At 53.1% G+C, this 57,671-nt stretch carries 40 protein-coding genes (2 of these 40 running past the window's edge); 34 read left to right on the top strand and 6 right to left on the bottom strand.

All coding sequences use genetic code 11. The features are described from left to right. The 8 genes from HF324_RS19515 to HF324_RS19480 form a co-directional block, all read left to right on the top strand. Nucleotides 1-3,356, top strand: partial view of a non-ribosomal peptide synthase/polyketide synthase gene (locus HF324_RS19515; RefSeq protein WP_168860587.1) — the 3' portion only. It extends 12,337 nt beyond the left edge of the window; only the last 3,356 of its 15,693 coding nucleotides appear in the window; its start codon lies beyond the left edge, outside the window; it ends in the stop codon at nt 3,354-3,356. Between the two features lie 45 nt (nt 3,357-3,401). Continuing rightward, a complete protein-coding gene (locus tag HF324_RS19510) occupies nt 3,402-21,623 on the top strand; it encodes a non-ribosomal peptide synthase/polyketide synthase (RefSeq protein WP_168860586.1) in 18,222 nt (6,073 codons plus the stop codon). A 38-nt stretch (nt 21,624-21,661) separates the two neighbouring features. Continuing rightward, a complete protein-coding gene (locus tag HF324_RS19505) occupies nt 21,662-23,197 on the top strand; it encodes a S8 family serine peptidase (protein WP_193114955.1) in 1,536 nt (511 codons plus the stop codon). Between the two features lie 178 nt (nt 23,198-23,375). Beyond that, complete coding sequence (locus tag HF324_RS19500; protein ID WP_168804094.1) at nt 23,376-24,203, top strand: universal stress protein; 828 nt, start codon at nt 23,376-23,378, stop codon at nt 24,201-24,203. Nucleotides 24,204-24,367: 164 nt separating this feature from the next. After that, nucleotides 24,368-24,718: a helix-turn-helix domain-containing protein gene (locus HF324_RS19495; RefSeq protein ID WP_220100776.1), complete on the top strand. Its 351-nt coding sequence runs from the start codon at nt 24,368-24,370 to the stop codon at nt 24,716-24,718. A gap of 96 nt (nt 24,719-24,814) precedes the next feature. After that, nucleotides 24,815-25,570 carry an SDR family oxidoreductase gene (locus HF324_RS19490; RefSeq protein ID WP_168804092.1) on the top strand — a complete coding sequence of 252 codons (756 nt, stop codon included), beginning with the start codon at nt 24,815-24,817 and terminating at the stop codon, nt 25,568-25,570. 102 nt (nt 25,571-25,672) lie between these two features. After that, the gene (locus tag HF324_RS19485) at nt 25,673-26,269 is read left to right on the top strand and encodes a Crp/Fnr family transcriptional regulator (RefSeq protein ID WP_168804091.1); all 597 of its coding nucleotides are present in this window, start codon (nt 25,673-25,675) and stop codon (nt 26,267-26,269) included. A 105-nt stretch (nt 26,270-26,374) separates the two neighbouring features. After that, on the top strand, nt 26,375-27,193 hold the full coding sequence (locus HF324_RS19480) for a sterol desaturase family protein (RefSeq protein WP_168860584.1): 819 nt from the start codon (nt 26,375-26,377) through the stop codon (nt 27,191-27,193). Here HF324_RS19480 and HF324_RS19475 read toward each other — a convergent pair. Further along, a complete protein-coding gene (locus HF324_RS19475) occupies nt 27,187-28,029 on the bottom strand; it encodes an MBL fold metallo-hydrolase (protein ID WP_168860583.1) in 843 nt (280 codons plus the stop codon). The genes HF324_RS19480 and HF324_RS19475 overlap by 7 nt on opposite strands. A gap of 145 nt (nt 28,030-28,174) precedes the next feature. Here HF324_RS19475 and HF324_RS19470 point away from each other — a divergent pair, with 145 nt between their 5' ends. From HF324_RS19470 to HF324_RS19420, 11 genes are all read left to right on the top strand, one after another. After that, nucleotides 28,175-28,546, top strand: coding sequence for a winged helix-turn-helix transcriptional regulator (locus HF324_RS19470; RefSeq protein WP_168804088.1), 372 nt, complete (start codon nt 28,175-28,177; stop codon nt 28,544-28,546). 178 nt (nt 28,547-28,724) lie between these two features. Next, the gene (locus tag HF324_RS19465) at nt 28,725-28,916 is read left to right on the top strand and encodes a class I lanthipeptide (RefSeq protein WP_168804087.1); all 192 of its coding nucleotides are present in this window, start codon (nt 28,725-28,727) and stop codon (nt 28,914-28,916) included. A 48-nt stretch (nt 28,917-28,964) separates the two neighbouring features. Beyond that, nucleotides 28,965-29,162 (top strand): class I lanthipeptide, encoded by a 198-nt coding sequence (locus tag HF324_RS19460; RefSeq protein WP_168804086.1) that lies wholly within the window; start codon nt 28,965-28,967, stop codon nt 29,160-29,162. A gap of 96 nt (nt 29,163-29,258) precedes the next feature. Then, nucleotides 29,259-29,450 (top strand): class I lanthipeptide, encoded by a 192-nt coding sequence (locus HF324_RS19455; RefSeq protein ID WP_168804085.1) that lies wholly within the window; start codon nt 29,259-29,261, stop codon nt 29,448-29,450. A gap of 30 nt (nt 29,451-29,480) precedes the next feature. Next, complete coding sequence (locus HF324_RS19450; RefSeq protein WP_168804084.1) at nt 29,481-29,681, top strand: class I lanthipeptide; 201 nt, start codon at nt 29,481-29,483, stop codon at nt 29,679-29,681. Between the two features lie 10 nt (nt 29,682-29,691). Then, on the top strand, nt 29,692-29,910 hold the full coding sequence (locus tag HF324_RS19445; protein ID WP_168804083.1) for a class I lanthipeptide: 219 nt from the start codon (nt 29,692-29,694) through the stop codon (nt 29,908-29,910). Nucleotides 29,911-29,921: 11 nt separating this feature from the next. Next, nucleotides 29,922-30,113, top strand: a complete 192-nt coding sequence (locus HF324_RS19440) for a class I lanthipeptide (protein ID WP_168804082.1) — start codon at nt 29,922-29,924, stop codon at nt 30,111-30,113. A gap of 26 nt (nt 30,114-30,139) precedes the next feature. Further along, a complete protein-coding gene (locus HF324_RS19435) occupies nt 30,140-30,337 on the top strand; it encodes a class I lanthipeptide (RefSeq protein WP_168804081.1) in 198 nt (65 codons plus the stop codon). A gap of 34 nt (nt 30,338-30,371) precedes the next feature. Continuing rightward, nucleotides 30,372-30,566 carry a class I lanthipeptide gene (locus HF324_RS19430; RefSeq protein WP_168860582.1) on the top strand — a complete coding sequence of 65 codons (195 nt, stop codon included), beginning with the start codon at nt 30,372-30,374 and terminating at the stop codon, nt 30,564-30,566. A 94-nt stretch (nt 30,567-30,660) separates the two neighbouring features. Continuing rightward, the gene (locus HF324_RS19425) at nt 30,661-30,852 is read left to right on the top strand and encodes a class I lanthipeptide (protein WP_168860581.1); all 192 of its coding nucleotides are present in this window, start codon (nt 30,661-30,663) and stop codon (nt 30,850-30,852) included. Nucleotides 30,853-31,114: 262 nt separating this feature from the next. Beyond that, a complete protein-coding gene (locus HF324_RS19420) occupies nt 31,115-32,680 on the top strand; it encodes a glycoside hydrolase family 43 protein (RefSeq protein ID WP_168860580.1) in 1,566 nt (521 codons plus the stop codon). Between the two features lie 201 nt (nt 32,681-32,881). Here the strand turns inward: HF324_RS19420 and HF324_RS19415 are convergent, their stop codons facing one another. Next, entirely contained in the window at nt 32,882-34,051 is a 1,170-nt protein-coding gene (locus HF324_RS19415) for a hypothetical protein (RefSeq protein ID WP_168860579.1), read from the bottom strand. Between the two features lie 197 nt (nt 34,052-34,248). Further along, the gene (locus tag HF324_RS19410) at nt 34,249-35,382 is read right to left on the bottom strand and encodes an alpha/beta fold hydrolase (protein WP_168804076.1); all 1,134 of its coding nucleotides are present in this window, start codon (nt 35,380-35,382) and stop codon (nt 34,249-34,251) included. A gap of 190 nt (nt 35,383-35,572) precedes the next feature. On the opposite strand from HF324_RS19410, the gene HF324_RS19405 reads away from it, so the two are divergent. From HF324_RS19405 to HF324_RS19350, 12 genes are all read left to right on the top strand, one after another. Beyond that, a complete protein-coding gene (locus tag HF324_RS19405) occupies nt 35,573-36,151 on the top strand; it encodes an RNA polymerase sigma factor (RefSeq protein WP_168804075.1) in 579 nt (192 codons plus the stop codon). Between the two features lie 61 nt (nt 36,152-36,212). Next, the gene (locus HF324_RS19400) at nt 36,213-37,388 is read left to right on the top strand and encodes a FecR family protein (RefSeq protein WP_168804074.1); all 1,176 of its coding nucleotides are present in this window, start codon (nt 36,213-36,215) and stop codon (nt 37,386-37,388) included. A 175-nt stretch (nt 37,389-37,563) separates the two neighbouring features. After that, a complete protein-coding gene (locus HF324_RS19395) occupies nt 37,564-37,986 on the top strand; it encodes an STN domain-containing protein (RefSeq protein WP_168860578.1) in 423 nt (140 codons plus the stop codon). Further along, the gene (locus HF324_RS19390) at nt 37,938-40,898 is read left to right on the top strand and encodes a SusC/RagA family TonB-linked outer membrane protein (protein WP_309475626.1); all 2,961 of its coding nucleotides are present in this window, start codon (nt 37,938-37,940) and stop codon (nt 40,896-40,898) included. Before HF324_RS19395 ends, HF324_RS19390 begins: the two co-directional genes overlap by 49 nt. A 10-nt stretch (nt 40,899-40,908) precedes the next feature. Further along, nucleotides 40,909-42,405 (top strand): RagB/SusD family nutrient uptake outer membrane protein, encoded by a 1,497-nt coding sequence (locus HF324_RS19385; RefSeq protein ID WP_168804072.1) that lies wholly within the window; start codon nt 40,909-40,911, stop codon nt 42,403-42,405. Between the two features lies 1 nt (nt 42,406). Beyond that, a complete protein-coding gene (locus tag HF324_RS19380; RefSeq protein ID WP_168804071.1) occupies nt 42,407-43,156 on the top strand; it encodes a DUF4397 domain-containing protein in 750 nt (249 codons plus the stop codon). Between the two features lie 40 nt (nt 43,157-43,196). Next, complete coding sequence (locus HF324_RS19375; protein WP_220100775.1) at nt 43,197-44,123, top strand: ABC transporter ATP-binding protein; 927 nt, start codon at nt 43,197-43,199, stop codon at nt 44,121-44,123. 9 nt (nt 44,124-44,132) lie between these two features. Next, a complete protein-coding gene (locus tag HF324_RS19370; RefSeq protein WP_168804070.1) occupies nt 44,133-46,460 on the top strand; it encodes an ABC transporter permease subunit in 2,328 nt (775 codons plus the stop codon). A gap of 11 nt (nt 46,461-46,471) precedes the next feature. Then, a complete protein-coding gene (locus tag HF324_RS19365) occupies nt 46,472-47,770 on the top strand; it encodes a MutS-related protein (RefSeq protein WP_168804069.1) in 1,299 nt (432 codons plus the stop codon). Between the two features lie 11 nt (nt 47,771-47,781). After that, nucleotides 47,782-49,107, top strand: a complete 1,326-nt coding sequence (locus HF324_RS19360; RefSeq protein WP_168804068.1) for a MutS-related protein — start codon at nt 47,782-47,784, stop codon at nt 49,105-49,107. A 14-nt stretch (nt 49,108-49,121) separates the two neighbouring features. Then, on the top strand, nt 49,122-50,603 hold the full coding sequence (locus HF324_RS19355; RefSeq protein ID WP_168860576.1) for a S41 family peptidase: 1,482 nt from the start codon (nt 49,122-49,124) through the stop codon (nt 50,601-50,603). Between the two features lie 379 nt (nt 50,604-50,982). After that, complete coding sequence (locus HF324_RS19350) at nt 50,983-51,306, top strand: S24 family peptidase (RefSeq protein ID WP_168860575.1); 324 nt, start codon at nt 50,983-50,985, stop codon at nt 51,304-51,306. On the opposite strand, the gene HF324_RS19345 is transcribed toward HF324_RS19350, so the two are convergent. Further along, nucleotides 51,287-52,162, bottom strand: a complete 876-nt coding sequence (locus HF324_RS19345) for an MBL fold metallo-hydrolase (protein ID WP_168860574.1) — start codon at nt 52,160-52,162, stop codon at nt 51,287-51,289. The genes HF324_RS19350 and HF324_RS19345 overlap by 20 nt on opposite strands. An 86-nt stretch (nt 52,163-52,248) precedes the next feature. On the opposite strand from HF324_RS19345, the gene HF324_RS19340 reads away from it, so the two are divergent. Together HF324_RS19340 and HF324_RS19335 are read left to right on the top strand one after the other, a co-directional pair. Continuing rightward, entirely contained in the window at nt 52,249-53,136 is an 888-nt protein-coding gene (locus HF324_RS19340) for a LysR substrate-binding domain-containing protein (protein ID WP_168860573.1), read from the top strand. A gap of 115 nt (nt 53,137-53,251) precedes the next feature. Beyond that, nucleotides 53,252-54,781, top strand: coding sequence for a hypothetical protein (locus HF324_RS19335; protein WP_168860572.1), 1,530 nt, complete (start codon nt 53,252-53,254; stop codon nt 54,779-54,781). Nucleotides 54,782-55,154: 373 nt separating this feature from the next. Here HF324_RS19335 and HF324_RS19330 read toward each other — a convergent pair whose 3' ends face one another. Then, nucleotides 55,155-55,967 (bottom strand): AraC family transcriptional regulator, encoded by an 813-nt coding sequence (locus HF324_RS19330; protein ID WP_168860571.1) that lies wholly within the window; start codon nt 55,965-55,967, stop codon nt 55,155-55,157. 187 nt (nt 55,968-56,154) lie between these two features. Here HF324_RS19330 and HF324_RS19325 point away from each other — a divergent pair, with 187 nt between their 5' ends. Then, nucleotides 56,155-56,442, top strand: a complete 288-nt coding sequence (locus HF324_RS19325) for a hypothetical protein (protein ID WP_168860570.1) — start codon at nt 56,155-56,157, stop codon at nt 56,440-56,442. A 29-nt stretch (nt 56,443-56,471) separates the two neighbouring features. Here the strand turns inward: HF324_RS19325 and HF324_RS19320 are convergent, their stop codons facing one another. Then, nucleotides 56,472-57,671 carry the 3' portion of an AMP-dependent synthetase/ligase gene (locus HF324_RS19320; RefSeq protein ID WP_168860569.1) on the bottom strand. It continues 606 nt past the right edge of the window, so the window shows 1,200 of its 1,806 coding nt (coding positions 607-1,806); its start codon lies off the right edge, out of view — the gene reads right to left on this strand; its stop codon occupies nt 56,472-56,474.

The raw sequence follows: 57,671 nt of genomic DNA, 5'->3' as shown, positions 1-57,671 counted from the left end.
AAATGGCGACGATCTACATGACGCATCTGGAGGCACTGATTGCACATTGTGCGTCCCGCAGGGAACCGGCGTTTACGCCATCTGACTTCGGTTTGGGTAAAGAAATCAGCGTAGCAGAGCTGGATGCTTTCCTGGATGCCGCTCCCGGCGGAATTGCGCGCCGTGGCCGTATCAGCAGCCTTTACCGGCTTACCGGCCTGCAGGAAGCCATGTTGTTCCACGCATTGTTTGACGAGCACTCCAACGCCTATATGGAGCAGTTCACCTGCGACCTGGTAAATTTAAATGAAGCTGCCTTTATCCAGAGCTGGCATCTGCTGCTGCAAAGGCATACCGCCCTGCGCAGCGGCTTCAGCGCCGATGAATTCAGCATCCCCGTACAGTGCGTGTACCAGGAAGTACAGCTACCGGTAACCATACTGGACGACCGTTTACTAACGCCCGAAGAACAACAGGAGAAACTGGCGGAATACCTGGAGGCAGACCGTAATAAAGGATTTGACTTCAGTCATCCGCCGCTGATGCGGCTGGCGCTGGTCCGTGTCGATGACAACCGTCACCGTATGATATGGACATCGCATCATATTTTATTCGATGGCTGGTCCCTGCCGCTCATACTGGAAGACCTGTTACGCATATACGAAGCGTTGGTGAAGCAGTCGCCGCTGCCGGCGTTTACAGAAGACCGTTATGAAGACTATGTCCGGTACCTGGAACGCCAGGATAAAACGCAGGAAGAAATTTTCTGGCGCAGTTACCTGAAAAATACTACCGACGCTACTTTGTTGCCATTCATCGGCGCCGCTGAGGCCCGCAACGCAGGCGTAGGCACTTACCGGCAGGAACTGCTCGAGCTGGATGAAGCCACTACGCGGAATATCCACCGGTTTGCGCACCGGCATCGCATTACGCCGAATACGATTATACAGGGCGTATGGTCGTACCTGTTATACCGCTACACCGGGCGTAAGGAGGTGACTTATGGCATTACTGTGTCTGGCCGTCCGGAAGGACTGCCGGGGATAGAGCAGGCGGTGGGCATGTACATCAATACCCTGCCTTTGTGCGCCGTGATAGACCTTTCCAGGCCGGTGACTGCCTGGCTGCAGGACTTACAGGCGTCGCAACTGCAGTGCCGGGAGCACCAGTATACACCGCTGGACGATATGCAGCGCTGGACGGGTATTACCGGCGATTGGTTCGACAGCCTGCTGGTATATGAAAACTACCCGGTGAGCAAGATGATGACGGCGCAGCAAGCCGTACTGCAGGTAGAGCATGTGATGGTGCATGAACAGACCAACCTGCCCCTGGAGATATTGGCAGCCGTATCTGATACTATCCGGGTGACACTCCGCTACAATGCGGACCTCCTCGCTGATAACTACATCAGTGCCATCCGCGGGCATTTTGAAGAAGTGCTCTTACAGATGACAGCCAATGATCACCTTCAGTTGCACCAGCTCGATATACTGACCCCTGCGGAAAGAGTGATGCTGACAGAAACGGTGAATAACCGCAAGGCCGCGTTCCCGCAGGATAAAACATTGGTGTCCCTCATCCGCGAAAAGGCGGTGGTGATGCCCGATGCCACCGCGCTCATCTTCGGAGAGACGGCGCTGACATACCGTATGCTGGAAGAGCGTTCCAATCAGGTAGCGCATTACCTGCAAAGCCTGGGCGTGAAAAAGGATATGCCGGTGCCTGTCTGTATTGATAGATCAACAGAGATGGTCATCGGGATATTGGGCATCCTGAAAGCCGGCGGCGCCTATGTGCCGGTAGATACCGCTTATCCGCCCGAACGGATTGCTTTCCTGCTGGAAGATGTAGCGGCTTCTGTGATATTGAGCAGCCGGTTACTGAAAGACAAGCTGACGGGCGTTACAACAGCCCGCGTAGTTGCGCTGGACGACCGCCGGGAGGAAGTGTTCCGTCAGCCGGTATCCGGTTCCCTGCTGGTGCCATCTCCCGGTGATCTGGCTTACATCATCTACACTTCCGGCTCCACCGGTAAGCCCAAAGGCGTGCTGATAGAACACCGGGGCATGCTGAACCACCTCTACGCCAAGGTCAACGATCTGCGGCTGGACCATCGCTCCGTTATTGCCTTTACTGCTTCCTATACTTTTGATATTTCTGTATGGCAGATGTTCGCAGCGCTGCTCTGCGGCGGCACGACCATCATCTATTCCGAAGAAACCATCCTGCAGCCCGAACAGCTGATGCAGGCGGCAGACCGCCAGCAGGTAACCATCCTGGAGCTGGTGCCTTCCTACCTGGCCACCGTATTACAGGAAGACATTGCCGTAAAACTGGAACACCTGGAGTTCCTGCTCGTCACCGGCGAAGCCGTTAGTCAGCAGGTGCTGGTACAATGGTTCCGGCATCCGCATTTCGGCCGTATCCCGGTGGTGAACGCCTATGGACCCACAGAAGCGTCTGACGACATCTGTCACTATACGATGTATGAAGCGCCGGCGCAGTCCAACATCCCGCTGGGATATCCCATTCAGAACCTGAACATTTACGTGGTGAATGAAGCCATGCAGCTGTGCCCGCCCGGTGTACCCGGAGAGATCTGTGTTTCCGGCGTAGGCGTGGGCAGAGGATACCTCAACCGCCCGGAACTGACTGCAGAAAAATTTATCACCGATCCCTTTATAACGGGAATGACAGTACGCATGTACCGTACCGGCGATCTCGGCCGCTGGCTCCCCGACGGCACAGTGGAATACCTCGGCCGCCTGGATGACCAGGTGAAGGTCCGCGGCTTCCGGGTGGAACTGGGCGAGATCGAACATGCGCTGCAACTGCATGAACAGGTACAGCAGGCCGTAGTTGTGGCCCGTGCCGACCGCAAAGGCAACAAGCAGCTGGCGGCATATGTGGTTACTTCCGGCACCTATGACCGTGATGACGTATATGCGTTCCTGAAAGGCCGCCTGCCGGAGTACATGGTACCTTCCTGGCTGGTGCCGCTGGAGAAGCTGCCGCTCACGGCCAATGGTAAAATAGACCGTAAAGCGCTGCCTGCGCCGGACGAAGTGGAAGGGTGGTCGTCACAAACATATGTGGCCCCCCGGGATGAAACGGAAGCGCTGCTGTCCGGCGTATGGGAAGACCTGCTGGGGGTGACAAGGGTAGGCGTGCAGGACAACTTCTTTGAACTGGGAGGCCATTCGCTGCAGGTGATCCGGCTGACTTCTACCGTCCGCAGGCAATTTGGCATAGAGGTCAATGTAAGGACTTTCTTCCAGCTCGCTACCATCGAACAGCTGGCGAGGTACATCCGGCTGAATCTCGATCAGCCTTCGGCAGATGATGACGACGACCTTGAAACCATCACCCTGTAAAATACAACCCCATTTAATTCTCTTCATTCATTCAAACAACCGTATATGTCAGATTTTAATTTAATTGACATCGTTGACTTACTGGGAAAGGCCCAGGATTCGGGAATAAAAATATCCTATGACGAAAATGACCTCGTGGTAAAGGTTAGCAAGGAGCGAAAGATCGACGGCAGCCTGCTGAAAGTGCTGAAGGACAACAAACAACATCTCATTACCTATTTCAGGCAATATCATCAGCGCACGGCGGCTGTAACGGGAACGGCTATAACGGCTGCTTCCGGCCGTTCTGCTGATACCGCGATACCCCTGTCTTTCAGCCAGGAAAGACTCTGGATCATCGACCAGCTGGAAGGCAGCGTACAGTATCACCTGTCTGCCGCGCTCCGCATGGAGGGCCCTCTGGACCGCAAGGCACTGGAAAACGCTTTGCGCGAAATCGTGAACCGGCACGAAATCCTTCGCACGGTGATCCGCACCAGCGAAGATGCTGGCCGGCCGTCACAATATGTGATGGAGAAAGACCAATGGAGGCTCAGTGTCCGGGAAGATGCCGCAGCCCTCCGCGATACTGCCGCTTTGCAACAGGCGCTGAAAGATGATATCGCTGTTCCTTTTGACCTCGCGAATGACCATCTGCTGCGCGCGCAGCTGATAGTGCTGGAGAAGGAGACGCATATACTGGTGTTAACGCTGCATCATATCGTTTCCGATGGTTGGTCCACCGGTATCCTGGTGAGCGAACTGCAGGCGCTGTATGACGCTTACGCTAACGGTCATACGCCGCAGCTGGCGCCGCTGGAGATACAATATGCCGACTATGCCCTCTGGCAACGCCAGCAACTCGGCAGCAACGGCCTGCAACAACAGCTGGATTACTGGAAGAAGCAGCTGGCAGCGGTGGCGCCCCTGGAACTGCCGCTGGATTATCCGCGGCCCGCAGTCCAAAGCACGCGGGGCGCTACTATTGATTTTACAGTAGACAACACCATCGCTCATAAACTGAAACAACTGTCGCGCCAGGAAGACGTCACCCTCTTCATGACATTACTGGCCGCCTTTAAGGTCCTGTTATACCGCTACAGCGGTCAGGAGGATATCTGCGTGGGCAGTCCCGTTTCCGGCAGAACAAGGGCGGAGATGGAAACACTGATCGGTCTTTTTGTAAATACGCTGGCACTGCGCAGCGACCTGGGAGATCATCCCTCTTTCCGGGCTTTGCTTCAACAAATTAAACAGACGACACTGAGTGCTTACGATCACCAGGAGATACCGTTGGAGAAAGTGATCGAGACAGTGGTAAAAGGCCGTAACCCCGGCCGTAGCCCGCTGTTTCAGGTGGTCTTCGCTTTGCAGAACGCACCGGTGTCAAAAGGCGGTGCGCCCGGAGGGCTGCGGTTGTCAGAAGAAAAAATCATCGCGGAAAGCGCTAAGTTCGATCTTACCCTGATCATGCAGGAGACAGACGGAGGACTGAAAGGCAGCGTGGAATATTGTGCGGACCTCTTCAGCGCTGCCACTATAGAGGCTTTGATCGGACACTTCCATGAACTGTTGTTGTCGGTGACCGCCACCCCGGATGCGCGCATAGATGATCTTCCGCTGCTGAGCAAAGCGGAAGAGCAACAATTGCTGCTGAATTTTAACGATACCCGCGCGGATTTTCCGGCGGATAAAACCATACCGGACCTGTTCCGCGAACAGGTGGCCGTCCGACCTGATGCCGTGGCACTGAAAAGTGCGGATGGTGAACTGTCATATCGCATACTGGACGAGCGCTCCAACCGGCTGGCGCACTACCTGCAGCAACAAGGTGTTGCTGCCGGCAGTTTGGTGCCGGTTTGCCTCGAACGTTCCCCTGATCTTGTGGTGGCTATGCTGGCGGTGATCAAGACCGGCGCCGCCTATGTACCGGTAGATCCTTCCTACCCGGCGGCACGCATACGCTTTACGCTGGAAGATACAGGTGCGGCGGTTGTTATCTGCAATGAAGAGATCGCGGCGGGCATCGGAGAGAAGATACGGCCGGTCATTCCGGCAAAGGAACAGGCACTTATTGACCGTTGCCCCGCTGTTGCGCTGACAGTGGCGCTGGCGACTGACCAGCTGGTATATGTGATTTATACTTCCGGCTCCACGGGCCAACCTAAAGGCGTGATGATAGAACACCGCGGACTGGCGAACCTGGTGCATTGGCATCAGCAGGCTTTCGGGGTCACAGCTGACAGTCGCGCTACCGCCGTTTCGGGCATCGGTTTCGATGCTTTCGGTTGGGAGCTTTGGCCATACCTGGCTGCCGGGGCTTCCGTCTTCCTGGTAGACGACGATACCCGTGTCTTCATGCCCGCATTGGTGGACCTGCACGTAAAAGCGCAGATTACGCATGCCTTCATTTCTACTGCCCTGGTGCCGGCCTTTATCCAGGCTGGCGCAGGAAAGATACAAGACCTCCGATACCTGCTCACCGGCGGCGATAAACTGCCCGTCACGCAGGTGTCGTCATTACCTTATAAACTGGTCAACAACTACGGGCCAACGGAAAATAGTGTAGTCACTACCAGTTATATACTATCGCCCGGTAACGCGGCGATGACGCCTCCCATTGGCAGCCCCGTGAGTAATACCCGCGTATATATCCTCAGCCCTGCGGGCGCGCTCAGTCCGGCTGGTGTGGGCGGGGAAATATGCATTGCAGGCGCGGGCCTTGCTAAAGGCTATTTGAACCTGCCGGAACTGACGGCAGAAAAATTCACCACGCATACAAATGGCGAAAGGATTTATCATACCGGTGACTTAGGCCGCTGGCGTGCTGACGGCACGATCGAGTACCTGGGACGTATAGATGAACAGTTGAAGATACGTGGCTACCGCATCGAGCCCGTAGAAATTGAAAATGTACTCGCCACCGAGAAAGGCGCCAGGCAGGCGCTGGTATTGGCTAAAACCGATAACGCCGGCCACAAACGGCTGGTAGCCTACGTGGCTGGTGACGAAAGCTTTGATAAAGCAGCAGCGCTGGCAGCAGTGAAAAACCGCTTGCCGGAATATATGGTGCCGGCGGCAATTATCGTCATGGACCAGTTACCGCTCACGGCCAACGGTAAGATCGATAAAAGAGCCTTACCCGAACCTGCCCTGGAAAGCACCGCTGCAGCTACTTACGTGGCGCCTCGCAATACTACGGAAGAGGTACTGGCTGCCATCTGGCAGGAATTGTTGGGCGTACAACAGGTAGGGATATACGACAATTTCTTTGAGCTCGGTGGCGATTCAATTATCACCATTCAGGCTGTTGGCCGCATAAGACGGGCAGGGTATGAGTTACAGCCCAGAGACCTGTTCGTACATCAGCATATTGCTGCACTGGCGGCACATATACACGCACAGGCGGGCCGCAGCGTGACCGGCGAGCAGGGAAAGCTCACTGGTGAAAGCGGGCTATTACCTGTTCAGCAGTGGTTCCTTCAGCTGGATGCCGCTGCTGTAAACCACTTTAACCAAAGTGTTTTACTGGGGATCGATAAGAAAATAACCGGTGAACAGTTGATACCGGCCATCCGGCAACTGGTTAACTATCACGATGCCTTACGTTTTGTATATCATCAGCAGGAAAATAAATGGCAACAGGTATATAGCGGTGGTGAAGGTGAGCTGGAAATAGCAGACCTGCGGAGCGTGCCTGCGGAACAATTGCCGGCCGCTATCACCGCTACGGCTGACCGTTATCAGGCCAGCCTGGACATCCGGAAGGGAGTGGTGACGAAAGTTGTCCTGGTACTAACGCCGGAAGCAGAAGCGGCCAACCGCCTCTTTATGGTGGTGCACCACCTTGCTGTAGATGCCGTTTCCTGGCGTATCCTGCTCGAAGACCTGCAGCTGCTGTTGCAGGGCCAGTCGCTGCCGGAACGGAAAGGTTCTTCTTACCGGCAATGGCAACAGGCGCTGGTCAACTACGGAAACACACAACGTGGCCTGTCCCAGGCGCCTTACTGGGAGAAGATAGCGCTACAACCGCTGCCCCTGAAAACGGACAGGATTTTTGAGGGACGGGTGACCATGGCAGATACCCGAAGTTATACTTCACAACTGAGTACACACAGTACCCGCCGGTTGTTGAAAGAAACCTCCCAGGCTTATCATACAGAGATAAATGATATCCTGCTGACAGCATTAGCCCTGACCTTATCTGAATGGAATGGCCATAGCGCCGTGATTGTAGGATTGGAAGGACACGGCAGGGAAGACATCAATAAAGACATCGATACCAGTCGCACGGTAGGCTGGTTTACCAACTTGTTCCCCGTACTCCTGGAAACCGGTGGTGACCGCCACGCAGGGGAGGCGCTGAAGGCTGTCAAAGAACAGTTGCGGCGTACGCCGGATAAAGGACTGGGATACGGTGTCCTGAAATACCTGAACAAAATACCGGCATTGCATGGAGCCAATCCCTGGAACGTGGTGTTTAACTATCTCGGCCAGTCTGATAACCTGAAAGACGAAGCAGGGCTGTTCAGCAGCGCAGCTGAATCCTCCGGTGCGGACATTGCCGCCGGTTTCCCGCTGCGGGAGCTATTGAGCCTAACAGGTCTTGTAAAAGCCGGGCAACTGCAGCTGGACTGGAACTATAGTGTACAACATTTTGAACCGGCTTCCATTGCGCAGCTGGCGCAAAACTATTTGTCGCACCTGGAAGCGCTGATAGCGCATTGTGTAGCGGTGCCAACCCCGGTGTTTACCCCGTCAGACTACGGGCTGGGCGCCTGGGTGTCCAACGAAGAGCTGGATGTTTTCCTGGATGCTCTGCATAACGGTGCTCCACGGCGGCAACAGATCGACGGTCTGTACCGGCTGAGCGGCTTGCAGGAAGGGATGCTCTTTCACAGCCTGTACGCTGCGGAAGGAGGCACCTATACAGAACAGATGACCGTGGAACTGGAAGACCTTCACGTGGACGCCTTCGTGAAAAGCTGGAACCTGTTGCTGGAGAAGCACAGTATTCTGCGCACAGCTTTCTACTATGACCGCTTCAGTATTCCCGTGCAATGTGTGTACAGGAAAGTTACGTTACCCGTGGAGATACTGGATTATACCGCCTGCAGTACCGACGAGCAGAACAGGTTATACAAGGTACTGGAAGAGGCAGACCTGCGCAGGGGATTTGATTTTACGGAGGCGCCGCTAATGCGTTTAACACTGGTACGGCTACACGGCAATAACTTCCGGATGTTATGGACCTCCCATCATATCCTGCTGGATGGATGGTCATTGCCGGTCCTCGTGGAAGGTTTGTTGTCGGGGTATGATGCGCTGGTGACCGGCGGAGAGCTCCCTTCCCGGGGAGACGATCGTTTTGAGGCGTATATTCATTACCTGGACCGTCTCGATAAAGAGGAAGCAGAAAACTACTGGAAGCAATACCTGCATGACCTGGATGAAGCGACCCTGTTGCCTTTCGTAAGCAATACGGCCGCACGTACCAAAGGCGTGGGGGCGTATAGTAACAGGAAGGTGATACTGGACGCGGCTTTTACGCAGCAGTTGTCACGTTTTGCACAAAGGCATCATATTACCGTTAATACGCTGATGCAGGGCGTTTGGGCGTACCTGTTACACGCTTATACCGGCCACCGGAACGTGGCTTATGGTATCACCGTGTCCGGCCGTCCGGACAACCTGCCGGGCGCAGAAAGGGGAGTGGGGCTGTACATCAATACGCTGCCGCTTCATACCGCTGTGGATGAAAACAGCCATATCGTCAGCTGGTTACAGCAGCTCCAAACTGAACAACAGCACAGCCGGGAGCATCAGTATAATAACCTGCAGGAGGTGCAGCAATGGGCGGGCATCAGCGGCGATCTGTTTGATAGTTCCATCACTTTCCAGAACTACCCCGTAGATGAGGTGGTGAATGCAAAGGAATGGCAGCTGAAAGTGACGGGCGTGGAAACTCATCCGCATACCAACTATCCGCTGACCATCATCATCAGCATTTCCGCGGAGACCAGCCTGCTGTTTGCCTACAATACCGCTTTGCTGGAAGATCATTACCTGGAGGCTATAACCGGCCATTTTAAACAGGTTTTGCAACAGATCACGGCCGGTATTGCAGAAACAGTCGGAGATATTGAACTGTTGACGCCAACGGAAAAACAACAACTGCTGAACACCGCTACGGTAGCTTATCCTGCGCATACCACGCTCATAGATATATTTGAGACACAGGCAGACAGGGCGCCGGAGCAGACCGCTGTGCGGTGTGAGGACCGCGTGTTGACCTACGGCCAGCTGGACAAGCGGGCCACTCAGCTGGCGCATTATCTGCGCAGCAAAGGGGTAACCACCGGTTCGCTGGTACCATTGTACTTCGAACGTTCCGCTGATATACTGGTCGCCCTGCTGGGTATTCTCAAGGCAGGTGGCGCCTATGTGCCCATCGATCCGGATTTTCCGGCGGAGCGTGTCAGTTATATGCTGGCGGATACGGCGGCGAAGGTGATTGTCACCAGCAACGCCTGCGCCGGCAGGTTGCCGCTGACGGGCCAGCAGGTTATTACGCTTGATGGAGACGCCGGACTGCCGGATGATCTGCCGGCTACGCGGATGTCACGGGAATGGCTACACGGACAGCCGGCTTACGTGATTTATACTTCGGGTAGTACCGGTAATCCCAAAGGGGTGATCGTTACCCATCAGAACCTGATGGATTATGTATATGGACTGAAACATGCGCTGCCGCTGGAAGAGAGCCGTTCCTTCGGACTGATGTCCAGCATCGCCACCGACCTTGGTAATACCGTTGTCTTCGGCGCGCTGGCCACGGGCGGAGCATTGCATGTGTTCACCAAAGAAGCGGTGAATGACGCAGAACGGATCGCCGCCTATTTTGCGGCGCATCCGGTGGACTGTATTAAAATAGTTCCGTCTCACTGGAAAGCATTGTCGTTGCCAGGCAACCTGTTGTTGCCCCGGAAGCTGCTGATTTTTGGAGGAGAGGCGCTGGATGCCGGCGTCATAACGGCCATCCGGGCATCGGGCAACAACGTAATGGTGGTAAACCACTATGGGCCAACGGAAACGACTATCGGAAAGCTGATGCACGTGGTACAACCCGACAGCCTGTACGAACAACAAGTGCCCATTGGCAAGCCGTTTTCCAATACCCGGATATACGTGGTGTCGCCGGCGGGTAAGTTAAGCCCTGTGGGCATCCCCGGTGAACTGTATATCGGCGGTGATGGCGTATCTGCCGGTTATCTCCACCAGGAAGCCCTGACCCAAAGCAAGTTTGTGGCCGATCGTTTTCTGCCGGGCGTCTCTTCCCGGCTTTACCGCACCGGCGACCTGGTGAAATACCTGCCGGACGGCAATATTCTCTTCCTGGGCCGTGCAGACGACCAGGTGAAAATCCGCGGCTACCGGGTGGAATTGGGAGAGATCGAAAATGTGCTGGTGAAGAGCGGTCTCACCGAACAGGCGGTAGTGCTGGCGAGGCCGGACCGTAACGGCGACAAACGCCTGGTGGCTTATATCCTGCGCGGTAACGGCACGGATAAAGAAGCGTTGCAGGCATATGTTAAAAATGAATTGCCCGACCACATGCATCCGGCGTTGTGGTCTTTCGTAGATAGCTTTCCGCTGATGGCCAATGGTAAGGTGGACCGTAAGGCGCTGCCTGATCCGGAGGAAGCCGCCGACGTACAACAGGGATATACGGCGCCGGAAACGGCCGTAGAGCAAAAGCTCGCGGCTATCTGGTCGGTATTGCTGGAAGTTGAGGATGTCGGCCGTCATGATGATTTCTTTGCATTGGGAGGGCATTCCCTGCTGGCCATACGTCTTATCTCTGCTATTCGTAAACAAATGGAGGCGGAAGTCACCATCGGCGACGTGTTCGACTATCCCACAGTAGCCACACTGGCGGCGCAACTGGAACAGCGGAGGCCACAATCGTCTGTGCCGGCGCTGGTGCGTAAGGAACGGCCGGCCCGCATTCCCTTGTCTTTCAGCCAGGAAAGGCTCTGGTTTATTGACCGTATGGAGGGAAGCATACACTATCATGTGCCGGCGGTATTACGTCTGAAAGGCAAGCTGGATACCGCCGCGCTGGCGTCTGCGCTGAAAACCATCGTGGAGCGTCACGAGGTGCTCCGCACAGTTATCGTACATGAAGAGGGAATTACCTGGCAAAAGGTGCTGCAGGCCGACGACTGGCAATTGCAGATCATTGCGGGTACTTCCCTCATGGCAGAACCAGCCCTGCAGGACTATATCTCCCGGTTGATCAATACTCCGTTTGATCTCGGTAACGACTATATGTTGCGGGCGCACCTGGTTGTAAGACCAGAGGAAGAATATGTGCTGGTGGTCACCCTGCATCACATTGCTTCTGATGCGTGGTCTGCCGGTATCATCGTAGAAGAACTGGTGGAATTGTACAACGCTTACACCACGGGCCGTACGCCATCATTACCCGAAAGGGAGTTCCAGTATGCCGACTTTGCTGTCTGGCAGCGGGAGTATCTCACCGGTCGCGTGTTGCAGGATAAGCTCGGCTACTGGAAAAATAAATTGTCCGGGGCTGCTACCTTACAGCTGCCGACCGATTTTCCAAGACCGGCCGTGCAGAGCACCCGGGGCAGCCTGTATTCGTTCAGGCTTGACAGTGACCTGTCGGCCGGTTTGCAGGCACTGTCCCGACAGGAAGGAGCCACACTGTTTATGACGCTGCTGGCGGCCTTTAAAGTGCTGTTGTACCGCTACAGCGGACAGGAAGATATCTGCGTGGGCGTACCTACTGCCGGCAGGACCCGTCAGGAAACAGAAGGGCTCATCGGTTTCTTTATCAATACATTGGCGCTACGCAGTGATCTGGCCAACGGACCGTCGTTTACCACTTTACTGCAACAGGTAAAACAGACGACGCTGGGCGCGTATGAGCAGCAGGACGTACCTTTTGAGCAGGTGGTGGACGCCGTGGTCAGGGAGCGGGATATCAGCCGCACGCCGCTGTTCCAGGTGATGTTTGTGTTACAGAATGCGCCGCAGGAAGGGACGCTGACACTGGGCGATATGATGCTGTCCCAGCAGGAAAGCGCTCATACCACTTCCCGCTTCGACCTCAGCTGGTCGATGGCTGAAGGCGCCGAAGGGCTGATGGGCAGTGTCGAGTATTGCACGGACCTGTTCCGCGAGTCCACCATACAGCAGATGGTAGCGCATTTCGAACAGCTGTTACATGCCATTGTGCAGACGCCTGGCGCCGCCATCGATGAACTGGCGCTGATTACACCGCAGGAAACCACACAACTGCTGCATACGTTCAATCAAACGACCGTTGCCTATCCGCCAGAAGATACTATCCTGTCCTTGTTTGCTGCACAGGTGGCCATGCGGCCGAATTCCACGGCGCTGGCTTCTGCAACGGCTTCCCTTACCTATAAAACACTCAGCGAGAGGGCAGTTCAGCTGGCGCATTACCTGCAGGGCCTGGGCGTAAAGCCCGGGGACCGGGTGCCGGTATACCTGGAGCGTACGCCGGAAATAGTGCTGGCCATGCTGGCCATCATGAAGGCCGGCGCGGCTTATGTGCCTGTAGATACCGCCTATCCGTCGGAACGTGTCCGTTATATGCTCGCCGATTGCGGCGCCACCGTGCTGATCACAGACAACGACAGCGCAGGCAGTTTACCTGATACTGACCGGCTGACGGTCATCCGGCTGGATGAAGACAGGGAGGCGATCAACCGCTATGCTCCGGCTGCCGCGCTGCCCGACGTCACTCCCGGCCAGGTGGCCTACCTGATCTATACTTCGGGATCTACCGGGAAACCGAAAGGCGTGATGGTGCCCCATCGCGGGTTAGCCAACCTGGTACACTGGCATCAGGCGGCGTTCCGGGTGAATGCGTACAGCAGGGCCACGGCTGTTTCCAGCGTGGGCTTCGACGCTTTCGGCTGGGAAGTATGGCCTTACCTCGCAGCGGGAGCATATGTGTACCTGCCGGATAATGATACCCGCGTGCTGATGCCTTCGCTCATCGCGTTACACCGGCAGCAGGGCTTTACGCATGCATTTATCTCCACTGCGCAGGTGCAGGAATTCATCCGGGCGGCGGCAGACAAAATACTGCCGTTGCAATACCTGCTGACTGGCGGCGATCAGCTGCCGGCCACAGATGTTAGTGGTCTGTCCTATAAAGTTGTTAACAACTACGGCCCTACGGAAAACAGCGTGGTGGCCACCTGGTATGAGCTGCCGGTGACGGACAAAGACCGTGCGCCGGTAATTGGCCGTCCGGTCAGCAATACCCGGGTTTATATCCTTAACCGCCGTGAAAAATTATGCCCCGCCGGTATTGCCGGTGAAATCTGCCTGGCTGGTGACAGCCTGGCGCTGGGATATTGGGGCCGCCCTGATCTCACCAGGGAAAAGTTTGTGCCGGACCCGTTCCATGCCGGTGCGATCATGTACAAGACCGGAGACCTTGGCCGCTGGCTGCCGGACGGCACCATCGAATACCTGGGCCGCCTTGACGAACAGGTGAAGGTACGCGGCTATCGTATAGAGCTGGGTGAGATAGAAAGCGCCCTGGCAGCGAGCGGGCAGGTACGGCAGGCAGTGGTGCTGGCGCAGAAAGACCATAAAGGTAACCGGCAGCTGGTAGCTTACGTGGTGCCCGCAGGAGAGTTTCAAAAAGCAGATACGGTAGCTTTCCTGAAAAAGCGGCTGCCGGATTACATGCTGCCGGCGCTGTGGGTGACACTGGAAAAGCTACCATTGACAGCGAACGGCAAGATCGATAAAAACGCGTTGCCGGCGCCCGATATGAATAATATACTGGCCAATGTTTACGTGGCGCCGCGTAATGCCACTGAAGAAACGCTGGCAGACATCTGGCAGGAAGTGCTGGGCAGGCAACGGACAGGGATACACGACAATTTCTTCGAATGCGGCGGTAACTCCCTGCAGGTGGTACGCCTCATTGCGCTGGTACGCAGCCGGCTGCAGGCAGAAGTCCCTATCCGCGCCGTTTTCGCGAACCCGACGGTGGCGCAACTGGCGGTATGGCTGGCTACAGCGCATGGAAAGCCTGTGGCGGCGCTCACCGCCCAGGCAAGGGGACCGCGTATTCCATTGTCTTTCAGCCAGGAGCGGCTGTGGTTTATCCACCAGCTGGAGGGTAGCATCCAATATCATATTCCGATGCTGTTGCAGTTGCACGGAGCACTGGATATTCCGGCGCTGGAACGTAGCCTGCAAACGCTGGTGAACCGCCACGAAGTGCTGCGTTCTGTCATGAAAGAGGAAGATGGTATGGTGTATCAGCAGGTACTGCCGGCAGACACATGGACGCTGGATATCATTGATAACGCTGACGGTTATACGGAAGAAGTCTCCCGGGAAACCTACCTGGGTGCGCTGGTGCGCGCACCTTTCGACCTGTCGCATGACCATCCTTTAAGAGCGCACCTGTTGCGCCTGGCTCCCGATAAACACCTGCTGGTGCTGGTCATACATCATATTGCGGCCGATGGCTGGTCTATGGGGATTGCTTCCCGCGAGGTAATGGCGCTGTACAATGCGTATGCCGGCGGCGAAACCTTACAGTTGCCGGAACTGCCGCTGCAATACGCTGACTTTGCCATCTGGCAGCGGGCACAGCTTTCTGGTGATACGCTGGACCGTAAGCTGGGATGGTGGAAAAACAAGATGGAAGGGGTAGCGCCGCTGGAGCTGCCGGCGGACTTTACGCCACCGTCTACCATCAGTATGCGGGGGGCGAGGGTAGGTGTGCAGTTGCCCGCCTCGCTAGGACGGCAGCTGCGTCAGCTGGCCTTGCAGCAGGACGCCACGCTCTATATGGTGCTGCTGACAGCCTTTAAAGTGCTCCTGCACCGCTACAGCGGCCAGGACGACATCAGCGTGGGTACCTCCGCCGCAGGCAGAACACAACAGGAAACCCAGCATCTCATAGGATTCTTTATCAATACACTGGCGCTGCGTAGTGATCTGGGCAATAATCCGTCGTTCACGGAACTGCTGCAGCAGGTGAAACAAACCACCCTCGACGCATTTGATCACCAGGACGTGCCGTTTGAGAAAATTGTGGAAGCGGTGGTGAAAGACCGCGACCCCAACAGGAGGCCGCTGTTCCAGGTGATGTTTGTCATGGACAACACACCGGCAGCACCCGACTTCAGGTTGCACAACCTGACGCTGGCGCCGGAAGAAATTACGCACACGACTGCACGTTTTAATATCATCCTTTCGATGACGGAAGACAGCGACGGCGGTTTACACGCCGCGGTGGAATACGCGATGGACCTGTTCCGGGAGGAAACGATACTGCGCATGCTGGACCATTTTCAGACACTGCTCAAAGCCATTGCGGCCACACCGGAGGAGAAAGTGGACCTGCTGCCGTTACTGACCGGCGTAGCGCAGCGACAACAGCTGGCAATATTGAAACAGACGATCGACTACCCGAGGCAACAGACATTCCTTCACTGGTTCGAAGCCGCTGCCCGCCATAACCCGGACGGTACCGCGCTGGCTTTTGAAGGCCAACTGTTGACATGGAAAGCACTGGAACAGCGCTCCGCGCTGCTGGCACATTACCTGCGCAGTAAAGGCGTTGGTGAAAATGTGCTGGTGCCTGTATGCATAGACCGCTCACTGGACATGCTGGTAGCCGTATTGGGCATCCTGCGCGCCGGCGGCGCCTATGTGCCGGTAGAACCGGATTTTCCGGCAGAGAGAATAAAATACATGCTGGAAGATACCCGGGCTACCGTGATGATCAGCCTGGGTAGGCACCGCGATATCCTGCCTGTCGTGGAAGGATTGGAGATCATCTTCCCGGATGAACAGCAACATCTCATCAACGCCTATACGACGACAAACAGACTTGAACTGCCCGCGCCTTCCGCCGTTGCCTATGTGATCTACACTTCCGGCAGCACGGGTACGCCCAAAGGCGTGAAGGTAACGCATCACAACCTGGCAGACTACATCACCGGTCTGCGGGCACACCTGCCGGTGGATGCGTGCCATTCTTTCGGCCTGCTGTCCAGTATTGCCACCGACTTAGGAAATACGGTGTTGTTCGCCGCGCTGTCCGTTGGCGGGACCCTGCATCTGTTCTCCAAAGACACGATCAACGACGCACAGAAAGTACTGTCCTATTTTGAGACCCACGAGATAGATTGTATCAAGATCGTGCCTTCGCATTGGAAAGCACTGTCGGAGCCCGGACAACTGTTGCTGCCGGAAAAACTGCTGATCTTTGGCGGCGAGGCGCTGGAATACAGCGTAGTGGAGAATATCCGCACCGCCGGGGCCACCTGTGTTGTGGTGAACCACTACGGCCCCACAGAAACTACCATCGGAAAGTTGCTGCATATCGTTGACGAGCATACGCAGTATGGCGCCTTTGTTCCGGTAGGTAAACCGTTTTCCAATACCCGTGTTTATGTGCTCAACCCGGAACGGCAGTTATGCCCGGTGGGTGTTCCGGGCGAGCTCTATATTGGCGGCGAAGGTGTGGCTGCAGGGTATCTCTATAACGAAACACTGACAGCAGAGCGCTTTGTGGATGACCCCTTTGCGACGGATGCTGCCGAAAGGCTTTACCGCACCGGCGACCGGGTAAAATTATTACCCGATGGCAATATTCTCTTCCTTGGCCGTATAGACGACCAGGTGAAGATACGCGGCTACCGCGTGGAACCCGGCGAAATCGGGCGTATACTGGAACAATGCCCGGGCGTGTCACAGGCGGTGGTCATTGCGCGTGAAGATAATAGCGGTAACAAGCGACTGCTGGGCTATGTAGTGCCGGCAGACAACTTTGACGTAACGGAAACGCTTAGCCTGTTGAAAGAACGGTTGCCCGACTACATGGTGCCTGCCGTCATCATACCACTGGAATCCTTCCCGCTGCTCGCCAACGGCAAAATTGATAAACGCAGTTTACCCGACGCAGGAAAAACAACAACAGATATCCATGATTTTGCTGCGCCGGTTACAGCCATCCAACAAGGACTGGCAGCTATCTGGCAGCGGTTGCTGGAAGTAGAAAACGTAGGGTTGCATGACGATTTCTTCGCGCTCGGCGGGCATTCCCTGCTGGCCATCCGCGTGATCTCCGCTATCAGGAAACAGCTGCAGCTGGAAGTGACCATCGGGGATGTGTTTGACCATCCTACCATCGGTGGATTAGCCACCCTGCTGGAATCCCGTAAAGACAAGGTGCAATCGCCGGATCTCGTGCGGAAGGAGAGGCCGGCCCGCATCCCGTTGTCTTTCAGCCAGGAAAGGCTGTGGTTCATCGATCAGGTGGAAGGTAGTCTGCACTATCACCTGCCTACGGTGTTACGCCTGAAAGGACGGCTGGATGCCGATGCGCTGGCCCGTTCAGCACAGGCGATCGTCAACCGCCATGAAGTGTTGCGGACCGTGATCGCCTCCGGCGACGGGGAGTCATGGCAACAGATACTTCCTGAAAACGGCTGGCGCATGGATACTTATGAAGAACCATCATTCAGGAAAGATACTGCCGCCTTGCATGCCTTTGTGGAAGAATTGATCACAAAGCCATTTGACCTGTCGGCAGATCACATGCTGCGGATGCAACTGATCGTACTGGGCAAAGAAGAACACATACTGGTGGCGACATTGCATCACATTGCTTCTGACGGCTGGTCTACCGGTGTGCTGGTAAAAGAGCTGGCTGCTTTTTATGAAGCGTATGCCGCCGGCCGTGAGCCGGAACTGGCGCCGCTGGAACTCCAGTATGCCGACTATGCCATCTGGCAGAGAGAACATCTTTCCGGAGAAGTACTGGCCAGGCAGCTGAGCTACTGGGAACAAAAGCTGTCCGGCGTAGCTGCGTTGCAGTTACCACTGGACTATCCCCGCTCCGCCCTGCAAAGCAGCCGTGGCGCCACCACTACGTTTATACTGGACCGTGCGTTGTCCGATCAGCTGCATGCCCTTGCCCAACAGGAAGGCGCTACCATCTTTATGACGCTGCTGGCGGCTTTCCAGGTGTTACTGTACCGCTACAGCGGTCAGGAAGATATCTGCGTAGGCAGCCCGATCGCCGGCCGTACACGCCAGGAACTGGAGGGACTAATCGGTTTCTTCATTAATACCTTGTCGCTGCGCGCAGACCTGAGCGGCAACCCGTCATTTACCACCTTGCTGCAGCAGGTGAAACAAACCACCCTTGACGCCTATGCGCACCAGGAGGTGCCTTTTGAAAAGATCGTGGAAGTGGTGGCCAAAGACAGGGACCTTAGCCGCAACCCCATCTTCCAGGTGGCGCTGGTGCTGCAAAATCTGCCCGATGTGCCGGAACTGGAACTCGGTGAGCTGGCGATGACAGAAGAAGGAGGGGAACACGCCACCGCCAAACTGGACCTGACCGTGTTGTTCCGCGAAGGGCCGGAAGGCCTTGGCGCCAGTGTGGAGTATTGTGCAGACCTCTTCGATGCCGGCACCATTGAACGGATGATGTCGCAGTTTAAACAGCTGCTGCAGGCCATCGCAGATGCCCCCCGGACGCCGGTAGGCATGCTGCCGCTGCTGACTGCAGCGGATGAAAAAATGCTGCTGGAAGATTTTAACAATACCGCTGTGCCTTATCCGGCAGAGAAAACGATCGTGCAACTGTTTGCCGAACAGGTACATCAACGGCCGGACGAAGCCGCCGTATTATTCCGTGACCAGGTGCTGACGTACCGGGAGCTGGATGAATGGTCCGGCAGGCTGGCGCTTTACCTCCGGGCGAAGGGCGTGAAGGAGGAAATGATGGTGCCGGTTTGCATTCCGCGTTCGCTGGAGATGATGGTCGCCATCCTCGCTATTCTGAAGGCTGGCGGCGCCTATGTGCCGCTGGACCCAGACTATCCGGCAGAAAGGCTTGCCTTTATGTTGTCGGAAAGTAATAGTCATGTAACCGTCACCGTTAGTACGCACGCTGTTATCCTGGCTAACGAAAGGCAGGACATGCAGCATCTCTGTGTGGATGAATTATACGATAGCCTGCCGGTCCACACGGGAGACGTTATCCCTGGTAACCCCGATGCCGGCAGTCTCGCTTACGTAATGTATACGTCCGGTTCTACCGGCAAGCCTAAAGGGGTGCTGGTGACCCACCGTAACGTCACCAGCCTGGTGAAGCAGCCTAACTATGTATCCCTGCAGCCATCGGATGCAATCCTGTCGGCCGGCTCGCTCTCTTTCGACGCCACTACTTTTGAGTATTGGGGCGCGCTGCTCAACGGCGGCCGGCTGGTGCTCAGTCCCGAAAACAGCCTGCTGGACACGGATGTGCTGAAGCGTGAGTTATACGAAAAACAGGTAACGGTATTGTTTATTACCACCGGATGGTTCAACCAGCTGGTAGACACCGATGTCAGTGTATTTGCTCATTTGCAGGCTATCCTTACCGGAGGGGAGAAGATGTCGGAAAAACACGTGGTGCGCTTCAGGGAAGCCTACCCGGACATAAAGATCAGTAACATCTACGGACCTACGGAGAACACCACCTTCTCCCTGAGTTACCCTATTCATGAGCGGGGGCTGACGGTCAACACACCGATAGGTATACCGCTGAACAACCGTTCCGCTTATATCCTCGACGCTGCCCTGCAGCTGGTGCCGGTAGGCGTGGCCGGAGAACTGTATGTGGGCGGCGATGGCGTGGCGCGTGGTTATCTCAACCGGGAGGAACTGACAGCCGAACGTTTCATACCGCATCCGTATGGCAAAACACCGGGTGACCGTCTGTATAAAACCGGGGATATGGCCCGCTGGCGCCCCGATGGTACGGTAGAATACCTTGGACGCCGGGATGACCAGGTAAAAGTCCGCGGTTTCCGCATCGAATTGGGCGAAGTAGAAAGCGTATTGCTGCAGCATCCGCAGGTAAGTCAAACGGTGGTCATCGCAAAAGCAGGAGAAAGCGGCAGCAAACGCCTGCTGGGATATATAGTGCCCAAAGATGGGTTGGAGAAAGGCCAACTGATAGCGTGGCTGAAAGAACGCCTGCCGGACTATATGGTGCCCTCTTCCCTGACGCTGCTGGAAAAGCTGCCGATGACCGCCAATGGGAAAGTAGACAAAAAAGCGCTGCCCGATCCGGACGCCATTATGCAGTCCGGTGGTGGATATAAAGCACCTGTAACCGCCACAGAAAAAGCGCTGGCGGCTTTCTGGCAGGACCAGCTGGGACTGGAAAGGGTAGGCGTCCATGACAACTACTTTGAAGCAGGTGGTAATTCCCTGCTGGCCATTCACCTGATCGCTGTTATCCGCAAACAACTGGCGGGAGAAATCTCCATCGGCGACATCTTTGATTTCCCGACGATTGCGGCACTGGCGGATGTGCTGGACCAGCGTGCAACGGCCAGCCTCATTACCGGGGGGCAGGCAGAAGGTTATCACGGCAACCGGCATATCCTGCCGCTGAACAATGGGCCGCAGGCATTGCCCTTATTTTTCCTCCCCGGAGGCAATGGTATCTGTGAAGGCTATACGACGCTCGGCGCCGGGCTGGAAGATACCGGTGCGCTCTATGGCCTGCAGATGATGGGCATCTTCGATGGCGAAAAGCCGTTGGACAGTGTGCCCGCTATTGCCGCCCAAAACATAGTATGGATGAAGTCCGTGCAGCCGGCCGGCCCTTACAGGCTTATCGGCCACTCGCTGGGCGGACAGATAGCCTATGAAATGACGCGCCAGCTGGAAGCGCAGGGAGAGAAGGTGGAAGCGCTTTTTATCCTGGATACGCATGTTGCGCCTAAACGCACCGTATTGGATAATGACATGCTTTATAATTTCCTGCTGGAAGCGTTTGAAATCTATAAGATCGTCACCAGGCCGTATCCCGACTGGGTGAAAGATTTAAAGCCTGCTATGGAAGGGATGGAGCCCAGGGCCGCCGTGCCTTTTGTACTGGATTACCTGAAAGCGCATGTTTCAGAAGAAAAGGCGCATCTCGGTTTTGTGATGCGCATCTTTGATATGGCCGCGCACAGCCTGTTTATGGAATATACCGTCACTGGCCGGGTGGATACAACGCTGACCGTCATCCGGGCGGAAGAGCGCAGTATGCCCGACGGAGATGACAGCCTGGGCTGGGCATCTTTTGTTACCCGCTCAGCAGCGCTGATGGCGCCCGGGGACCACATCTCCATGACCAGGGAAACAGGAGCGGCCACTGTAGCTAACCACATCAAAACACGATTGAATCATATCTTTTAACCCAAACCCGAATCCTCATCTTTAAAGCAAATCCTCACATGAAAATTGTTAATTTATTTGCAGCTTGTATGCTTTTTGCCACGTTTGTTTCCTGTAAAAGAACAGAGTCCGTCCTGCAGGGGGGCCAGCCTTCGGCCACAGAAGGTGTTGTACCAAAATCTGTCATCAATGCGCTGGTATTTGAAAATCTCAACAGGACCGGCCGTTTCGACTGGACGATGGTGAGCGACAGCGTTGTCTGGAGCGCGCTGGTACAGGGCGATAGTATCCTGTCTGTCGGCTTCCAGCCCGCCGGTACTGCCGATATCAGCCGGGAGATCGACAAAATCAATGTTAACGCCGGCGACTGGCAGGATGCCCGTCAGAAGGTGTTAAGTCTTATCACGGAGACAGAAAAGTATAAAGGAGATACCAAGCTGGAGAAGGGACTGGTGACCTATCAGTCGCCCAAACTGCCGGTGTTTTATGTAAAGGCCAGCCGCTTCGCCACGGTGAAAGCGCTGCGCGCCTCCGCGCTGGTAAGATATGCCGAGCCGGTAGGGTATGCCCGTTATATGCAGGTGCAACCTGCGTCCGGCGGATCTACCAGCAGCTCCATGCTTACCTTTGGTTGTGACTCCAACCTGGCCAACACATCGCTGGTTCCCGGTGTGGACTATACGAATATTACGCCCGGCGCCAAACAGTCGTGGAACTACGCCAATCACAATATCCCGCAGGCCTGGACACAATCCACCGGCGCCAACGTCAAGATCATGCTGATAGATACCGGTGTGAGCCCCACACAGGATAACCTGGGCAGTAACTTCAACCAGGGCGCCTCTTCCGGCCGTACCATCGAGAAAATCAACACTTTCCCCGGCGGCACGCCGGCGGACGTGTGCGGCCATGGTACCAAAATGGCAGGTGTTATTGCGGCGCCCCGCGGCACCGGTGGCAACAGCGCCGGTATCGCTTATAACAGCAACCTGATCACCGTACATGCAGCGGAAAACGTGGTGATTCTTTCCCCCGAGTCAGTGCAGGGTATCGGTGACGCCTATGTGCTGGGCGGCGACAATGCAGCTGTGAAAATCATCAGCATGAGCATGGGCTCCCTGTTTTCTTTCGGTCACGTGACAGACGGTATCCGTTATGCCTATAACAAGGGTAAACTGATGTTCTGTGCGGCGGGTACCACCAACTCTACTTTCGGTCCTTTCCTGGGCGTGGTTTATCCTGCTACCATGCCGGAAGTGCAGGCGGTGACCGGCGTGAAGGATAATGGCACTTCTCCCTGCGAGGACTGTCACTCCGGCCGTGAAGTGGCTTTTGACATTATCATGGAAAAATCCACTACCGGCAGAAATCCCCTGACCACTGCGGCCACCGGCAACGCGCCGTCAACCGTGGGCGGTTCTTCTGTGGCTACCGCCAGCTGTGCGGCCATCGCGGCGCTGGTATGGAGCAAATACCCCACATACTCCCGCGACAGCATCCTTGCCCGTATGCGTCGCGCTTCCAGCTTCTATGATAATAAACACGGCCAGCTCGGCTGGGGCGTGGTAGATGCCCAGAAAGCAGTAGGTAATTGATTTTTTCAAGTGGTCAGTCAAAGGAACCGGTGCCCACGGGCATCGGTTCCTTTTCTTTTTGACAGGGGGCATCAAGCGGCGGTTATCCCCCCAATGATCACAATCAAATAAACGGCTGACTGCTGTCAGTGTCCGGGTGATGGTTTGTGGCTACCTTGGTGTTATAAAAAACAAGTATATGAAGACAATCGTTGTTGCAACAGACTTTTCCGCGGCTGCCCTGAATGCAGCGTATTACGCAACAGACATGGCAAAGGCAACAGGTAAGCAGGTATTGTTGTTACATGTTTATACGTTACCGGTGTCTTATGCAGAGGTACCGGTGGCATTTAATGCGGACCAGTTGATGCAGGACATCCAGCAGGAACTGGACAAATTGCAGGCGCTGCTGGCCGAGCGGGTGGCAGGCGCGGTGGTAGTGAACACGTTGCTGAAGATAGGCACTTTTTATACGGAATTGAAGGCGGTGTGTGACCAGGAAGCCCCCTACCTGGTCGTAATGGGGAGCCAGGGTACGACGGCAGCAGAACGGATGCTGCTGGGCAGTCATGCGGTGGCAGCCATGAAAAACCTGCCATGGCCGCTGATCACCGTGCCACCTGCCTGTACGTTTAACGGCATTAAGAAGATGGGATTGGCCTGTGACCTGGACGAAGTGGCGGCAACCGTTCCGGTATCCCTGCTGGAGCTGTTTGTCATCGATTTTCGTGCGGAATTGCATGTACTGAACATCAAGGAAAAAAGAGAGCATATCGCCACCATCCTGCAGGAGACCAGTGCGTTGTACGATATGCTGGAGCCGTTGCGGCCTGAGTATCATTACAGCGTTCATCCAAAGGTGGTTGACAGTATTACCGAAGCCGTAGACGAGCTGGGGCTGGACCTGCTGATCGTATTGCCGAAGCGGCATGACTGGTTGTATCAGTTGACCCATACCAGTCATACCAAACAGCTGACCTTGCGTAGCCCGGTGCCCGTGATGGCGTTGCAGGCGAGTGAGCGATAAGGTTGCCTGACAGGAAATTTGAAACAAAAAGCGAAAAATGCTGTGAAATAACTAGCTTTGAGGACGATGGGCCGGTATAACCGCTGCAAGCTTCACCCCTGGCCGGCCCGGTGAAGTGTTAACCATTGCAGCCTGATTGTTCAATGAATGCAGCTAATACGTCCATGAAGCAAAGTGAAAAAATTACGCAGTCATATTTCGCTTTTTTAGATAAACATATTGCTGAAGTTATCAGCGGCGAAGCGCCGCAGTTCCTGGAGCTCAATCAGATCGCCAGCGCATTGTTCGTGTCGCACGCCCATCTGACCGCTACCATACAGCAAACGATGGGGCATCACCCCTGTCACTTTTATGATCAGAAGATTGTTGATGCCGCCCGGAAAATGCTGGCTGAAACGGACAAGCCGGTGGCGGAAATAGCCAATGTATTAACCTACGATCCTTCCAATTTCTCCAAGTTTTTTAAAAAAATGACGGGACAGACACCGGGGCAATACCGGTCTTCTGTCCGCTGATAGCCCGTTTTTCAAAATTCCTGAAAGTTCACCATGCCCGCGGAAGGGATTTTTGGAACTTTATCCCATCGTTAAACATTCTTAAAAAATGTCATCATGGGAAGAAACGACCTCAAAGGAAAAGTTGTGCTTATCGCAGGCGGAGCAAAGAACCTGGGCGGCCTGCTGAGCCGGGAACTGGCAAAAAAAGGCGCTAAAATTGTCATCCACTACAACAGTGACAGCACTAAAGCGGACGCCGACAAAACACTGGAAGATATCAAGGCTGCCGGTGGTGAAGCGGTCCTGTTCCAGGCAGATCTCACCAACGTGGAAAATATCCGCATACTCTTCAACGAAGCCCGTAAACAATGGGGCGGGATAGATATTGCTATCAATACTGTCGGCAAAGTACTGAAGAAACCTTTCTCCGATACTACAGAAGCGGAGTATGACAGCATGTTCGATATCAACTCTAAAGTGGCCTATTTCTTTATACAGGAAGCAGGTAAACAGATCAACGATAATGGTAAGATATGCACCATTGTGACCTCGTTGCTGGCGGCGTTCACCGGTTTATATTCCACCTATGCCGGTGGTAAAGCGCCGGTGGAACACTATACCCGCGCTGCCTCCAAGGAATATGGCGCCCGTGGCATCTCTGTAACGGCGGTAGCGCCCGGCCCGATGGATACGCCGTTCTTTTATGGCCAGGAGACAGACGACGCGGTGGCGTACCACAAATCGGCTTCGGCGCTGGGCGGACTGACGAAGATAGAAGATATTGCGCCGCTGGTGGAGTTCCTGGTAACGGACGGCTGGTGGATCACAGGGCAGACCATTTTTGCCAACGGTGGTTATACGACAAGATAAAGAACCGGTCATCCACAGTATAAAAAATCCCGCTTTGCCGTAGGGCGAAGCGGGATTCGTTTTATCGGGAAAAATACTAATATTGGGTTAAAAAGGAGGAGCATGGCGGTTTCTATTGAAGCATTACAACAACTGTTACAACAACTGAACGGTATTCCGGCCGCTGAACTTACGCCGTTGTTTGCCATCACCCGGCAAGTGAAACTGGAGGCGGGAGAAACGTATATCCGTGAGGGTGATACCGCCCGGAAACTGGCCTGGCTGCAGCAGGGTATCATCCGGGCATATGCGGTGCGGCGTAACGGGGACGAGGCTACGTTGTTTCTCCGTTGGGAAGGGCAGTTTATCGCTTCACATGATACGATTATCCGCCAGCAGCCCGCCCGGTTTATTTACCGGGCGCTGGAAGATACCGTGATGGTGGAAATCGACTATAATCAGCTGGACGGGGTATTGCGTGACAATACCCGGCTGGAGCCACTGCGTAGTTATTTTTTACAGATGATGCTGGCAGAAGCGCTGGACTCTATTGAGGCGTTTGTGACGCTGTCGCCGGAAGAGCGTTATCTGCAATTGCTGGATAGCCGCGGCGATATCGTGAACCGCGTGCCGGATAAATATATCGCTTCCATGCTGGGAGTGACGCCGGTATCCCTCAGCCGCATCAGGAAGAGAATACACAGCCGGGGCAAACAGTGATCCGGAAATTATCTTTTGTTAATGTCATTTCTTATCTTTTGTTAACCGCTGAAAGGGCGCGTGGTAGCTAATTTTGGGGTGTTTATCATCAAAACGACCGGAATTATGCAAACACTGACCGAAGCGGTGGCCCGTATTTTCAGCCTGGGGGCGCTGCGCTATTTTATATTGGCTGGCATCCCTTTTATCTTATTTTATCTGATATATCCCGCCCGGTGGAAGCAACAAAAAATTCAGCGGCGGGAAGCCTCCCCGAAAGATTTTTTCCGGGAGATCTGGCATTCTATGCAAAGTACGCTGGTGTTCAGCATTATCTCTGTGACGATATTATTTACGCCGCTGCGGCAGTATACGCTGGTATACACGCATATCGGTGATTTTCCGGTATGGTACATCGGCGTAAGCCTGCTGCTCAGCCTTGTAGTGCACGATACCTACTTTTACTGGATGCACCGGCTGTTGCATCATCCGGTATTGTTTAAAGCCACGCACCTGGTGCATCATAAAAGCACTAATCCCTCTCCCTGGACTTCCTACAGCTTTCACTTGCTGGAAGCGGTGGCAGAAGGAGGGATACTGGTGGTGATTGTCTGTATCATGCCGATGCACCCGTTGACTGTCCTGCTGTTTACCGTTTCCGGTTTTATTATCAACGTATACGGCCATCTGGGCTATGAGATCATGCCCCGCGGTTTCCGCCGCAGCTGGCTGTTTGAGGTACTCAATACATCCGTACATCACAACCTGCATCACAGTCGCTTTAAAGGCAACTACGGCCTGTATTTTCGTATATGGGACCGCGTGATGGGCACCGAGCACCCGAATTACGTCAGTGAGTATGACCGGCTGCAGGCACAGCGTTTTGGAGAGCGGCCGGTGGTCAGCGGAAGTAAAACGCCAGCGCGGGTAGCGGATTTTCAGTGAAGTACCGTCTCACCTTCCTGTGGCACCCTTATCCGCTTTTGCAGTTTTTCTCCGGCCACAAACCGGCGCAGGTCTGCCTTGCTCAGGCTGCAATGGTTGATGGCGTCCATATGTACCGCTATTACGGTGGTGGCAGGCAACAGCCGGGTGATGGCTTTCAGTTCACCGGTGGTGAGTGTCATGGTGATACCGGGCGCCAGCACGGGGTTCTCACGGGTAAAGTGGCATTCGCCGGTGTTGGCGATCACGATGGGAGGCTGTGTGGTGGTGAGCGACGCCTTTAATTTATCATCGAGAATAGCGTCGCCGGTGATGAACAGGGAGCCATCAGGACTTTGCAGATAGTAGGAGGAGGAGATGCCGAAAGGCGGTTCTCCGTTTGCTCCGGGGTAATGGCTCGACAGGAACCGGCGGAAGGAGATGCCTTCCCAGGTAACCGAGCTATCTATCACACGCGTATTGGTAAATCCTTTTTCTTTCAGTTTAGCATCATCTCCGGGTTGACAGAAGATCAGCATGTCTTTAGGAACATACTTTTCTGCAGCGCCATCGAAGTGGTCGGGGTGATAGTGGGTCAGCAGTATGGCATCAATGTCTTTCAGTACGCTGTCGCGGTGAAAAGGCAGGTCAATCGTTGGATTCTTCCGTTCGTCTGCAAAGAAAATGGGAGGCTCGGTACCTTTATCGGCCAGTATGGGATCGGTTAGAAGGCGCCGGTGGTTGATGGTGATCTTCACTGTGGCACTCCGGATCAGCTGAATCTGTAAAGGTTGAGCCACGCTATCTGTTGCCAGGGCACTGATACAGGCGAGTATCAGCGGGATGATTTTCTTCATAAGGAAGCTGTTTTATTTTTAATGGGACCAAAGGTATACCTTTACATCCTGCGGGGTAAGGAGGTACTTTTCCGTGCCTTACTTACTTTTTTGTAGGTTTTGTTGATCATCGCCGGGAGGCGCAGACAAATTTTTTTAAAAAAATATGAGAGATCCGAGATTACACTGTCCGCTGACAGTGGCGGTAAAAGCCATCAGTGGTAAATGGAAGCTGTACATATTAAGTATGCTGTCGGATGGAACGCCGAAGAGATATACAGAATTGCTGAAAAGCACCTGTGAAAACCTCACGGAGAAAATGCTTACCAGCCAGTTGCGGGAACTGGAAAAAGACGGTATTATCACCCGGAAAATATACCCCGAAGTACCACCGAGAGTGGAGTATATGCTGACGGCGTCGGGGGAGAAGCTGTGCGCTATTTTCGAACCGTTGTACGAATGGGGGGTAGACTATATGAAAACGCAGCGCCATGAAAAGTTGGCCTGGCTGGAAATGGGATTGCGCGAGCTTTCCTGATACAGATTGTTACGGATGTGTCCATGCAGGTTGACCCCGGCCTGCAAAAAAAATTTTTTTTCCTGCTCATTTTTACTATCTTCAATAGTATCTCAAAATAATCAACAACTCATGCCAATTAACCCGTCTACATAAAGTAATTTCTCAACCCAAATTCGAACCTGTAAATCTCCTCCTTATGAAGAAAAAAGCAACGATTGGAAAAAAAATGTCTTTCAACAAGACAACTATTGCCCAACTGAACACATTCCAGCAAACCCTGATTGCTGGTGGTATGCTGCCTATTACCAGGCAAATCGAATGTCTCGAGACAAGGCAAGCCACCTGTGTGACTATTCCCTACACGCAGGAAGTCTGTGTGTTTTGCTGATCTGTACTGTAATTCAACCGAAATTTTGAACCCGTAAATCTCCTCCTCATGAAAAAGAAGACAACGATTGCCAAAAAAATGTCTTTTAACAAGACAACTATTGCCCGGCTGAACCCGCAGCAGCAGGCAGAAATCGCCGGTGGCATACCCACCACCACTATCACTCTCTCAAAAGTATGCAGGGAAACTAATTACGAGACTTGTAACACGTTCCCTTATACGCAGGAAATCTGTGTATTCTGCTAATCTGATCTAATCCCTTTTTAACCCGGGATCAAACTGTCCTGGCGGCTGCATGCCCGCCAGCGGGATTGTTTTGTCCTGTAAACCCGCTCCGTTTTTATGAAAAAGAAAAAAATGACCGCAGAAAAGAAGCTGCACTTCGGCAAATCTGCCGTAGCCGTACTCTCTGCTTCTGAAAAAGAAATGCTGGCCGGCGGCCTTCCACCGGTAACGCTGGACAGGAAATGTCAGACTTACTGGGATACCTGTAGTACATATCCTTACACCAGCCCGGAATGTATTCCCTGTTAAGGTATCGCTTAACCTGAACATCCATCATTTATGAAAAAGAAAAAAGTAGCGATTGAGCGCAAACTGGCGCTCAATAAGGCGGCTATTGCCACGCTGAACGCAGATCAGCAGAAAAAAATCGCCGGTGGCGCTATGTTTATTACACGGCCCATTGAATGCGAGTCATTCGTAGAGACCTGCGTTACCGTGCAGATTCCAACAGGCCCCTGTCAAATTTGTAACATCCTTTAAACTGTAACTCATGAAAAAGAAAAACATCGCAATCAGCAAAAAACTCTCCTTCAACAAGGAAACTATCGCAGCATTGAATGGTAACCAGCAACAGCTCATCGCTGGTGGCGCTATTCCTATTACCCGCCTGGTAAACTGTACCTCCGGTATGGAAACCTGTGGCGGCGAAACCTGCGCTACTATCCAGCGCCCGGGTGGTCCCTGCGAACTGTGTCCTATCCTCCAGTAAAATAATCACTGATGAAAAAGAAAAACACAGCCATCAGAAAAAAGCTTTCCTTCAATAAGGAAACAGTCGCAACGCTCAACAACACACAACAGCACATGCTGGCAGGAGGCTCCAGGACCGTTACCAAACTGATCACCTGCACCTCTAACGGCGTTACCTGTGTAACCACAACAGCTACCGGCGTTTGTGACGACTGCGCATAATTTTTTCACTGCCTGAATTTTTTCTCATGAAAAAGAAAAACATCGCTATCGGAAAAAAACTCTCCTTTAATAAGGAGACGATCGCATCACTCAACGCGGGGCAACAACAGTTGATCGCTGGCGGGGCAACCACTGTGACCAGGGTGATCAATTGCACTACCGGACTGGAAGAAACTTGTCCGACGATACCCTTTACCGGCCGCGTATGCGTACGCTGCATGTAGTATTTTATCTTTTCAGCATGTAAAACATGTCACCATGAAAAAGAAAATCTCCATCAGCAAAAAGCTGGCGTTTAGTAAAGCTACCATCGCGGTGCTCAATGAGACACAACGAAATATGGTGGCCGGCGGTACGGGACCGATTACCAATCAACCCAATTGCACTACCATCATCGTCACCTGTCAAACTGTACAAGCCCCGGGTGAAGCCTGCAGGGATTGTCAGGAATAGACTAACCGGTAGAAATATCTGTCAAAGCTGCACCGGCCCTTCGTGGCCTGTGTGGCTTTGGCGTGTTATTGTTTCACCATTTAAACATGTCGCCATGAAAAAGAAAATTGCCATCAGCAAAAAATTGTCATTTAACAAAGACGCTGTCGCGGTGCTCAACCCGACGCAACAGCGCAGCCTCGCTGGCGGAAAAGCTTTCGAGACCAGTCCCTATAACTGTGCCACCCTGTATATTACCTGTGAAACATCACCAGGAACAGGGCAGACCTGCTGGTTGTGCGAGTAATGTACCCGGCAGTTAGTTGAGCCGCATAAACCAATGGTTTGTGCGGCTTTCCGGTTTTTGTTACTTTAGGAAGATAAATATACCCTGGGAGATACTAAACGACCACGCTTTTGTACAACATGCCGCCAGTGATCATCTATATACAGAACACATTCGCTGGTGATAAATTTCTTCACCGGATAAAAAAAAGTCCATATGTTCGCACATAAATACGTTATGACGATGGTGGTGATTGACCGCCACGACTTTCAAAAGTGAACAAATGAGATACTTTTTTTCCCTGCCGCTATGGGCAGGCCTTTGCCTGTTGCTCCTAACAGGCGGCCATCTGCAGGCACAAACCAACGCTTCCTGGACGCCGGACAACGGCGACGGCACCTTCAAAAATCCACTGATGTGGGGAGACTGGCCCGATCCGGACATCATCCGTGTAGGCGACACGTTTTATTTCGTTTCCACCAGTATGCATTACGTCCCCGGGTGCCCGGTAGCGGTGTCCCACGACCTGGTCAACTGGAAAATGGCCGGTTATGCGGTACCCCGCTATGAAGAAGATCCGCGCTATGACCTGAAAAACGGCCATATGTACCTCAGCGGCTCCTGGGCGGCCACTATCCGTTACCATAACGGCTTGTTCTATGTAGGCTTCTGCACGCCGGAAATGGATGGCCGCAAGGGGCAGTTTTCCATGTGTACGGCTAAAAATATTGAAGGCCCCTGGACACGGACCATCTTCCCGGAATACCTGTACGATCCCGGCTTGTTCTTTGACGACGATGGCAAGGTGTACGTCGCGCACGGACAACAGAAACTATTTATCACGGAACTGAACAGCGACGCGCTGTCTGTGAAAACGCCGCGGCGCGAGATTTATGACAACCGCGACTACCCTTACCTGGAAGGCTCGCATATGTATAAAATCAATGGTAAGTATTACATTCTAGGGAGCACCGGCGGCACCAAAGGACGGCAGGTATGTCTGCGGTCGGACAATGTGTACGGCCCCTATGAATCGAAGGTGGTGATAAAGGACGACCATTCCTATCCGGGCAACGGCCTGCATCAGGGCGGGATGGTACAGCTCCAGAACGGCGACTGGTGGTTTATCATTATGCAGGACCGTGGCCCTATCGGCCGTGTGCCCAACCTCGAACCGGTGACATGGGTCGATGGCTGGCCAATGTTAGGTGTCAACGGAAAAGGGGTGGACACCTTTCCCAAACCGAACGTAGGCAAAACTTACCCGGTAGCGGTACCGGCTACTTCGGATGAATTTAATACAGGCTCCCTGGGGCTGCAATGGCAATGGAACCACAATCCGGACAACGGCAAATGGTCGCTTACCCGCCGGCCGGGCTACCTCCGGTTACATGCCGGTAAAGCCCGGCGGCTGGCGGATGCCCGCAATACACTGACACAACGGGTGGAAGGTCCTTATTCGGAGGGCACGGTCTCTCTCGATCTTTCCGGCCTGAAGCCGGGGGATATCGCAGGACTGGGCGTATTCCAGTCGCCATCTGCTTATGTAGGCGTCCGCTGCAACGGAAAAAACAAAGCGCTCATCATGGTGAATAACGACAGCACGGTGGCGGTGTTGCCCTATAGCCCTTCCCGAATCTGGCTGAAAGCGGTGGTGCAGGAAAAAGACTTCACGGCCACTTTTGCCTATAGTAAAGACGGCCGGCATTTCACGACCATAGGCAACGCGCTGAAAATGGGCCTCGGACTGGACTGGACGGCCAACCGCTTCGCGCTGTTCCTTTTTAATACCGATATGACCGGACCCGAAAGCAGGGGATATGCGGACTTTGACTGGTTCCGCCGCTAAGATGCTTATTAAACGCATGAAACAAGAACGGCTGTACCACAGGGTACAGCCGTTTGTTTTTGGGGTTTCAAAACCTTCATGTTTACTCGGATTTTCTGATGACCCGGAATCTGCCGGATATTGATTTTTTGATGATCTTCAAACCAGGGCACTGACCTTCTTCCCGGTATACTGTAGCGGTAAATTGTCCCGTCACGTACTCTACGTCTCCCGACTTTTCCTTTTTTTCAATAGTGATACCACCCGGCGAGATGACATCGTCTTCGTAACAGGGGAATAAGCGGGAACATAGCCTTCGCCCGGACGGGCATTGTAAACAGCTACGCCTGTGTTGGCGATCTGGTCCATGTTGTAGGGATAGTGGCCGGTATTATGACCTGCCAGGAATAACATAATGCTGCTGGTGGTAGCGCCGATATTGCCGTTGATGGTGATACCCTGATCATCTTCCACATAAAAAATGCTGGTCAGTGACTGAGAAACGCCATTGATCTCAGCGAAGAAGTATGTTTCATCTACAATATAAATCCGGGTCAGCAGAACCACCTTGCCCGTAGCGGAAGGGCGGCTGACGCCCGGTGGAAGGATATTGTAGATCTCCACGCTGACTTCCACAGGGTTGTGGGATGGAATTGCATTGGGAGCGGTATAGGTGCTCTGCCTTTTGTTGGCAGCCACATTGAGAGAGCCCTCGTTAAACACCTGCCAGTTGCGGATATTTTTAGCATTTTCCTCTGCGTAATAGTGATTGCCGATTTCCATAGGAGCTCCCGGTGTCAGAGGAGCCAGCAGGAAAGGAGACATAATATCAATGGTGGTGGCGCCTTTAGGTTTCAGTTCACGACTGCCCACTTCCAGGTAAAATTCGGCGAAGATGGCCCAATCACTAAAGTGGGTGGTATTGACCTTTAATGTCTGATCTGTTTCGTTGAGGGTGGTCTGGGGAATCATTTTCCAGACGCCATCGTTTCCCTGAAAGGCTGCATATAAGGCCTGGGCAGAAGTATTGGCCAGATCGGCGTCGTCGTAATGAAAGGTCAGTTTCACTGGCTGCGCGAAAGTCTGGCCTTCCGGCAGGAGGCGGTAGCTTTTGCCGGGGCTGCCGGGCAGAGTGTTGGAAACAGGCTGGATGCTGAAATCTGTTTCTTTCGTTACCGCACCGGCCGGGATCTCTATCTGCACGCGTCCATCGGTCGTGGCGAGTGTTCCGCCGGCCGGGCCTATTTTAGCATGGACCGCATCGCCGGCCGGGATGCCTTTTTCCCTTACTGCGCCGTGTTCAGGCGGTGTGGGGCCGGTCTGGCTGCTATCATTTTTCCTGCAACTATATATGCCCAGCAGCAGCAGGGTATATACGGCCATTCTCTTCATGACGGAATACATATCGTTTTACTTTTATTATAAGGGGCGCATTTGATGCGATGCAAATGTAAAACGTGCGTTCCTGGTGAACATGCGTAGTAGTGCTCAAAAACGCATTTACGTGGTACTACGTAGAAATGAAGATGATCAACATAAAAAAAGAACGCTTATCACTAAGCGTCCCTTTTTATGCATCAACGATAAGATTATTTCAAAGCCATCGGTCTTACATCCTGCACCAGTGTCAGCAGGAACTTGCCCGGTTCTTCCATCATCATCAGGTGGGATGAGTTTTCAAACCATACCCCTTTTTTATAGGGCGCCTTCACTTTTTTCAACCAGGCCTCCGTAGGTTCGGAGGGGGTGGTATAGTCATGCCGTCCCATAAACATCAGTACCGGGATAGGAAACGTTTTTACGTTTTTGAAGTCCACAGCCAGGAACTCATCTATTACTCTGCCGAGGGTAAAGATGTTGCCTTCATCGATGGCGTCCACATCTTTCTTATCATATTCCGGAGACAGCAGGGGGGCGTTGAAGAAATAGGAAGGCACCGGTCTGTACGCTGCCAGTCCGCCATATTCCTGTGGCCATTTGCGGGCAATGATGATCCTTTCGCGGGTGATGGGTTGGTCGCCCGGGTAGGGCGCGATGGATCGCAGCTCCCGGATGGCGGTGGTATCATTGCGGCGGATGGCTTCTTTCAGGCCAAATTCAAAGCTTACCCGTTCGTTGTCCACCGTGTTGATGTTCTGGCCTGCGCCAATATACACGTAGAACAGATCGGGACGTTTCAGGGCGGCGCGCATCGCCACAATAGTGCCCCAGCTGTGGCCCATGAGGACCAGTTTCTTTTTGTGGTATTTCAGGCGGAGCTGTTCGGCCAGTTCAATGGCGTCGTCTACATAACGGTCGATGTGCAGGGTGGCGCCCAGGTTGGTGGTATCGTTGGACAGGAAGCTTTTGCCGGAGGCGCGCTGGTCATATTGCACCATGGTGAAATATTCTTCCACAGGCCGCTGCCAGGTCCAGGCTACGGGCGACATGGGAGAGGCGGGGCCACCATGTACAAAGAGGATGATAGGATTGTTACGGTCCTGTCCCCGTACAAATACCCATTGTTTGGTGCCGCCGAGGGTAGCTTCGAAATTCTCCTGGACACCGTTGGGGCTTAAAATTTTACTCAGCCCGGTGATCAGTTTTTTACCGCCGGCATATTTGTCGGTCACATTATTGTTTTGTGCATGGCCGGCAGGATGGAAAGCCACGGAGATGGCCAAAAGCAACAGGAACGCTCTCAGGTGCTGGCAAGCGTTGGCTCGCAGTCGGTTTGTTAGCATGTAACGAATTTGTGGTATCAGATAGTAAATAAATAAGCAAAAACGCAAACGGCGGCAAACTATTGTTTTTTATGTTAATGGACAAATCCGGGTATGGCTGGCGGGAAAAGGCTTCTTTTTTTGCCGCATTTAATATTAAATTTACCGGTCTCCTGTAGGGGGAGCTTGATTGTCTGATATCTTATATAGAATGAATGAACAGGAACTGCTAAAGCGGCTCGCCGCAGGTGACCAGGCGGCCTTTACAGCGATTTATCTGCAATACCACGGGGGGATTTATACCTACCTGTTGAAATTCACCAAAAATCCGCTGCTCACAGAAGATCTGGTGCACGATGTGTTCCTGAAAATCTGGGAGGTCCGCGAACAGCTGGACATTAAGTCCTCTTTTGCCGCATACCTGTACCGCCTCGCCCGCAATGCCGCGCTGACCCAGCTGAACAGGCTGACGCTCTTCGATGCCGTAAGGGATGAGGTGATGCATCGTATGTCACTGGGCATCCATGAGCAGTCGGTGCTGAACGCCGTGGAACAGAAGCAGTACGAGGAGCTCTTGCAGCGGGCTATCGACAACCTGCCGCCGCAGCGTCGGGAGGCGTTTATCCTCTGCCGCCAGCAGGGCAAAAGCTATGAAGAAGCTGCTGCACTGATGAATATCTCCCGTAATACATTTAAACAGCACCTGTCGCTGGCCGTAAAATCCATCCGGGACTACCTGCTGGAACATGGCAATATCTCCCTGCTGATGCTGCTGATAGCCATGAAATAAAAAAAACGGATTTTTTTTCCGGACCATCCACCCATTTCTTTTACTCATTAGTCTTATTAGTATGGAACCAAATAAATTTCCTGCGGACCTGTTGCAAAAGTACCTCGACGGCACCATTACGGAGCCGGAAAGCGGGACGCTGTTTGCCTGGCTGAAGGAAAACCCGGCAGCAGCGGAGCAGGAGGATGCCCTGGAAAAAGTGCTGCAGGGCAATTATGATACGGCTTTCACCACAGGAGCGCCTTTGCCCGCCGGCGCCAGTCAGCGTATACTCGACCGGCTGATGGTGTCTGTAGCGGCGGAAGATACGGATATTGTCCGCCCGCTGCCGTTGTGGCGCCGTTCCTGGGTACGGTATGCAGCTGCCGCAGTGTTGGTGGCGGCGCTGGCTGTTCCTGCCGCCAGGATGCTGACCAGCCGGAAAAAGCCGGCAACGCCCGCACCGATGGCCATCACCAGCGGCACTAACCGCGCAGTGCTGAAACTTGCCAACGGTAAGGAAATTATGCTGGACAGCACCCGCGGCAGCATCGTACAGGAGCCGGGGCTCACCGTGCGGAACGACAGCGGCCGGCTGAACTACCAGGGAGCTACCGCTGCGGTGGAATACCATACATTAACAACGCCGCGCGGCGGTCAATACCGCATAGAACTGCCCGATGGCACAGCTGTGTGGCTGAATGCCGCCTCCAGCATCACCTATCCGACAGTCTTTACGGATAAGGTCCGGGCCGTGATAATAACAGGGGAGGCTTACTTCGAAGTGGCAGCCAATACCCACAAGCCTTTCCGGGTGGATGTAAATGGGAAAGCGACCGTGGAAGTACTCGGTACCCGGTTTAACGTAAACGCCTATACGGATGAAGCCAATCTCCGTACCACCCTCCTGGATGGCAGCGTGAGAGTGAACCATCAGCAAACATCCATGGTGCTGAAGCCCGGCCAGCAGGCCGCCATATCAGGCGAAGGACTCCGGCTGGTGGAACATCCGGACCTGGAAATGGCCATCGCATGGAAAAACGGTTCGTTTCAGTTTGATCATGCCCATCTGAAAGAAGTGCTGCGACAGATGGCCCGGTGGTACGACGTGACGGTCGTATACGAACCCGGCAGCGCAGACATCGTCTTCAGCGGAGAAATAAAAAGAGATCTGGACCTGCCACAGGCACTGATAGTGCTGGAAAAAATGGGCGTCCGTTTCAGAATAGAAGGTAAGCAATTGATTGTCATGCCATAAAGCAACCATAATAAAAGTTTAGGTCAACAAGCAACAACAGGTGAGGAGGTGAACATGCCGGCCTTAGTGGTCAGGGCCTGGTATGTCCCGGAACGAAAAGTCCTTTGGGCTTAACGGCGGAGCTATGCCCGGCCACTTCAGCCACCGGTTATTATTTATCAACCAAAAATATGTTATGCCAGAATTGAGACGTCCAAAGCGGTGTATACCGTGGAAACAGCTGGGGCTGTTGCTGCTGATAGCAGCTATGGGACTGCCGCTGAGGGGATTATCCCAGACTATGAACTACAGTAGCAAAAAAGCTACCCTGCAACAAGTGTTTGCAGAAATAAAGAAACAGACCAACCATGTTGTGGTATTCAATCCGGAGCAGGTAGACGTTACGCAAACTGTTCCGGTGAATGCCCGCAACCAGCCATTGGAGGCGTTTATGAGGCAGCTGCTGGCCAAAACGCCATTGAACTTCACGATCGTAGGCACCACCATCGTGATATTCCGGAAGGCCGATGTGCCCCGGAGTTCAACGCACCGCCGCCGCCCGTGGAAGTCATGGGAATGGTCTATGATGAAAAAACAGTCCAGCCGATACCCGGTGTGAGCGTCTTTGCCAGTGTATCAGGTAAAGGCACGCAGACCAACGAAAAAGGATTTTTTTCATTGAAGAATTTAAAAGACGCAGAAATGCTCACCTTCTCCAGCATCGGCTACGAGAAGGTGACCATGGCTGCCGGACAGCCCGGCGTGACCATGTACGTGAAAATGAAAGTGGCCACCAGTGAACTGGACCAGGCCGTGGTACAGGGTTATGGCGTTACCAGCAAAAGGCTGGCCACGGGTAACATCACCAAAGTGACGGGAACAGAGATTGCCTCGCAACCGGTAATGAACCCGCTGCAGGCGTTGCAGGGCAGGGTGCCCGGCCTGCTGGTCACGCAAACCTCAGGCTACGCCAGTTCCCCCGTTAAACTGGAAATCAGGGGACGGAACTCCCTCGGCAAAGGGTTTCTGTCAGACCCCTTATATATCATCGATGGCGTGCCGCTGACGGTGCTGAACCTCGTCAGCGTCACAGAAGGTGTATCTTCCGGATTTGTGCAGGGCGGATTTTCTGCCGCCGGTGGACAGAGCCCTATATTCGGGCTCAACGCAAAAGATATCGAAAGCATTGAAGTGCTGAAAGATGCGGATGCAACAGCCATCTACGGCTCCCGCGGCGCAAATGGCGTTATCCTCATCACTACCAAAAGAGGTAAAACAGGGAAAACAGCACTGTCTGTAGATGTGCGGGAAGGCATTGTCACAGTGCCCCGCCAATGGCATCTGCTGGACACCAGAGAATACCTGCAGATGCGCCGTGAGGCTTTCAAAAATGAAGGCATCACACCTACTATCGCCACTGCCCCCGATCTGATGCTGTGGGACACCACCCGCTATACCAACTGGCAAAAAGAGATCCTGGGCACAGGCACCATGACCAACGTATCGGCCAGCCTCTCCGGCGGCGATAACCAGAATACCTTTTACGTAAGCGCCAACTACGGTCGTCAGGTGGAGCTGCTGAGCAAGAGCGGCGCTTCACAAAAAGCGTCCGTGATGTCGCGTTTACGGCATGTCTCTGCCAACCAGAAGTTCAGCATCATGGTAGGAACCACCATCGGCTATACGAAAGTGGATGCGATCGTTAATCCGGGGGATGCCGCTTATCTGCCTCCCAACGCGCCTCCTATCTATGACAGCAAAGGAAATCTCAACTTCGCGGAATGGACGGCGCACAGTCCTAATAGCCAGTTCCCCTTTGAAAATCTGGGCAGAAAAAATATCAGCCAGTCCACCCAGTTTGATGGAAGCCTGGAGCTGCGGTATGAGATCGCTAAAGGACTCACCTTCAGCACTACCGGCGGCTATTCTTTTGTCAACGGAACGAGCGACAATTTCGTGCCGATCGCAGCGCAGAATCCTGCGCTGAACCCCACCGGCATGGCCATCTTTGGCACTACCCGCAATACCAACTGGATCGTGGAACCCCAGCTGGCTTACACCCGTTTTATCGGGAAAGGCGACCTGTCCGTACAAGCCGGTACCAGCTACCAGTCAGCGGCCACCAACGGCAGTACGGTCTTTGGCTTCGGCTTCGGTGACGACGCCCTGCTGGGCAGTATTTCCAACGCACCCTTTCAACAGGCCGCTGAAATGCTGAGCCGCTATAAATATGCGGCGGTATTCGGCCGTATTTCCTATAACTGGGACAACAAATATATCCTGAACCTGAATGCCAGGAGAGATGGTTCTTCCCGCTTTGCACCGGGACGTCAGTATGGCAATTTCGGCTCCGTGGGCATGGGATGGATCATGTCGGAAGAACCCTGGATGAAAGCGGTGCTTCCCCAGTGGGTCACTTTCCTGAAGCTGCGGGGCAGCTACGGCATCACCGGGGGAGATGGTTCTATCGGCGACTACCAGTACCTCTCGCAATGGGGCACACGCACCATCGGAGGATTGCTTGGCAAATACGACGGCGTACAGCCTTATGTGCCCATACACGCCATGAACCAGGACTACCACTGGGAAGCCAATAAAAAAATGGAAGGATCGTTGTCTGTCGGTTTCTTAAACGACCGAATCAATCTCGAGGTGTCGCATTACCGTAACAGGACCGGCGATCAGGTGACTGGCCTGCCCACGCCACAGTACACCGGCTTCGGTTCAGTACTGGCCAACTGGGCGGCCGTAGTGCAAAACAGCGGCTGGGAAGGTATGCTCAGGGCCAACCTGGTACAGCGAAAAGACTACTCCTGGTCGGTATCGTTTAACATCTCCCGTAACCGGAATATACTGGCGGCCTATCCTGACCTGGAATTCTCTCCCTACTACGGCACCTATAAAGTGGGGCAGTCGTTGTCTACCAGATACTATCTGCACTATATCGGCATAGATCCGCTTACCGGTAAACATGCTTTCGAAGACCGTAACAAAGACGGACAGGTGAATGTAAACCTCAGCGTACCTGATGGGACCGGCGCCGATGACCGTTATGTTCCGATCGACGATGCTCCTAAATATTATGGCGGTATCGGTTCCCAGTTCTCCTGGAAAGGCGTGCGGCTGGATCTTTTGTTCGACTTTAAAAAACAGCTGGGCCCGGACCCCTTTGCTAATGTACTGCCGGGCGCTATGAGCAATCTGCCAAGGGAAGCGTTGGCCAACCACTGGACAAAACCAGGCGACAATGCGAAATACGCAGGTTTCGCTCCTATTGGTTACACGTTGTTTAATGCATCCGACGGCGCTTTTATGGATGCTTCCTATCTCAGGCTCCGGAGCCTTGCCGTTAGTTATGACATCCCGGAGAAGCTGGTGAAAAAGGCCCGTATGGAGAGCTTCCGCGTGTACCTGCAGACAGAGAATATTTTCACCATCACCCGCTATACAGGACTGGACCCTGATACGAAGAGCCTGACGGCGCTGCCTTCCCCGCGGACCATCACCGGTGGTGTAATGCTTAATTTTTAAATGATGATTTATGCAGACCTATCATAAAATAATTGCGTTTTCCGGTGGATGGCTGTTATGGGCGAGTCTTCTCACCTCCTGTAAAAAGCTGGTGTCTGTACCGGCTCCTGTCAGTACTATTTCCACCAGCCAGGTATTCAGTTCGGAAAAGCAGGCCAATGGCGCGATGGCGGGTGTATACAGCAGAATGATCAACGGCGATGATCCGGTGGGTGCTCCACCGGTGGGAGAGTCTTCCTTTGCTGCCGGACTCTCCACGATGCTGGGCGGCCTTTCCTCTGATGAACTGTATTTCTTCCGCTCTGTTGCTGAAAAATCCTGGTACCTCGTCAACACCAACAAACTGACCGCACAGGAGGCCAGCCGTACCAATGGCGTCTGGACCTCTGCGTATAATGCGATATATGGCGCCAATGCTGTGATGGAAGGAGTGGCGGCCTCTACATCGCCCAACCTGAAAGACAGTGTGAAACAGGCGTTGACAGCAGAAGCTAAGTTTGTGCGGGCCTTTTCTTATTTCTATCTCACGAATTTTTTTGGAGATGTGCCGCTGGTGCTGACCATCGACTTTAATAAGACACGTAACATGCCGCGGACCTCACAGGCACAGATATACGGACAGATAGAAATGGACCTGAGAGACGCCGTGGCAGCTTTGCCTGAAACTTATCCCACCAGCCTGGGAGAGCGGATACGTCCTAACCGTTATACCGCCAGCGCCATGCTGGCGAGGGTGTATCTCTATCAGCGCAACTACGCCGGAGCCGTGGAAGCCGCTACCACCGTCATCAACCAGGCAGCTTTGTATCAGCTGGAGCCCGATCCCAACAACACATTTGTTACAACCAGCCGGGAAGCTATCTGGCAACTGAAACAAAATGACGTCTCCGCCTTGCTGCGCAATGCTACACCGGAAGGATATATGTTTATACCATTATATCTGAAGACAGGCGTTGCGTCTTACATACTGACCGACACCCAGATGAAGGCGTTTGAAACCGGCGATAAGCGCCTTTGCTGGATAGACAGCACCAAAGCCGCTCCCGCGCCAGATGTGCCGGCGGTGGTGTCCTACTATCCCAATAAATATCATATCGGTCAGCCCAACAGTGAATTTATGGCGCCTCCCCGTGAGTACTATGTAATGCTGCGGCTTGCGGAGCAATACCTGATACGCGCAGAAGCCGCCGCCAATGGCGGCCCGGGCGGCCTCGCCTCCGCCATCGCCGATCTCAATATGGTCCGTTCCCGCGCGGGGTTGCCTGCGTTACCGGCCTCGCTCAACAAAGAGCAGGTGTTGGCGGCCGTGGCCAAAGAGCGGCAGACAGAGCTCTTCGCCGAATGGGGACACCGCTGGTTTGACCTGAAGCGTACGGGCAAAGCAGCAGCGCTGTTGTCTGCTATTCCCTTAAAACAGCCATGGTCGGGTGATCATCAGTTGCTGTATCCCATTCCGAATACAGAAATCAGTGTAAACCATTTCCTGACCCAAAATCCCGGTTACTAATATGCAACGGTTAATATATTTCGCAGGCATTTTTGGGATGCTGTTGTTCGCTGCCTGCTCCAAAGAAAAAACAACTCCCGGCACCGCCTCGCTGACCATCATCAACGCGGTGCCCGGCAGCCGGCCGCTGATCGGTAACTTCAGCGGTGGTAGTCCGATACGCTACTATCTCGCCCCTGATTTCCGCTACAATACCTTTTTGCAGAGCAACCGTATCAGCTCCTATTCCGGCAGACAACCGCTGGCGATCTATCAGTATCCTGATACCACAGATAAAAGCCAGCCGTTGTTCAACCTGATGCTGGACCTGCCGATAGGCTCCATGCATACTTTGTTCCTGACCGGCACGCTCGCCAAACCGGACACGCTGTTTGTCAACGATGCGGTGCCTTACCATCCGCTGGGCGACAGCACCTGCAGCTTCCGCTTCGTTAACCTTTCTGCCGGCAGCGCACCGGTGAAAGTAACGATCGCGCAGAAGAACGGTCCGCCGGAAGTGAGCAGCCTGCCCTATAAAGGACTGACCGGCTTCCTGAACTATCCGGTGAATGCTGCGCAGGAAGACATGGTATTCGAGTTCAGAGACCTGGCCACTGATCGGCTCATTACCACTTACCGGGTGGATGGGGTACATAACCCGGTACCCGGATCGAACAGCCCCTGGGTGTACGGCAACTTTACCCTCGCGCTGATCGGCCTGCCGGACGGTACCAACGGGCGGGAACAAACGATACTGTCCATCCGCTATTAGCAATGGCAGCCATCCAACTATCAAACATTTAAAACGTATTATGAGCACTATCTTAAAAATTGACCGGCTCTCCCACAGGTACAGCAGTACCTGGGCTGTCCGCGATATTAACCTGGAAGTAGGCCATGCCGGCGTCATCGGGCTGTTAGGCTCCAACGGCGCCGGTAAGTCTACCACCATGAACATTATCTGCGGTGTGCTGAACCAGACCGAAGGTACGGTGTATGTAAACGGACTGGATATCCGCCAGCAACCGGAACAGGCCAAAAGAGAGATTGGTTTTCTGCCGCAAAACCCGCCGGTATATACCGATCTGACAGTAGACGAATATCTGCATTACGCGGCGCAACTGCGGCATATCGAAAAAAGCAAAGTGCGCAAAGCCGTGGAGGAAGCGAAAGAACGCGTGGGTATTTCCCACTTCAGCAGCCGCCTGATCGGCAATCTCTCCGGAGGTTACCGCCAGCGCGTAGGCATTGCGCAGGCCATTATCCATAAACCTAAACTGGTGGTGATGGACGAACCTACCAACGGGCTCGATCCCAACCAGCTCATTGAAGCGAGAAAACTTATCCGCGAAATAGGGCAGGACCATACGGTACTGTTATCCTCCCATATCCTTTCCGAAGTACACCTGCTCTGCCGCGAGATAGTCATGATAGAAGGCGGCCGCGTAATTTTCTCCGATACCATGGAGGCGTTCAATAACTATGTACAGCCGCACAGCGTACTGGCGAGAATGGAACAACCACCCACCGCCGCGGAACTGCAACAGATCAGCGGAGTGTCTAACGTGGAATTCCTCAGCGACCGCCAGGTACGCATCTACTTCGATGGTGACGAAAGCATTACGGAAAGGATCGTCGCCGCCAGCGTACAACACGGATGGCGCCTGCGTGAGATCAAACTCGACAAAGGATTGCTGGATGATATTTTCAAGCAATTATCTATTCAATCGCTCCAATAATTTTTATACATGAAGATGATATTCAGGATTGCTAAAACAGAGCTTCGGAACCTGTTCTTTTCACCGGTGGCCTGGTTCTTAACAATCGCTTTTATGGTACAGTGCGGGGTATACTATACTTACTCGCTGTATGGCCTGGCAAACTGGCAGGATGTGATGGTAAGAAACAATCCGGCGTTTAAAAGCTTTGGCATTTCACTCACCAGTGCCCTCTTTCTAGCGCAGGACGGTATTTTTTTTAATGTGCTGCAGAATCTCTACCTGTTTGTTCCGTTGCTGACGATGGGACTGATCAGCCGCGAGGTCAACAGCGGCACGATCAAGTTGTTGTATTCTTCCCCTATCCGTACCAGTGAGATCGTGTTGGGAAAATACCTCGCCATTATGATCTACAACCTTTTACTGGTGGGCATCGTAGGGGTGGTGATGATTGTCGGGGTGCTCAATATCCATGCGGCGGATTATGGTATGCTGCTTTCTGCTGCCCTGTCTTTTTATCTGCTGGTATGCACCTACACGGCCATCGGCCTGTTCATGTCCAGCCTCACCAACTACCAGATCGTTTCTGCCATCGGCAGCTTCATCATCATTTTTGTGTTGAGCCGTATCGGCGGTCTGTGGCAAAAGTACGACATCGTCCGGGACCTGACCTATTTCCTGTCCATCTCCGGCCGTACGGTCAAAATGTTGAGAGGACTGATCACCACAAAAGACGTGATTTACTTTGTGATGGTGGTGTATATGTTTGTCTCGTTCACGCTCATCAAGATGAAAGCCGGACGGGAATCCAAACCATGGTGGGCGCAGGCTGCCCGTTATGCGGCCGTATTGGCTTCCGTGCTGGTGATCGGTTATGTAAGTTCCCGTCCGTCGCTGATCGGCTACTGGGATACGACGCACGGCAACACCAATACGCTGCATCCCAATACGCAGGCGATACTGAAAGAGATGGGCAAAGAGCCTATGGAAGTCACGCTGTACACCAATCTGCTGGGCACCGGCGTTAACCGCGGTCTTCCGGAAAACCGCAATGACTATCTGACAAGCCTCTGGGAACCTTACCTACGCTTTAAGCCGGACATCAAATTTAACTATGTTTACTATTACGATACCGATGACAGGGACAGTACGCTGTACAAAACATGGGGGGGTAAGCCGCTTGCTGAAATAGCCGCACAGACAGCAGAGGGACAGGAAGTTAATATCAAAAAATTCCTGCCGCCGGCACAGGTGCGCAAAATGATCGACCTGCAACCGGAAGGCTATCGGCTGGTGATGCAGCTGAAATATAAAGGGAAGACCACCTTCCTGCGTACCTTCGACGATGCCATTTTCTGGCCGGAGGAGCAACAGGTGGCGGCATCCTTCAAACGGCTGCTACAGGACCATATGCCTAAAAGCCTTTTCCTCACGGGCAACCTGGAACGTAGTATCTACAAAAGAGGAGAGCGGGAATATTCCGGTCATACCCTGGCCAAAGAAGGCCGCCTGTCTCTCATCAACCTGGGTTTTGATTCTGACAGCCTTTGCCTGGATACCCAGGAAATCCCGTCTGACATCGCCACCCTTGTACTGGCCGATCCCAAGACTGCGCTCAGCGCCACGGGCATGGAAAAGCTCCGCCGCTATATCGGCGATGGCGGTAACATGCTGATATTCGGGGAGCCGGGTAAGCAGCAGATGCTCAATCCCGTATTGAAGCAGCTGGGTGTGCAGCTCATGGACGGCACGCTGATAGAAGTATCTAAAGATGAGATGCCGCACATGGTAAAACCCAATGTGGCCACTGCCGCTATGCACCTGTCGGAAGACCCCGCCCTTATTGCGCTACGTGTGATGCAGAAAGAGGGTACGACCATGGGAGTGCTGATGCCTGGCGTTACCGGCGTGACCTTCGACGACAGCAGCGCTTTCCGGGCCGCTCCTTTATTGACGACCGTGCCTGGTAATGTTTGGCTCAAAGCCGGCACCGTGGTGACAGACTCCGTTGCGCCGGTGTTCAATCCGCAGGACGGAGATACCCGTCAGCCGTACTACGCAACCGCCGTAGCACTGACCCGTAAGATCAACAATAAAGAGCAGCGCATCGTGGTAAGCGCCGATGCAGATTTTATGAGCAACCTCCGGCAGGGCGGCGGTTTCCTCGGCAGAAACCTGTACGCCTGGATGGCCTACGGCGCATTCCCCATCTACACGCCGAAACCGGACCCTATCGATACCAAACTGACGATAACAGCCACCACTGCCAATATAGAAAAGTACCTTTTCGTATGGGTGTTACCGGGACTGGTGCTGTTGACCGGAACAATATTACTGGTGCGTCGTAAAAGACAATAAAACAGCAAGCCATGTTTTTACAAACGGATGAACAAACCATAGAGGACCTTCGGATATTCGGCAAGCGGGATGTGAGCGGTATCTATGAACTGTATAACCATACGCATACACGGGGTGGCGAGGCCCTGCTGCAGGATATGTTCCGGCAACCGTTGTCGGACAAAGATGCCATCAACAGCAGAAGCAGCATCATCGCTCATTTTGCGCAGCAGCGCACCACTTTCCCGTTCGAAGCGGCCATGTTTGATATGGCCGAAAAATACCTGAAAAACGGGGACGAACATACGAAAAGCGGCGGCCGCAGCGCGCCGCTGGGAGAGAAAGACATCTACAACGGGGTAACCGCCGTGATAGGGCTGATACAGCAGTTGCACCGCTTTGTCGAAAGTCCGGCCGTTGCCGGTATAGCCGCCTATTCCGGCGAGCGCACCGCCATCGCGTTGCTGCTGTCGGAACCTGCGCTGGAACCGGTGCTTAACGAACCGATGAAGGGCAAGCTGTCCTACGGCGCGGTAACAGCCTTTGATCTGTTGCTCAGAACGCGGGAACGTCAGCGTATCACCAGGCTGCTGGAGCATGTATATACGCTGGATGTATATCTGTCGGTAGCAGCCGTGGCGACGGAGCGGCAGTTCGTGTTCCCGGTGGCGCTGGATAAGGGCAGTGCAGTGCTGGAGCTGGAGGGTGTCTATCATCCGTCCGTGAAGAATGCGGTGAGCAACAACGTGTCTATGGGGCCTGAGGGTAACGTGATCTTTCTCACCGGCGCCAATATGGCGGGGAAGTCCACTTTCCTGCGTTCGCTCAGCACCGCGCTGTATATAGCGCATATGGGCTTCCCGGTGGCGGCCCGCAGGATGTCTTTTTCCGTATTGGACGGGATTTATACCACCATCAACCTGCCGGATAATCTCGGCATCGGGGCCAGCCACTTCTACGCAGAGGTATTGCGGGTGAAAAAAGTCGCTACCGCCCTGGGCAACGGGCAGTCGTTGCTGGTCATCTTCGACGAGCTTTTCAGGGGTACGAACGTAAAAGACGCGCATGAGGCTACCGTGGCTGTTACCCGCGCATTCGCCAGCCGCAGGAACAGCCTCTTCGTCATCTCTTCCCATATCGTGGAAGCGGGCGAAGGACTGAAAGATGCAGGCAGCGTGGCCTTTCTCTATCTGCCCACCCGTATGAACGGCCATCAGCCCGAGTATACGTATACGTTGGAAAAGGGTATTACAGACGACCGTCACGGTATGATCATCATCCGCAATGAAGGCATACTGGATATTCTCAGGAATGGTCGCAGGACTAAATAAAAATTGCATGTATGAGCTTTAGTATAGACAGGCAAACGATGGATGAACTGAACCTGCTGGGCAAGTTCCGGCAGGGCTCAGTCTATCATCTGTTTAACCAGGTGAAGACCAGGGGAGGAGAGCGTTTGCTGGACGCCATGTTTCAGGCGCCGCTGGAAGAGATGGCGGCCATCAATGAGCGGAGCAGTATTTTCCGTTTCTTCCAGGAGGCGCAGCTGGCATTTCCTTTCGATGCGCAGCAGCTGGCGCAGATGCGCGAATACCTCGATACCGGCGGTAGTAAAAATGTGTTGTTCTCCATGGCCGACACCCTGCTGAAAAAAGGGTTGGCCACCGTAGCCCGCGATGAACGCTACCGGAAAAACGTGCAGGGGCTGCAGGCAACCATCGTGACAGTAAAAAAATGTGCCGCTTTCCTGGCTTCCATGGTATCGCTGCCGGGGCCCTATGATCACCGCATTGCTGCGATGCGGCAACTGCTGCGTACCCGTGAACTGGAGCAACTGGCAGATATGGACATCTATCAGGCATTACCGGTAAAAACACTGGCGACCTACGACCACCTGCTGAAAAACAAACTGCGGCAGTCCATGGATGACCTGATGGCCTTTATCGACGAGCTGGACGTATTTATCGCGGTGAGCGACGTGGCGAGAGCCAGAGGATTTAACTATGCAGTAGCCGTGCCGCCGGAAAAAAATATGCTGACAGCCACCGGCCTGCATCATCCCTGTATTAATAACGCTATCGGCAACGATATCCGGATGCAGCAGGGCAGTAACGTGTTGTTCCTTACCGGCGCCAACATGGCCGGCAAGTCTACCCTGATGAAATCAGTCGGTATTGCTTTGTACCTGTCACATATGGGCTTCCCGGTGGCGGCTTCGGGGCTCACCTTCTCTGTCCGCGAAGGACTGTATTCGTCCATCAACGTGTCGGACAACATCAACCTCGGCTATAGCCATTTCTATGCGGAAGTGGTGCGGGTGAAACAGGCCGCCGAGGCCACGGCCAGCGGCAAACGCCTGCTGCTGATGTTCGACGAACTCTTTAAAGGGACCAACGTCAAAGATGCTTACGACGGCACACTGGCCGTAACAGCGGCTTTTGCGGAATATACCGGTTGCCTGTTCATCGTGTCCACCCACATTATCGAAGTGGGAGAGGCGCTGAAAGACCAGCCTAATATACAGTTCAGGTACCTGCCTACCGTCATGGAGGGTAGCCGTCCCCGTTATACCTACCGGTTGGAGGAAGGAATCACGGAAGACCGCCAGGGGATGATGATCATCCGCAACGAAGGCATCCTGGAACTGATGAATGCCAATAACCTGTAAAATTTACCAAACATATGAAGAAGCTGTTGACATATGGCGCCAGCGCCATACTGGCCTGCGCATGCCTGCAGGCGCCGGCCCAGGAGAAAAAACTGGCCAGTCTCACCAAAGAGGATTTTATCGCTGACTTCAGGCTGGCGGTGGATATCCTGAAAAAACAACATCCCAATCCGTATAAGTTTATCGATTCCGCGACTTTCATGCACCGGGTGGACTCTCTCATGGACCGTATGGCCAAAGAACCGGACATGATGACAAGCCTGCAGTATTCGCCTATCTATCTCGTAAGGGATGTACATACCAGCCTGCGGCTTTCCAACGACAATTCCCGGGAGCTGTACAGTAACCTGCGCTTTTTCCCCTATCCGGTGATCATCGAACGGGAGCGGATGTTCGTCAACATCAAAGGCGCCACCATTCCCTACGGCGCAGAGATCCTCAGCATCAACAACAAGTCGGTAAAAGACATTTTACAAAGCCTCTCCACTTCCGCCTATAGTGATGGTTTTATTACTACCGGTATGGACCGGTTATACCCTGAGTTTCAGGTGACCTTTAGCCTGCTGTCGCCGCACCAGGCCACCTATCCGGTGACCTGGACGGCGCCCGGCAGCAAAGAAACGCGTAAAACGACGTTGCCGGCAGCAGATCCTGGCAGCGCTTTCCATGCCACGCGGCAGTCGGTCTTTCCGTTCAACGTGCTGCAGCGTGCCTATTACATCTACAATGATTATGATGACTCCACAAAGACAGGCCGCCTGACGGTCAATACGTTCGCGCTCAACGAGCAGGACGCCTACAAGGAATTCAGCGAGTTTTTCCGCGAAGTAAAAAAACGGAACTTCAGGCAGGTGATCATCGACGTGCGCAGCAACGGCGGCGGCGATCCGGCCATCTCCGCACTGCTGTATTCTTTCATGGCGGAAGCGCCTTTCCGGAACGTTTATAACTACCGTACCCGCAACATCGATGTGGCCTACCCCGAATATGCAGTGGCGGATAACGGCAGGCGCCTTTCCGATGAAGATATACAGGGGCAGAAAAACTTCTTCTATCAGCGCTTCGATAAAGACAGCTCCGGCTTCTACGTAGGTAATGCCCGCCTGAAAGACGGACTGATGGAGAACTTCCCGCCGGACAAAGACGCGTTTCACGGTAAAGTATATGTGCTCACCGGCGGCGGTACAGTGTCAGCGGCGACGTATTTCGCTACGCTGGTGCAGAAAAACAAAAGAGGGGTGATCATCGGCAAAGAAACCGGCAGCGGTGAAGCGGCTACCACGGCCGCCTGGTTCCTGCGTTACCTGTTGCCCCGCACCAAATGCGTGCTGACGGTACCACGGTCAGAACTCAATTTCTTTAATGCCGTCAAAGACAACGGCCGGGGTATTATGCCGGATAAGGAAGTGCCCATGGATAAATTCATGGAGTATATACGGGCGGATAAAGATCCTGAATTATCGTATACGATGGACCTGATTCAGAAAGGCCTTTGATACGGAAGCCGGACTCGTTTTGAGTCCGGCTTTTTTATTGGTTATTTGAAAATAAATTTTCATCTTTGCACCGGAAATAAGGTTCTTGACACAGAAGAACTTTTTGATTCAGATCGTTATGAGATTGTAGTATATCGTGCAGAAACGGCTTTCTGCCATGTCAACCCGAAGTATTGTACACCTGAAACCCCGGTTAAATCCTTCCATATTGTAATGCTGCCCTTATCCCTGTTCTGATACATTTCATTAAGTTTTTTTCAGTCATTTTTACCGGTATTGCCGTGTCGTTGATGTATGCCATCGATGATCGGATGTTTGTTGCCCGATGAGGTGCAGCCCGGTGGACCTATGCCCTTATCATGCACTTAATTTTTATGTTATGAATAAATATGAAAGACTCAAAAAAGAACTGGAAACAGTTGGAACCGGAAAAATGAAGGCCTTTGGCTCTTCGATGTTGCCCATCCTTAAAAGCGGTACCATGCTGACGTTCCGGCGGGAACAGGCATACGCGGTGGGTGACATTGTGTTTTGTAAAGTGAAAGGACGTTATATCGACGCGCACAAAGTCACGAAAACAGATGCCAGCAAAGGCTACCTGATCGCCAACAACCACGGTTTTGAAAATGGTTGGACAAAAGTGATCTTCGGCAGGGTGGTATTGGGGGAATACGGCAACCGGGTTATTTACCGGAAGGTATAACCGGTTCCCATTCAAAGCCTGCATTTCTTTGTTTTATCCTTCCCAATCCGGGCCATGGCAAATGATAGGTCATGGTCATCCTGGTCTTCTTCGCTTCTTCCTGTAATACTTTTTTCCGCGTAAGGGCTGCCTGCCCGAAATCCATATCATAGAACATTCCCCATTCCGGATGTTGCAGCAGCACGGCTGTATGCAGCAGGTCGGCGCTATGCAGTAAGGTTTCCTCACCGGAGAAAATCTCCACCATGCTGTGCCCAGTGGTGTGCCCCGGTGCCGGTATCAGCCGGATGCAATCGCAGAGGGTGGCCTGCGGATCTGCCAGCCGTAGCTGTGGCCGGATAGCGCTTAGTATTTCAGGGATACGGGTGGTGAGCGCTTTTTTTAAACCTGTGGCCGCATCGAGGGGACTGGCAGAAAAATCAGGCGGTCCCTGCATCCAGTGATTGTATTCTGCATCACTTAAATGGATACGGGCATTGGGGAAAACGGGGGAACCGTCCGGATGTAACAGGCCGCCGGTATGATCGGTATGTGCATGTGTAAGCACAACATCGGTGATAGCCGTCGCCGGAATACCGGCAGCGGAAAGGCTTGCGGGCAACAGGCCGCCGGTGGCGTCTTCCTGTCCGAGACCGGCGTCGATCAATATCAGTTGATCCGAATGGCGTATCAGTAATATGTTGAGGTCAAGTCGCAGCGCATGGGTAGGCAGTTCCTGTGCGCGAAGTGCCTGTTGTATATAGTCGGGCTGTTCATAAGGGCCGATCATCGGGTGTGCCGGCGCCAGCATCTGGTAGCCGTCGCTGAAGATCATCAGCTCCAGGTGGCCCAGGCGAAAAGAGCAGGGTGTTTGCATGTTTTTAATTTGATCGCAAACCTATAGCAATTTCATACTTTTGTATAATTGAAAGATCTCATCATATACTTTAATAAAACTGAAGTATGATTACCGATGTATTGGACCTCGATTTGTTGCGGACATTTGTGCTGGCGGTGGATTTAGGTAGTTTTGCCCGCGCAGCGGAACATGTATCCCGTTCCCAGTCGGCCGTAAGTCTGCAGATGCAACGGCTGGAGGAGTTAACGGGGCATCAGTTGTTTGTGAAGCAGGGCCGCAGCCGGGAGCTCACGGCCAGCGGCGAATTGCTGGCCGGCTATGCCCGTCGCCTGCTGAAACTCAACGATGAGGCGATAGCGGCTTTGTCAACCCGCCAGCTGGCAGGGACTGTCAGGCTCGGTATGTTGACAGACTTCTCGGAAGGCTCGCTGCCACAGGTGTTGGCGCGTTTTGCGGAACAACATCCGCGGGTGCAGATGGAGATAACGATCGACAGGCAGGTGGTGCTGCAGCAGAAATTGCAGTCAGGTAAACTGGACCTGATCGTATGTGTAGGCCCGCAGCTGCCGGAAAATGCGGTCCTCATAGGAGAAGTGCCGCTGCGGTGGATTGGAAATAAAAAAGTGGCGCAGCAATCACCTTTGCCGTTGCTGCTGTTTGAGCCGCCCTGCCTCTTTCGTGCTGCGGGCCTTGCCGCACTGGAGAAGTCAGGTGTGGCATGGAAGCCCGTGCTCACCGCCAGCAATGTAGCCGGTATGTGGGCAGCTGCCCGCGCGGGACTGGGCGTCACTATCCGCACACAGATAGGGTTACCGGCGGATTGTAAACTGTTGCCGGCTTCGGGTGGACTGCCTGCGTTACCGCATATCTTTGTTTTCCTGCTGACAGCGCCACCGAAAAAAACTTCCGCCCCGGTACTGCGATTGACAGAAATTGTACAGGAAACACTTAGCGGTGAACTGAAAGGCCTGCAGTCGCGAAGAAAGAAGTAAAGCGAAATTTGTTAATCATCTGCTTTTAATAAAATTGTGAGAATCCCCTGTAATATAGTGGGTAGCTTTGGCGAAATGAATAACCCCATTTTATTTTTTGCCAAAACACATCTTTATGAGTATTACAACAATTGTTTGTTCTCCATATGAATTGAAGGGAGAGTTAACCCAAATCATGGAAGAAGAGTTTTCCATCTCTCCAGGGATGGCGGCAGAAGCCTACGATAATCGGTTAGATGAATATTTCAGGCGGCTGAAAGAAGACATGCAATTGGTAATCGAGTATCCTTACGTTGACAAGGTATACAGAGACAGCTACTATGCTTACTTCTCTTCCAAGCGAAGGCGTTATCAAAAAGACTGTATCCGCGTTTCGCTGTTTGATGGCGAAGTGCTTCCGGAACATTTCAGAAGCGCAGCAGGCGTAGCCAGCTTGCAGGAACGGTACCGGGGATTCGTGGTATTGCGGCCTACCATGCCAAATATTATCGGCCGGAGTGTCGTATCCCCCTATGCTTTGCAGGAGCATCGTTTTCTTAGCCTCGCCGGGAAGTATCAGACAACGGTCAATGCAGTGAAGCTGGTGGCTACGGGGTTTCCACATGCCTCGCAGGATACGGAAACGCTGACCTGCGCGGAGACATCGTTATGGGCCGTTATGGAATATTTTGCGGGGCGCTACCCGGAGTATAAGCCGGTGATGCCTTCTGTGATTACCGATACGTTGAGAAGCCGGTCCAGCTTCAGACAGATCCCTTCGGAAGGATTGAATATCGAGCAGATGGGATTTGCATTGAGGGAGTTCGGGTTTGGTACAAAAGCCTATTCCAGGGCCAGGCTTTCGCAGGGCTCTTTTTTAAATCTGTTGTCCGTGTATGTCGAAAGCGGAATACCATTGCTGGTTGCAGTGTCTAACAGGCATTGCGGTGGCACCATCGGGCATGCTATGTTGATTGTTGGACGATCGGAGACAAGCGATACAGATATTGATCAATTGACTGTGGAGCAGGAGGAAAACCAGGTGCTGGCAGAAGCGATGAGATGCAGCGGTGTGAGCATCATTGACAATGCTGCGATGAAACGTAACTTTGTTTTTATAGATGATAATTTTCCAGCGTATCAATTAGCCCGGTTAGAACAACCAACCTCATACTATAGAGATCCTGAATGGCAAAAGTGTGAAATCACACACTTCCTGGTACCACTTTACCCCAAGGTCTACCTGGAGGCCGTTGAAGCGAGGGACTATATGAAACAACTGTTGTTGGATGACGTTTTGGGTATTCCCGCTGGTGCCGAATTGTTTGTCCGTATTTTTCTTACATCCAGTAGGTCATATAAGGATTATTGGGCGTTAGAGCCGGGTTTTCACAGAGACTTTAAAGATCTCATTGTGACGGTGCCAATGCCTAAGTTTATATGGGTAGGGGAAATCTCATCAAGAAGATTGATAAAACAACGTAAAGCGAAGGGATTTATAGTTCTTGACGCAACCGAACCCCGGATGTTTAACTATGGAGCTTTAATCGCGTGGGGATACAACGATCGTGTTTGCTGTAAAAATGGGTTAGGAGGGCAGTTAATTCAGAATTATCTACCTTTGGGGGCGTTCAATATTTTCATTAATAATCTAAATGGATTTTAATTATGGTCATTAAATTGAACAGAAGTGAGGAAATCCTCGCCAGATTGCAAAAGGAAGGAAAATCTAAGGTATTGGACGATGATCCGGAATTTTTGAAGAGAATGAAAGAAATTGAAAAACGTATGGAGGAGGTTCGGCGAGAGAGTCGAATTATAGCCGCCCTTTCATGGATGGACGCTTCTACGTTTATTATCACCTCCTGATATTTACCATCAACTCATACCCAGGGCTGGCATACCTTTGCCAGCCTTTTCCGTTATAAAAAAAATATCAAAATGACACTTGTTTTCTCTTCTGTAGACATGGATACCTGGTCCGGAAAGCCTTATTTGAACCACGGGATAGTCATGGCAATGCGGCCATAAAATGGCGGTCATACTTTAGGAAGACAGATATCTTCCTGGAATTTCAGGTACTGTTTAGGACTGAGACGAAGATAATGCCGGAAGTCGTGAATTAGCTGGCTCTGATCATAATAGCCGCAGGCATCAATCAGATCAAACCAGTCAACAGGGGCGCCGGCAGCTACCTGTTGCTCTACCATCTGCACAGCTTTCAGAAACCGCTGGTAGCGCTGGCGCTCCTTCACGGTATAGCCGAACTGTTTTTTCTGATGCAGCTGGACATTGCGCTCACTCTGTCCTGTAGCCTCCGCAAGGGCTTTGACGGGATGCTGGTTTTCGTCTTCAAAAGCGGCCAGTTGTGCAGACAGCAGGTGCCTGTCCTGCAGGTACGGTTTGCAAAAATCGAGGATATACGCCACCTGCGCCCCGGGCGCAGGTATATGTTGCAACGATTCCCACAAGGCTGTAAAACAGTTGTCCTCCACCAGTTCATCCGGATGCCCCACCATGGTCGCCCGCCCAAAAAAACGGTAAAAAGCATCATCCTTGAAATTAGCGACCAGTATACTGGTCCCGGCCGGTAGGGTGTAATCAAATGCCTGTTTCACCGGCCCCAGCACCATGCATTGCTCCACCTCCAGCTGCGTTTCCTGCGCTGAATGCAGAATGCCTTTCCCGCCAAACACAAAAACCATGATCGTCTGATAGGTAGGCAACAGTGTTTTCGTTACCGCAACATCGGTATTATTGACAGCATGATAAAAATACGAGAATACAGCTTCGTACGCTGCCGGAACAGGCAGGCGCGATTGCTGGTAACCCTGATGATTGCCCTGGTTCATGCGTCAAAGATAGCTGAAATCAGGTGAGATGTTAATCATCACATTTTCACATGTCTGATAAACTAATGACATCCGGATGGGGTAGTTTTACTGCAGCCTGATCCAACGCCATAAATTTTCTTATATTCACGACGTTGCACTGGAAAGGGAAACCTGGCAGCTATTCACTTTTTAATTATTCAACGATATGACGACCCAGTTTTTTTACCTGGTGCTTAACCCAACAGAAAAGAAACTACCTTATTTGTATAGTAAAGTTTTTAAGATCACTTATCAGCATCTGAAAGACCTGGTGGCACAACAACAGCTACTGGAAGCGGCGTTCAGGGACCACAATCATCACCCGGAAGATTACAAAGCAGAGTGGTCAGTGGGAGCGGATGGGGAAGCGCAGGCGGCAGCGGAAAGGAACGATGAAATACGGGCGTGGCAGATGGATGAAACCAAAATTGTCCGGACGGTAAATTGGCCCTGACAGCCATCGGCTGACAGGGCCCGGGAATATTATTCGTGTTCGTTCTGATAAATCTTGTCTATCGCACTTTTATATTTTTCGAGCACCACTTTTCTTTTCAGGCTTAGTTTGGGCGTCATTTCACCGCCAGCGATGCTCCATTCTTCCGGCATCAGCTCAAAACGTTTGATCTGCTCCACATGATTGAAGTGCTGGTTGTATTCCCCGATCACTTTCTGATAAGCTTCCTGCACCTCCGGACGGGCAATGGCTTCTGCCTGCGTCGTGAACGGAATGTTCTGCTTGTTCATCCAATACTTCAGATAGGGGAACGCGGGTACGATCAGCGCGCCGGTGAACTTATGTCCTTCGCCTACCACCATGATCTGTTCAATGAAGGGACTTTCCTTGAACTTGTTTTCAATAGGCTGCGGCGCCACATACTTGCCGCCGCTGGTTTTGAAGAGCTCTTTTTTGCGATCGGTGATTTTGATGAATTTTTTATCTACCCAGATACCGATGTCGCCGGTGTGCAGCCAGCCATCGACAACGGTTTCGGCGGTGAGGTCAGGACGTTTGTAATAGCCTTTCATTACGGTAGTGCCTTTCACACAGATTTCTCCGTCTTCTTCCAGCTTTACTTCGATGCCGTCGATAGGAGGACCTACGGTACCGAATTTGGTGCCGCCGGGCTTTCTGCGGTTTACGCAGATCACCGGGCTGTTTTCGGTAGGACCATAACCTTCATATACCGGTATCTGCGCGGCATTGAAGATACGCAGCAGTTTCTCCTGGCAGGCTGCGCCTCCGGTAACGATATAGCTGATATTTCCTCCCAGCGCGGTGCGCCATTTGCTGAAGATCAATTTATTGGCGATAGACAACTGGAAGTTATACCATGCGCCGCCACTGATATTATTATCATATTTACCTGCCAGGGACACCGCCCAGAAAAACAGCCGCCGTTTAATGCCGGTGAGACTGTTGCCGGTGGCCATAATTTTTTCAAAGACTTTTTCCAGCAGCCGGGGTACGGTGGTAAATCCATCAGGGCATACTTCTTTCAGGTTTTCACTGAGGGTGTCCAGGCTTTCCGCATAGTAGATGCCAATGCCACTGAAAAGATAGATGTAGGTAACCGTCTTCTCGAAAATATGGTTCAGCGGCAGAAAGCTCAGCACCTTCTGTTGCGGTGCATCGTCGAAAGGGAAGCTCACCTTGGAATACATCACATTGGAAGATATATTGGC

This window comes from Chitinophaga oryzae, from assembly GCF_012516375.2.
Taxonomy (GTDB): Bacteria; Bacteroidota; Bacteroidia; order Chitinophagales; family Chitinophagaceae; genus Chitinophaga; species Chitinophaga oryzae.
This window is presented reverse-complemented; position numbering and strand designations above follow the sequence as displayed.

Bases quoted from the DNA above. Each gene is read 5' to 3' on its own strand.
- HF324_RS19380 (WP_168804071.1), top strand. From the start codon at position 42,407: ATGCAACGGTTAATATATTTCGCAGGCATTTTTGGGATGCTGTTGTTC.
- HF324_RS19405 (WP_168804075.1), top strand. From the start codon at position 35,573: ATGAATGAACAGGAACTGCTAAAGCGGCTCGCCGCAGGTGACCAGGCG.
- HF324_RS19345 (WP_168860574.1), bottom strand. From the start codon at position 52,162: ATGCAAACACCCTGCTCTTTTCGCCTGGGCCACCTGGAGCTGATGATC.
- HF324_RS19480 (WP_168860584.1), top strand. From the start codon at position 26,375: ATGCAAACACTGACCGAAGCGGTGGCCCGTATTTTCAGCCTGGGGGCG.
- HF324_RS19420 (WP_168860580.1), top strand. From the start codon at position 31,115: ATGAGATACTTTTTTTCCCTGCCGCTATGGGCAGGCCTTTGCCTGTTG.
- HF324_RS19325 (WP_168860570.1), top strand. From the start codon at position 56,155: ATGACGACCCAGTTTTTTTACCTGGTGCTTAACCCAACAGAAAAGAAA.
- HF324_RS19485 (WP_168804091.1), top strand. From the start codon at position 25,673: ATGGCGGTTTCTATTGAAGCATTACAACAACTGTTACAACAACTGAAC.
- HF324_RS19490 (WP_168804092.1), top strand. From the start codon at position 24,815: ATGGGAAGAAACGACCTCAAAGGAAAAGTTGTGCTTATCGCAGGCGGA.
- HF324_RS19450 (WP_168804084.1), top strand. From the start codon at position 29,481: ATGAAAAAGAAAAAAGTAGCGATTGAGCGCAAACTGGCGCTCAATAAG.
- HF324_RS19350 (WP_168860575.1), top strand. From the start codon at position 50,983: ATGAATAAATATGAAAGACTCAAAAAAGAACTGGAAACAGTTGGAACC.
- HF324_RS19460 (WP_168804086.1), top strand. From the start codon at position 28,965: ATGAAAAAGAAGACAACGATTGCCAAAAAAATGTCTTTTAACAAGACA.
- HF324_RS19410 (WP_168804076.1), bottom strand. From the start codon at position 35,382: ATGCTAACAAACCGACTGCGAGCCAACGCTTGCCAGCACCTGAGAGCG.
- HF324_RS19400 (WP_168804074.1), top strand. From the start codon at position 36,213: ATGGAACCAAATAAATTTCCTGCGGACCTGTTGCAAAAGTACCTCGAC.
- HF324_RS19390 (WP_309475626.1), top strand. From the start codon at position 37,938: ATGGGAATGGTCTATGATGAAAAAACAGTCCAGCCGATACCCGGTGTG.
- HF324_RS19465 (WP_168804087.1), top strand. From the start codon at position 28,725: ATGAAGAAAAAAGCAACGATTGGAAAAAAAATGTCTTTCAACAAGACA.
- HF324_RS19440 (WP_168804082.1), top strand. From the start codon at position 29,922: ATGAAAAAGAAAAACACAGCCATCAGAAAAAAGCTTTCCTTCAATAAG.
- HF324_RS19385 (WP_168804072.1), top strand. From the start codon at position 40,909: ATGCAGACCTATCATAAAATAATTGCGTTTTCCGGTGGATGGCTGTTA.
- HF324_RS19510 (WP_168860586.1), top strand. From the start codon at position 3,402: ATGTCAGATTTTAATTTAATTGACATCGTTGACTTACTGGGAAAGGCC.
- HF324_RS19395 (WP_168860578.1), top strand. From the start codon at position 37,564: ATGCCAGAATTGAGACGTCCAAAGCGGTGTATACCGTGGAAACAGCTG.
- HF324_RS19375 (WP_220100775.1), top strand. From the start codon at position 43,197: ATGAGCACTATCTTAAAAATTGACCGGCTCTCCCACAGGTACAGCAGT.
- HF324_RS19505 (WP_193114955.1), top strand. From the start codon at position 21,662: ATGAAAATTGTTAATTTATTTGCAGCTTGTATGCTTTTTGCCACGTTT.
- HF324_RS19365 (WP_168804069.1), top strand. From the start codon at position 46,472: ATGTTTTTACAAACGGATGAACAAACCATAGAGGACCTTCGGATATTC.
- HF324_RS19425 (WP_168860581.1), top strand. From the start codon at position 30,661: ATGAAAAAGAAAATTGCCATCAGCAAAAAATTGTCATTTAACAAAGAC.
- HF324_RS19500 (WP_168804094.1), top strand. From the start codon at position 23,376: ATGAAGACAATCGTTGTTGCAACAGACTTTTCCGCGGCTGCCCTGAAT.
- HF324_RS19430 (WP_168860582.1), top strand. From the start codon at position 30,372: ATGAAAAAGAAAATCTCCATCAGCAAAAAGCTGGCGTTTAGTAAAGCT.
- HF324_RS19355 (WP_168860576.1), top strand. From the start codon at position 49,122: ATGAAGAAGCTGTTGACATATGGCGCCAGCGCCATACTGGCCTGCGCA.
- HF324_RS19340 (WP_168860573.1), top strand. From the start codon at position 52,249: ATGATTACCGATGTATTGGACCTCGATTTGTTGCGGACATTTGTGCTG.
- HF324_RS19495 (WP_220100776.1), top strand. From the start codon at position 24,368: ATGAAGCAAAGTGAAAAAATTACGCAGTCATATTTCGCTTTTTTAGAT.
- HF324_RS19370 (WP_168804070.1), top strand. From the start codon at position 44,133: ATGAAGATGATATTCAGGATTGCTAAAACAGAGCTTCGGAACCTGTTC.
- HF324_RS19415 (WP_168860579.1), bottom strand. From the start codon at position 34,051: ATGAAGAGAATGGCCGTATATACCCTGCTGCTGCTGGGCATATATAGT.
- HF324_RS19435 (WP_168804081.1), top strand. From the start codon at position 30,140: ATGAAAAAGAAAAACATCGCTATCGGAAAAAAACTCTCCTTTAATAAG.
- HF324_RS19470 (WP_168804088.1), top strand. From the start codon at position 28,175: ATGAGAGATCCGAGATTACACTGTCCGCTGACAGTGGCGGTAAAAGCC.
- HF324_RS19455 (WP_168804085.1), top strand. From the start codon at position 29,259: ATGAAAAAGAAAAAAATGACCGCAGAAAAGAAGCTGCACTTCGGCAAA.
- HF324_RS19445 (WP_168804083.1), top strand. From the start codon at position 29,692: ATGAAAAAGAAAAACATCGCAATCAGCAAAAAACTCTCCTTCAACAAG.
- HF324_RS19335 (WP_168860572.1), top strand. From the start codon at position 53,252: ATGAGTATTACAACAATTGTTTGTTCTCCATATGAATTGAAGGGAGAG.
- HF324_RS19360 (WP_168804068.1), top strand. From the start codon at position 47,782: ATGAGCTTTAGTATAGACAGGCAAACGATGGATGAACTGAACCTGCTG.
- HF324_RS19475 (WP_168860583.1), bottom strand. From the start codon at position 28,029: ATGAAGAAAATCATCCCGCTGATACTCGCCTGTATCAGTGCCCTGGCA.
- HF324_RS19330 (WP_168860571.1), bottom strand. From the start codon at position 55,967: ATGAACCAGGGCAATCATCAGGGTTACCAGCAATCGCGCCTGCCTGTT.